The following is a 48,358-nucleotide window of genomic DNA, read 5'->3' on the forward strand; positions in this document are numbered from 1 at the left end:
ATGGATATATCCCTCGACAGGAACGGGGCCGCCACCAGCCCGTGGGCCTCCGGCACTGCCTTTTCAATAGCTTCGTTGGCAGCATCCACAATATCATCTGGTGCAATGCCCAAATCCTTACGTTCGCTCCAGTCCTTCAGTGCCACGAACATTATGCCCGCATTTGGCTTGGTGGTATCACTTAGCAGATCGGAGCCGGCAATGCCCACAATATTCTCGATGGCCTCATATTGCAGCATATTCTCCGTCAGCCTGTTAATGGCATCAGCCGTGCGGTTCATGGAGGTACCCTCAGTAAGATTAAGTCCTACCATGAAATACCCCTGGTCCTCCCCCGGAATATACTCCGTAGGCAATAACCGATAGCACAATATGATGCCCACGGTCATAATTGCCAGACCCACCAATATTGTTCTGGTACGTCTGATGCACCAGCCCAGAACCTTTAAATATTTTTGCTGGCAGCTTCTGAAATAATTTTGGAATCCCGCCAGTATTTTACTGTTTTCTACCTTATCATTCCAAATTGGCAGTATAAGCACACAGAGAGCCGGTGTGAGAGATAATGCCACAACGGCAGATATTCCCATGGACACGGCTATGGTCAGGGCAAACTGACGATACAAAATGCCTGTCATGCCGTCAAAAAAGGCTACCGGCAAAAATACAGCCAACAATACAAAGGCAATGGCCACAACAGGCTTCTGAACCACACCCATGGCCGCCCTGGTGGCTTCCTTGATATCCAGAATGCCTCTCTCCCGCTCCTGCATTACACTTTCCACCACCACTATAGCGTCATCCACCACAAGGCCGATGGCCAGAATAAGGGCAAAGAGAGTGAGAAGATTCAGGGTAAAGCCCAGCAGCTTAAAGGCGATAAAGGTGGCTATCAACGACACCGGTATGGCGATAATGGAAATAATGGTGGCACCACGGTTCTGCAAAAACAGGAACATGATTACCATTACCAGAAGCAGGGCCTCAAAAAAGGTATAGGAAACCTCCTGCATGGATTCAGAAATATATTTGGTGCGGTCCACCACTATCCTGCATTCCATGTCAGGCGGAAAGGCTCCTTCAGCCTCCTCCAATATATCCCGTACCTTGTTTATGGTCTCCAGTGCATTGGCATTATCCGCCAGAGTGATACCATAAGCGGCAGCGGGCTGGCCATCCACATAGGATAAATAACGGGTATCCCTTACCCCCTCACTGATACGGGCCACATCCCTCAGTCTGGTGGTGGCGCCGTTTTCTGACTGCAAAATTATTTTTTCAAAATCAGCGGGGGTCTTCTTGGTGTTCATTACCCGGCCGATTAACTGCTTTTCCTGAACATCCGTTGTCGGGAGCTTGCCCAAAGAGCCCACTGCGGGCCGGACATTCTGCTCCTCAATGGCGTTGGAAACATCACTGACAGTAATTCCCCTTGCAGCCATTTTGTCAGGCTGCAGCCATATCCGCATGGCATAATCCTCAGTGTACTCATCCACACCGCCGACACCGGAAACCCTCTTGATACGGTCAAGGAAATAGGACTTGGCGTAATTCTGCAAATACACGCTGTCATAGGTGCCATTAGGGGAGCATAAGGCCATAACAAAGATGGTATCCCTGGTATTGCGGGTCACCTGTATTCCCTCGGACTGAACCGCCTGTGGCAGTTGTGGAAGAATAGCCTGCAAACGGTTCTGCACATTGACGGTGGCAATATCACCATTGATACCATAATCAAAGGTCACGTTCAGCTGATAGCTTCCCGATGAATCGGAAAAGGAGCTCAGTGAATCAATGCCTTCGATTCCCCTTATTTCATTTTCGATAATTTTGGCCACTGTATCCTGCAGCACCTGGGAATCAGCCCCCGGATATGAAGTGGAAACACTAACCGTGGGCTGGTTCATGTTCGGGTATTCCTCTATCGGCAGCCTGATGACCGCCAATATACCCAACAGTGTCAGCAAAATAGCCCCTACTACCGCCTGCAGAGGGTGCCTGATAAAATATTGTGCCAATGCTTTTCCCCCATTACTTCCAAGACTAAAGACTGACTAATTCATTTCAAATACCAGCTTGTTTTCATCCCCGGCTGACAAATACTTGCGTCTATAGAAATCCTTGGTTACTGAATCAATAAAATAATCCCTAAAAGAGTATTGCCCCTCGTTAACTACAGAAAGAACATCATAGGGCTTCCCATTATCCCGGGCAATCAGCTTAACCGTTTGATTTGCGGCGTCCTCCAGCAAAAAGGAAAACTCCAGCTGAACCGGCTTATTCTGAGCCCTTTCCACGGCATTCAGCCCCACTTCCTCCACCAGAAGGCTGAGCCGCAATATCTTTGATTTGGGCAGTCCCCAGGCCTTTAATTCATCACGTACTGAATAGGATAAATTCATAACCTCTTCCATAACGGCATTTATATCATAGGAATACTGCCTTGCCATTTTGTCCCTGTTCAGCAGGAGGATATTCCCCCGTCCGGGCCATAGCCTTGTGATCAGCAGATTAAATAAAAAGGCCAGCAAATATCCTGCACCTACTCCCAGCCACATACCTTCCATGCCCCAGTCAGTTCCCAGGAGCATTCCCAAGATTGGAAATACAAGCAGCAGCATGGTTTTGAGGATAAGGCCATAATTGCGTTCCTCGATGTATATATAATAATTGCTGTAAATCAGGGTCGGCCCCAGAAATACCAGGAAAATCAGGACGCAGCGCAAGGAAGCAACTATCTCCGCAATAAGATAATCCTCATCCACGCCAAAGAGCAGCGGCAACAGGAAGGCAAATACGCCCACCCCAATGGCCACAAGCAGGCTCATGATAACTGTACAGGCTATACCCAGCTCCATGGTCTTGCTGACACTGGAATAGCTGCCCTCGGAATGATACTGGCACACCATGGGCTGCAGACAGTCCACCACGCCGGTATACAGGGCTATGGCCAATACCAGTACATTGGTAATAACAGTTACAACAATGATATGGCTCTCACCCCAATGGGCGATAACATACGAGGAAAATACCAAAGGAAGCATGGACAAATACAGGGTATCCGCAGAGTGGTAAAAGCTGTAGGCAAAGCTCCTTACAATTTCCCGAAAATTACAGTACCAGACAAATTCAAGCTGGCTCTTTTCGGAAAATAAAAAAGCACACTGCACCACACAGGATATGGTGGTCCCGGCTACAGTTCCCAAGCCGATGCCAATGGTTCCCAAAGCCTTGCACAGAATGATATCCGATATAATATTGGCCACAAAGGCAATGGATGAGGCCCTGACGCAGACCTGCTCCTCCCCCTCCTGTATGAGAAAGGTGTAGAACAAAATATTTAAGAACACCACAGGAGGCAGCCATTTCAGCCCGTCATAATAGCCTCTGGCATAGGCCATATAAGCCGGTGAAATCTCCCAAAAGGACAGCAGCTGCTCCCGAAAAATACTTAACAGCAGACTCAGCACCAGCCCCAGGCCTACGGACAGCATTATGCCCTGGCTAAATAGGCGGTTGACCTTCTCCCTGTCCTCCTGCCCCTGGGCATAGGCCGCCATCATTCCCAGACCATCTGCAATGAGATAGCTCACAAAGAACAATATGGTCAGCAGTGGAAAGACCAAGGACATGGCCGCCACTGCATCATCATCAATAAACTGTCCGGCTACGATGTTATCCGACAGCATAAGGATATAGGACAGGGTCATGGCCACCATGGCTGACACGAACACTGAACGAAATCTGGTAGAAATAACCGTTTTCTTCCGCAATATTGAGAGAAGGCTCATGATAACAGCTCCAGCACCGATTTATCCTTTTCCTGCAGGCCCTTGATCATTTCATCCACCAATGTGGCAAAGCGCTCCATCATTCCCTCAGAATAACGGCTGGCGTCATATTCCAGCTTCAAGCGGTAGGAGCCGTCATCCTCGCACACCACATGGATGTCCAGTGAATTTTCCACCGCCGAGGCTTTGTTTTGCGGCAAATCCTGGATTATGGCCACAGTGCCGCAAAGTGGGAATTCACCGCTGACATTGCCCATTATATTGCCCTTCTGCAAAATAAAGGTGGCACATTCATCCTCCAGCCCCTCATTATACACAGTTTCCAGGCAGTCACGATACTGGAAGCCCTCCGCTACCAGTCGCTCCAGATCCTCAAGGAAATAGCCGACACTTATATCCTTGTCAAAATCATATCTTACCGGTATCTGGATAAGCATCAGCCCCATCAGCCGCATTTCCGCCCTGGTGGTGCGCCCGTTATGGACATAGCTCATGATGGCATTGCGGCTGCCGGTGGACTTGGCAATGGCCAGCATCATGGCTCCCAGCAAAAATATATGCTCAGGACATTTTGTTTCCTTTAAAAAGTTCTTTTTAATGTTCTGCAGTGTAGCAAAATGAGCATTAAAATTCCAGGACCCCTCATTTTTATCACTTGGAGGAAGATGTTTACTTTCATCAAAATCCGTCAGCATTTTGTGCCAATAGGCTGCCCCGGCCTCATTCTTCGGTTTGGCACATTCCTCTTTTATATACTCCGCATAGCTATATGGAGGCTGCTTTACCGGTTTTCCCAGATAGCGGTTGTCCAATTCACGGAAAAACAGCAATGCCGTGGCCACACCGTCCATTATCACATGATAGAAATCCACATAGAGATATTTCCCCGACGGGGTGATTATCAAATAAATACGGAACAATGGTCTGTCTATAATCTGATATGGCTTCTTCAGCTCCAGCTTGCGCTTTTCAAACTCCGCTTCCGACAGGGACTCAATCCGTACCTTGGACAGGGTTCCGTCAAAGCGTTGGGATATTTCGCCGGTTTCCGGATGGAACAATATACGGCAACGGAAAATATCATGGGCCGCCAGGGTATCATTGATAGCCCCTGCCAAACGCTCCATATCAATGGAATCATCCAACTTGGCCAGACCGCCTTCGTTCATCATGGTAGAATTGGCCTTCTGGAAATGGGTGTCCATCATCCAGCGCTGGATCGGACGGAGCGGATAAAATCCTCCCAGGCTGTCCTGGAGTTCCCCCTCCTCATCCTCCTGACCAATGTGAACAATATCCACAAACCGGTTGAAGCCAGTCATGGAAAAGACCTCGTCCACCTCTTCCTTTGGATTTACCACCTTGAATTTAATATTTTCCCGGTCCGCCCACTTTTTGGCCAAAAGGATGGCACGCAGCCCCGCCGATGACATATACTCCAGCTGGGATAAATCAACCTGGATTTCAGCAAAATCACGGGTCAAGGACTCCAGCTTACCATTAAATTCCGGAGATGTATTGGCATCCAGCCGCCCCACCAGCCTTGCCACCATCACGTCATTATTGGCATCATTTCTGTTTATATTAATATCCAGCTTCATATTATCTTACCCTCTTTACGTCATTTCTTACCTAACAACAGTTATTTTTTAATTATAACGTAATTTTACAAATTTTTCCCACATTTTCCTATGTGAAATTTTTTTGTAATACATCCTTTTGCTGTTCGTATGTAATAAACGAGAAAAGAAATTCATCTGCTATCTGCTATTTGATAGAAAGGAAAACAAGATGAAGAAATTGATGTATTCCAACAACAGCAATTTATCACTGCCATGCTGCATTACTGATGATGCAGTCCTAGTTTCCGGCAGCGCTGCAGCCCAGGACAATGTTTTGGCCGGATGCCAGCTTCAGGCTCAGATGATTTACAATATGGCCATAGCCAAGGAACCCTACATCACCATTGACATGCTGGATATAGCCCATAAGCTGGGCACCACCATGGTGGGTTTGGAAAATTCCATCAAGACAGCCTCCAGCATCAAGAAAAAAATTGACCGTCTCACCAATGATGCACTGCTGGCCGGGGAAGAGCCAAAGCAGGATTACGCCTATGTGGCCGAATTCGGTGACCTTCTCCGCTATACCGAGCTGGTTGACCACGACGAAATGGCCGGCAAGGCCCGTGAAACCGTGTTGCTCCTTGAGGATAAGGGGTACACTCTGTACGAAATCGACAACAAATATCTGAACCAGCAGGGCCGTTACAAGGCGGTTCACCTTAATGTTCTGAGCCCATCGGGCCAGACCTTTGAAATACAGATTCATTCCCGGGAAACCATGGAAGCCAACCAGTTTACCCATAAGCTCTATGAGGAATGGCGCAAGCCTGAAACCAATGCTGAGCGGAAAGCCGCTCTCTATTCCACCATCAAGCGTACCTACGACAATCTGCCATTACCTACGGGAATCTTCCAGCTGGAAAACTACAAACGGGCTATATAGGCCCGTTTCATCAAGGAAGCCGCCTGGCACAGCGGCTTCTTTTTTTTATGTAAAAATTTCTATGAAGCAAAATACTTTGCCTCATCCGCAAATAAAAAGGACCAGAGATTTTCTCTGATCCATCCTGAAATACAGTTATTTTTTTATAAAGGTGTCCATAAACTTATGAAGCAGACGGTGCATGATCTGCAAATCCTCCAGCTCCATATCTATGCACTGGCCCATTTTTTCTGGAACCGAAGCCGCTTTGTCCTGTAGCTGCCACCCCTCATCGGTAAGGGTCACCACAAGGCTGCGCTCGTCATCCTGGGATCGCTGACGGGCCACAAAGCCCTTCTTTTCCAGGGTTTTCAGCACCGGTGTCAGGGTTCCGGAGTCCAGATAGAGAATATCCCCCAGCTCCTTGGCGGTAAGCTGCCGGTGCTCCCACATGGCCATCATGGTAATGTATTGGGTATAGGTCAAATCCAGCTCATCCAGAAATGGCTTGTACCTGCGCACTACCTCCTTTGAACACACATACAAAGGAAAACAAAGCTGGTTGCTTAATTTTAACTGTTCATAATCTGCCATGGGGTATCTCCTTGGATTTAATATTTTTTACTTGCAAAGCTCTGGGGCATGCTCCTTGAGAAGCTCAGCCAATACCTTGCCGTGATTCATCTCCTGGCCCATAAATACCTCCAGCTCATCAGCAGCCTCTGGTATACCGAGCTTGCGCAGGCCCTCGATCATCTCAGGCATCTTCTCGTCAGCAGAGGCCTCCAGCTTCTGGATTTCTGCCACCATTGGCCAGAAATTCTGGTCATACTTGCCGTTCAAGGCTGAGAAAAAGCCGGAGTGAATGGACTCCTGCATAGCAATATTATAAAACTTCTTGGCCACTTCTGGCAAACCCTGCTCTCTGGCCATGCGGGACAGGAACTGATACACCATTGCTCCGTCGCTCTCAGCCTTGGCCATATACTCCACTACCTCTTCCATGGCAGTGCCTTTAGTCTTTCCGAAAATGCTCATATATAACTCTCCTTACCTAAATTAAATTGTGTACAATTAATTTGATGCATTTATAATAATTCAACCTCAAATAAAAGTCAAGTGTGAAATTTAATTTTGTGCAATTTGTCTTTCCAAAAATAAACAGACGCCATATTTGACGCCTGTTTCCGTGATATCAGCTATGATCAGATTTTAAACCTGCCCCGCACATGGACAGCAATGCCTCCTGAGGCTTTCCATATTTTTCACAATAATGCTCATAGCCCGCATAAACAGCAGCCGTGGTATGCTCGCAGTAAATGCCCTGTCTGGATATTTTCATCCTGGCCGGCAGGATCATGTCCTCTGGAATTGTTATACCCTGTACATCATACTTGTATATATACTCCAAAATTTCCTCGCTGCGCATTGGTACACCAATGGCAATACCCTCTGCCAGCGTTCTTTCCACCGGCTCTATTTCCACATCAGCCAGCTTTTTCTCCATGGCCTTTACAAAAGGCTGGCATACCTCACTTTGAACTATAACCACCTGAGGCATCTTTGCTATGGCCCCGCTGGCCAACAGCTCCTCCAGCCCCTTCATAATGCCAATGAACAGGGTTCCATTTCCCAGAGGAACAAAGATGTGATCAGGAATTTTGCCCAGCTGCTCATAGGTTTCATAAATATAAGTTTTTGTGCCCTCGTAAAAGAATGGATTATATACGTGGTTGGCGTAGCATACACCCTCCTGCTCCACCTTGGCCCGGCAAACATCAGCGCAGTGATCCCGATTGCCCGGCACCACTGTAGCCTTCGCACCATGGGCTTCAATCATATTAATTTTCTTGTCGGAAGTCCCTTCCGGCACGAAAATCTCACACTCTATACCAACCCGTCCACAATATGCTGCCACACTGTTGCCGGCGTTGCCGCTGCTGTCCTGCACCACCTTTTTTACACCCTGGGATTTCAAAAAGGCCACCAAAACTGCTGCGCCTCTATCCTTGAAGGACAAAGTCGGCATGAAATAGTCCATCTTAAAATAGGTATGCTCATCAAAAGGAATGATTGGGGTCATGCCTTCCCCTAAGGTGACTTTTTTCCAGGTATCATCAGTCAGTGCCATGAATTTTCTATACCGAAACAGACTCCAGGTGTTTTTATCCACCTGTGACAAGTCAAACCTTGGCGGCTGATAATCCAGCTTCCACAAACCGCCACAGTCACATTTCATCTTTTTGGTGGTAACTTCTTCACTATGACCGCATTTTCCACAAACATACTTCATTTGTAACTGCCCCCTTCAAAATTACACCAAACTGTACTTATCTTTTTCCCCGAACCTCATCCAAATAGCTGTATACAGTGACTCTGTTGATGCCCAGGCGTTCAGCCACCTGGTCAATGCTGCCTTTTAGTTGGAAAATTCCCCTGGAATCCATAAAGCGGATTTTTTCGATTCGCTCCTCCCGGCTAAGAGCGGTAACATCACAGCCAGCCAAAATATTGTCTACCAGGGCCATGACCATTTCCTCCACCCTTTTGCCCTTTCCTTCGTTTTTAGTTGCCGGTGGCTTAGGCTTTGGCATAAAGCCTTGCAGATATGCTATCTGCTGCTGGGTGTGTGTCATATCCAGATTTATGCACAGGGCTCCAATAAGCCTGCCATCGTCATCCCTTATCAACGCAGAAGAGGTACGGATGAGCCTGCCATTTTTTTGGAAAAAATCATTTGCAACAAAATCTTCCTCAGCCCCTTGGGTAATTGCCGTTTTCACAAAATGCTCAAAGCCCTGACCTATTTTTCTGCCTGTTACTGTTCCGTTGGCCACATACACTACACTATGCTCCGGATCCGCAATATCGTGGAGCACTACTTCACACTCATCCCCAAATGTTTCTGCCAACATATCCGCCATCGGAATATAGGCCTTTAATTTTGGATTCACTATTATCCCCCATTTTACTTAAGCTTTGGAATTTCAGCCATCGCTTCAATTTCCACCAAGGCACCGCCATGCAATTCCCTGCTGGGCACCACTACTCTGGCTGGCTTGTGGGTCCCAAAGAATTTGGCATAGGCAGCATTTACCTCATCCCAATACTCAACATTGGGAATATACACATGACACATTATTACATTTTCTTTTTTAAGGCCAGCGGCATGCAGCACTAACTCAACATTATGAAGTGCATCAAGGGTCTGCTGGGTTATATTGTCAGCTAATGGTGCCCCCGTTTCGTGATGTACAGGGAGCTGCCCCGATATATACAGCATACCATTGGAAATAACGCCAGGCACATAGTGCCCCTTGTTTTCCAGCTTGGAATCAATAGTAATACTTTTCATCCTATTTCACCTCCAAAGCATAAAGGTCAGTCCGCCGATGCTTAATTAATGGCAGTTGCTGCCTGATAGCCTCTGTTTCAGATAAATCCAACTCTATTAGCTGATAGCCCTCTTTTTCATCCATTTGGGCTATTACATTTCCCCAAGGGCCAACGGCAATGCTGTGTCCCCAGGAATGATAGGTGGCATTTAAATCCCGGGCTGGGGCAGTCCCGATGGCAAAGCATTGATTGAACATGGCCTGGGAACGGTACATCAGCTCCCAATGGGCCGGGCCAGTAGTCATATTAAAGGCTGCCGGTGCAAAAATAACCTTTGCCCCCTTTAGCACCATTAAACGGGCCAATTCCGGAAAGCGAAAATCATAGCATATACACAATCCCATAGGTCCAAATTCTGTATCAAACACAGTTACATCCCGACCAGCAGTTAAGGTATCTGATTCCTTGAAGGATTGTCCCCCCTTGACATCTATATCAAAAAGATGCATTTTGCGGTGTTTGGCGATTTGCCTTCCCTGACGGTCAAAGACATAAGCCGTATTATAAACTTCGCCAGCTTCTCCCTGCTCCGGTACCGACCCAGCGGATATGTAAATACTGTATTTTTTTGCCAGGGCAGCACATTTACTCCAGACATTTCCTCCTTCCGCCTCGGCATAAAGAGGGAAATTAGCCGTTTCATAGGGACAGCAGAACATTTCCGGCAAGGACAAGAAATCTGCCCCCACCTTAACAGCCTGCTTACAAGCTGCTTCCAGTGTCTTAATCGCCTCATCTTTACTCGGTGATACCATCATTTGCGCCTGTAATATCTTCACCCTTCACGTCCTCCTTTTCCCTTTTACTTCAACTCAATTGCCTCTACACAATTTTTCCGCGACAGGCAATTTCAATTTCATTTACCACCTTATCCCCGGAAATAAGATATGCTTTTTCATACAGATTACATACAGGACATATATGAACTGGTATTATACGAAGCTTGTCCCCTATTTCTATCTGATCATGAAAACCTTGGTTATTAATAATTCCATGTTCATCAAAAACCTTATCAATATGTACCTCTGGATATTCATATATGGTTCCTAAGCCTGGAGTTGCACAAATTCCTACTGTTCTGCGCTGCATAGTCAGCCCCTTGGCCCCCACATCCACAATTATCCGTTCACTGGTGGGTTTACTTATAACCGTCGCAAGAACAGTGGCTGCACATTTATCCAAAGTACCGACTGCATTCCCCTGAGAAGCATCCATTAAGGAATATGTACCCGGTCTAAGCTCGGTAATTCCGTCCAAAATTTCTACTCCATTCATGAAAGTAGGTGTAGCACCATAGCTGACGATTTCACATATCATTCCATGTTCTTTTGCCATATTTGCAAAATAAATTGTCCTTTTCTGGGCATATTGGGCAATTTCTTTTAATTGATGAATATTTTCGGCACCGTAGCTGTTACCGTCATGGGAAAAAATGCCACCAAATTTCACAAATTCACACTTTTTTAGTTCTTCCAACAGATTGATAAAATCCTTATCTTCGATAATTCCAGAGCGATTTTCTCCGACTTCAATTTCAATAAGCACCGGAACTGAAACATTGTAAGCTGAAAAAACTTCTTCTGCCGCCGTAATATGGCACACGGAATCAACACCAAAGGAAATCTTCACACCACTTCTGGCCAGTTGGGCAATTCTGTCCAATTTAGGTTTACCCACTATCTCATTAGCTATAAAAATATCCTTTATGCCATGCTGAGCCATACACTCCGCCTCGCCTACCTTGGCTACCGCTATTCCACAGGCACCAGCTTTCAACTGCATCTTGGCAATTTCCGGCATTTTGTGTGTTTTTGTATGAGGCCGTAAGTTAACCTTATTTTTATCAGCATAGGACTGCATATACACTAAATTTTTCTCCAGTCTTTCCCTGTCAATTAACAAAGCGGGAGTATCTAAATCTCTATACAACATGTTCAGCCCTCCTAAATGAAAACTTACAAATATTTTATTTGCCATCATTTTATATATTTTTTTATACGGTGTCAATCAAAATATATTTTTTTATATAAAAATATACTGGACAAACAGTCCTCAAAAACTGTTCTATCCAGTATATTCAAATACAGTATATTAATTTTGTGCCGGCAATGTGCGCCACAGAATAATCCCCAATACGGAAAAGCCCAACATAATATAGCCCAAGCCCAAAATAAAATCAGGCCATGGCAACGTTCCGGCCAACATTCCTACACTTCCAAAAAAGGTTTGAACGAAATTTATCATGGCAGCAGCGGTACCAACATTTTCCTTTGTTTCCCGAAGCAGTATATCCATACTGAAAGGTCGTACCATAGACTCAATGACAGTAAAAGGCAAAAATGACAATAGGAAAAAAACGGCCCCCATTTTGCCACCAAATAATACAGCTGCCGTGCTTATAATTGCCACCCCAAAGGAGAAGAGGATCAGCTGGTCATTTGTAAATTTACTTTTAATTCTAATGTATAGGATCGGACCCAAAACCGCCATAGCAGAGTTTATCGCAAAGAAATAGCTGTATTCCTGGGCTGACAGCCCAAACTGCTCAATATACACAAAGGAGGATACCGCCAAATATGCCATATAAGGTGCTGCCAGCAAAGAAAACATGAGCAACAGCTGCATAAATCTTCTAAACTTGAGCAATTGCCCCAGCAAGGAAAAGGATTTTAATAAACTACCCTGATAACGCTTCTCTGACGGTAATGTCTCAGTTAATAAGCACGCAAGGATCAGGTTGATGATTCCCAAGCCTGTAAGCAGATAAAATGCTCCATGCCAGGAGGTGACCGTCAAAAGCAGGCCTCCGACAATTGGGGCGCACATAGGAGCAATAACCCCCAGGGCCTGGCTGATAGCCAATATTTTTGTCATTAGCCTGCCCCTGAAGCATTCCTTGATCAGTGCTGTTGCGACAGTAATAACCGCACCTGCCCCAAACGCCTGCAGAATTCGCCCGGCAATTAAAACATAAATACTTTCAGCTAATGCACAGCTGAGGGATGCTGCTGTATAAAGCACAGTACTAAATATAAGCACTTTTTTACGTCCATATTTATCGGTTACTGGGCCAAAAAATACAATACTTACAGCAAATACCACAAAAAATGCCGACAGGGTCAACCCCACAAGAAAACTGTCTGCCATGAAATAATCTCCCATTTCCGGCATAGCAGGTAAATAAAGATCCGTAGACAGGGGTATAAACATATTCATAAATGTGATAAACCCTATCAGGGCCGGATTGTTCAAATGCTTCTGTCTTACCATAAAAACCTCCTAATAAAACAAAAAACCGGATAAGACTACGGCAGTGCCGCCATCTTATCCGGTATTATTAATACCCTCCGATGAGTACGTTGGATATGATAACACAGATATATTATTTGTCAACAGTTTTTATTCTTTTTTTAACGGTGAACCCTTCATTGAAAGTTTTTCCTTGGCATAACCCTGTAAATCATCCGTTTTTTCCACCACTTCCTCAACATAGGCTTTAATGTCCTTCTTTAAATCCTCCGTATCAGCAGCAGACATTTCACCTAATTTTTGAAAAGTTCGTTTGTTTTGGGCTGTAAATTCATAATCATCGTCATATTTGCGAAAAAGCAGCCTCATCATTTTTCTGCGCAAAAACTTTTCCCTGATTATATTTTCCCTCTCCTGAATCCAGGCAACAGTAAGCACCACCAAAAGCAGTATGCCCATATAGCCCAGCAGTGGATACATATAGTAAACCAGCTTGGTAAAACCGCCAAAGCTGCATATATACCCTACTGCCACAATACATATCAGCAAATAACGCATCTTTTTAAGATTATTGCCGGCAAACCGGCGGGCAGTAGCATAATACAGACTAAAGGCTGTATTAAAAATCAGGGCAAAAATAACCATCGCATACACCACAGCAACACCCGGATGAATATTGTTGACTATGAGCAGCATGGGAATTTCCGCATCCTTAACCTTGTCCAAATTGGCAAACAGTGTCACTGCTGCACAGGCTACAATCAGGCCAATGATAGTACCGCCCAATGCACCGCCCTTTTCCGCATCACCAATACGAATTACGGAGCCTCCAAGCACAAAGGCCATTGATACGCCATTCATGGCACAAAGGGCAAAATAATTAATTACCGACAACCATATATTAGGCATGGTTGGCTCCATTGTGCCAGCCAATGTATCAAGATAAGCATAGTCATAGGACTTGTCCCAGAAGGTATAACACGCCAATGACATTATCATTACTACAATAATTGGCGTAAAAATTCCCAATATTCGCGTAATCTTTTCAAAATCCATAAAGGACACAACAATTACTGCAAGGGAGCACACCAAAGCCCCCAGCCAGCTGGCAATACCAAACTGCTGCTGCAGATTGGCTCCTGCCCCAGCTACCATAACAAAGCCCACAACGAAGCAGGATATTACCAAGGTTATATCAATAATACGATTTATGACAGGGTGAGTTATCTGCTCCAGCACATCCTGGTGGTTGCTTGACTGATAATGGGACCCCAGGGTAACAATAATCCGTCCAAAAATTATATTCAATATACCCAGCAATACTACTCCAAGTATACCCATTTGTCCAAAACACAAAAAGTATTGCAGCATATCCTGACCGGAGGAAAGACCAGCACCAACTAAAACGCCCACATAAGCCAGGGCAATAGACAACGCCTCTTTACTTATGTGCAAAAAATTCATGAAACCGCCTCCTAAAACAACAATTATTTTTTCATTATATAATACTTTACATAAAAATGTAAAACGAGACTCCGTTATCCCATGGTTCCAGGCAGGGAATTTATCAATGGATATAGAATTATTAAAAGGCAAGATTTGTGCAAGGAGGATTTTCTATGAATATTTTAAAAAACATTCTTGCTGATGTTTTTGACCTGCATAAAGACCGGGCACCCCTGGATGAAATTACCGAACGTATTTATTCCGGTGGAACTCTTAAGGGCACAAATATGTGTATCTTAATTCTGGCCATATTCATTGCCTCCATTGGCCTGAATATGAACAGTACGGCTGTTATCATCGGTGCCATGCTCATTTCACCCCTAATGGGGGTTATTATGTCTATTGGCTATGGTATGGCTACCTATGACGGTGAATATGTTCGCGAGTCAGTCCTGAAGCTAGTTTTTCAGGTCACCCTGTCGGTTATGACCTCGGCAATATATTTCACCCTATCCCCTATTGACACCGCTTCTTCCGAGCTGCTGGCCCGCACCGAGCCCACCATTTGGGATGTGCTCATAGCGATTTTTGGTGGTCTGGCCGGCATCATTGGCAGCACACGAATTGAAAAGAGCAACGTTATCCCCGGGGTAGCTATTGCTACTGCCCTTATGCCACCTCTTTGTACTGCAGGCTACGGTATAGCCGCCCATTCCCTGAAATTCTTTTTAGGGGCCCTGTATCTTTTCTTCATAAACAGCTTTTTTATCTGTCTGACAACCTTTATAGTTTTAAAATTAATAAAAATTCCAGCCAAGACCTACGTTACTGACGAGGCCTTCCGCAGACAGCGCTGGCAGCTTACACTTCTTGGTATAATTATTATTTTACCAAGTATGTACATGGCCTACCACAGCATTCGCTCCAACCTGGAGCAGGTACAGGCCCAAACCTATATTGAAAAAAATTTCTCACAAGGAAATCCCCAGGTGGTGGCCTACAATATTGAACCAGACAGTCATCGGCTGAATCTAACCCTTATCGGGCGCATTATAACCTCGGAGGAAGAAACAGAGCTGGAAAAAAATCTTCAAGGATATTCCTACTTTAATGGTTGGAGTTTACATATTGTCCAAAACGACATGTCCGACGCCGTCCGCTCTGAAGATGTGAAGGATCTCATCAATAACCAGTGGAAATCTGCCGGGGGATTATCCATAACCGAGGCCCAGGAGGAAATAAAAAAATACAAGGATTTAAGCATGCGGTACTCCACGGCCCACCAACGCTTTGAAAGCGACCAGAAGTTGCTTGAAAATATCCGAAAAAAAGCCCCGATTCTATTCCCCTACTTTGAAGGTATAGAAGGGGCAGCATTTGCCACCAAGGATAAAGATGGCAAGGTTGCCTACAGGAATTTCATCGCTCTTGTCACCTTGAAAAACGCCATAAACCAGGAAGAACAAGACCGCCTGCAAAACTGGTTAAATGCTGAATCAGACCTGCCTGTCACCTTAATTATTAAATAACAAAAAGGACTGACTGTTTAATGCTTTGATGCATACAACAGCTCAGTCCTTTTAATATTTTAGCCACCGTTTTAGCAGGAATGTTAATGCATGAGGGAAAGTATATATCACATTTTTCCTCTTGGTTTAGGCCTAAAAATCACATTTTTTATTACATTCTTTTCCCCACGATTTTCCAGGATACTATTCCAAATATCACGCCTAATATGGCTCCTGTCAAGACATCGCTGGGATAATGCATAAAAAGATATATCCGGGAAAAACCCATTACCACAGCCACGCACAGGGCCAATAGGGTCCAGAGATTTTTTCTGAACAGAATAAGAGCCGTTGTAGCGGCAAAAGAGCTAAAGGTATGCCCGGAAGGAAAGGAGTAATCATTGGCTGCCGGAATTACCGAAGCGACAGAAACCCCGGCATAGTCAATACATGGGCGCAATCGCATTACCAGGTGCTTTAGGGTTATATTGCCCACCAGCAGGGTAAAAAGCACCCCCAACAAAACGGCTACCCCGACTTTTCGATATTCTTTTTTTAAACAAAGAAGGACGCCTAAAAGCACCCACATCCCAGCATATTCACCAATAAAGGATATGAACCTCATCAGCGGTGTAAGCCATGGTGTAACCACCAAGTCCTGCACGGAAAAAATAATACTGCGATCCAAAGCTATGATACAATCCATATTTTACCTCTTACAAAATCAAATTAATAAGATAGCCTCTAATGGCTATCTTATTATCTGATTAATTATTACATTTTAAAATTCAGTTTCATATTTACTCAAAATACTTGGCCACCCTGTTCTGGACCTCCTGGGCATTCCAGAATGGCTTTTTCCAGAACTCCACAGCTCCCATGTCCAGAGAAGTCTGCTCCATCTGCACCTGGGCACTCATAACCACCACCGGAATTTCCTTCAGGGTATCGTCTGCCTTCATAAACTTCAACAGCTCCAGCCCGTTCATATCCGGCAGCACCAGATCCAAAATAATCAAATCCAGGGTCTCTCCATTGGCCCGCAGCTGTTCAAATGCCTGCTCCCCGGTGTAGGCATTAAGCAGTTCATACGCCTCCAGAATTCTGGACAGCAACAACTGATTAACCTCGGCATCATCAATAATAAGAATTCTCTTTTTTGACTGGTCACCCATTATACCGCCACCTATCCGTATATTCTTATTTAGCCTTATCATAGCACATTGAATATGTTGGCACAACACGAATATATTTAGGTTTTAGGCAGGAATAAATCATCTTGATGGCGAATAGGCAACATAATATATTTAGGAACAGAATGGGGTTTGCCCCCTTGAAAGGAGGATTTTCCATGCGTCGTTTTTTCACACCTCTCCTAAGCGGAATACTGCTCCTGCTGTTGGTTCTTTGTCCGTTGACTGCCCAGGCTGAAAAGGTCAACTGGGAGGACAAAGCCTATGATTTTACCAAAATCAAGGAGGCAATTATCCATGATCTGGTCATTGTGGATACCTCGGAAATTCCAAGTGACCTTACTGAAAAGGTAGTGCAGGAGGAATTCCTGAAAACCGCCGCCCGCCCTCCTTATAAGATGCTGCGTCCTGAACAGAACGGAGTTCTGCATCCATTGGAGGCGGCTGACATCTATGTGAAGGCAGAAATTTTGAAATGGCATGACGATTATTACATCAAACCGGCCTACACCGACTGGGAGACCCGCTCTGCCACCAGAAAGGTTAAGCGCTCTGATGGCAGCTGGTATGATGAAACCTATTATTATACTGTGCCTGTTTATCATCCGGCGGAAACTGTGTACACCTCCACTGTCCGGGTGAAGTTCGACGTGTATGACATGAAAACCGACAAGCTTGTTATGTCCCGTGACGAGCTCCGTGTAAGGGATGGTTCCTATCACGGGCAGGAGGGTATCTTTGGTCGTATCAGCAAGTCATTTTTCGATGACTTGGGGAAGAAGATAAAATCCGACAAAAATTAAGCAAGAAGTAAGGAGAAGCAAGTATGAAGAAAGTTTTGCAGCTGGTCAGCAATGACTTCGAGGATCTGGAATTGTGGTGTCCTGTAATGAGACTCAGGGAAGAAGGAGTCCAGGTGGACCTGGTGGCCGAAAAGCCGGGGCTATATCACGGCAAATATGGTGTGCCATGCGAGGTGGACATGTCCTTCAATGACGTAAGCGCCAAGGATTATGACGGCATACTGGTTCCCGGAGGCTGGGCACCGGACAAGCTGAGAAGATTCCCGAAGGTGTTGGAGCTGGTGTCTGAAATGGACAAGGACGGAAAGCTCATTGGACAGATATGCCACGCTGGCTGGGTTCTGGCCTCTGCCAACGTATTAAAGGGCAGAGAGGTCACCAGCACCCCGGGCATAAAGGACGATCTGGCAAATGCAGGAGCCACCTGGCTGGACGAGCCATGCGTGGTGGACAGAAATATCGTATCCGCCAGAAGACCGCCGGATATCCCTCAGTACATGAAGGCACTGGTGGAGGTTCTGGAAAAACAAAAATAATTAAAGCTGCTTTAAAAATTTTAGGCACCCTGTTTTTCAGGGTGCCTTTTCAAGTTCCTCTTTTATATCCCTTACCAGATACTGTATAAATTCCCTGCATTGGCCGCAGGACGTGCCAAAGCGGAGCTTTTCCTGAAGCTCATCAAAGCTTGTTATACCACTCTTTATGGCATCCTCAATCATGCCGTAGGTGATATTTTTACAGTGGCAGGCTTCTTTTTTTCTGTCCATATACACTATCCTCCAAAAACGTGATATAATATGTGTGAACTATAGTCTAAATTTTACTACAATTCAGACTAAATTCCTATAAAATGCAGAGAAAGGCAGAGAATACAAGGAGGTGTTTTCTATGCTGGAAGCGATTGGGCGCGTTGGCACAAGCTCAAGGCAACGTAATTTTCAGTTGGTTGCCCAGTACCGTGCCAATTACGGACGGAACCTGATGCCCTCAGATACATCGCCGCTGCAGCGTTCCCCGAAAAGGAATGATACCCATCATTCTTCCGGGATAAGCTCCAGTGATGCTATTGAAACTACCAGCATCAGGTCCAAACTAAAAGAGGGCCAACAACTCACCCGCATTGAGATGGACCATCTCAATGAAAAAAATCCAAAGCTTCATCGTCAGGCGCAGATTGCAGAAAATGCCCGGACAGACCTTGAGAACCAGCTGGCCAGCTGCCAAACCAAGGAAGAGGCCAGAAATGCTCTCATGAGTGCCCTCAACCAGGGTGCCGGCCGGACTGCCAAGGGCGATGAGGACAAGCAAATCATTGATAATCAGGCCAGTGAGGCCTCAGCCATCGAGCAGATGCTGACCACCCTCATGACCCAGATTAAGACCAGCCTTGGAGCCAGCACAGAAGCCGGCAAGACCGCGGAAATAGCGCAGAGTGCCAAGGCTATTCGTGCTGATGTCACGGATGCTACAGAGGCGGCCATGCCTTTGCCACCACTAAAGAGCACCGCACCGGCAGAGAATGATCAGGATATTCTGGAGACCTTCCTGTTCAAAATCCGGGCCCTGCAAAATGCATGGGACAAATTCGTACATACCTCTGACTACAAGGCAATGCCGGAGGGTATTGAGGAAGCCGGAAAGCAACAGCCGGACAGCCGGGTCATGGACATGATAAAGCTCTATAATCCAAATAAAATGCAGGCAAGAGTATCTGCTGCAAGCAATGTGGATATTGTGCAGTAAATATATATAGCCTTATGTTCTACCGTTAAACCTAAAAGGTGGGCGTCGATGACGTCCACCTTCTCTTTGTTTTATTTACTTTAATGTTAAAGCCTTACTTCAACATTTCCCGCAGGGTTTCAAACAGCTTCTTCACATCTATCGGCTTGGCCAGATGGCCGTTCATGCCCACCTCCTGGGCCTTCTGCTGATCCTCCTTGAAGGCATTGGCCGTCATGGCCACAATCTTGATATTGGCCTTCACCGGATCATCCAAATCCCTTATCTTTCTGGTAGCATCATAGCCATTGAGGTTCGGCATCTGAATATCCATAAGTATCAGATCATAATAGCCCGGCTCAGCCTTTGTCAGCATATTAAAGCACTCCACGCCGTCCTGGGCCCTATCAACGATAAAGCCGCTGTCCTCCAGAATAACCGTGGCAATCTCCGCATTAAGGTCATTATCCTCTGCCAGCAGAATCCGGTTGCCGCTGAAGTCCATCTCCTCTTCCTGGGTATCATTGCCTACCTCAGCCGGCTCCTGTCCTATTCTGAACGGCATCCGCAGAATGACCTCGGTACCCTTGCCTACCTTACTGTTGATTTCAATGACACCATTCATCATGTCAACGATATTCTTAACAATGGCCATACCAAGGCCGGTGCCCTGAATACCGCTCTGGGAGGAGGTCCGGGCACGGGAGAACTGCTCGAAAATCTCCGCCACGAATTCCTCGGTCATGCCGATACCATTGTCCTTGACCCTAATTTCCAGGAAGCATTTGTCATCGGTTTCCCCTGGCAGCTCCTTAACATTTACGGTTATATTGCCACCCTCAGGGGTATATTTCACCGCATTGCTGATGATATTCATAATAACCTCGGACAAATGGGTCTTATCCAGATAGAGATACCGGTGCTGCACATCCCGGGTGAACATGAAGCTCAGATTCTTCTTCTTCATTTCCCCTTCAAACACGGCGGTACATGAGCTGAACAATTCCGTGGAATCCGACAGTTCCTCATCAATGACCAGCTTCTTATTTTCGATACGGGCCATTTCCAATACATTATTCAATATATCCAGCAGCTGATAGCTGGCCAGCTTTACCTTCTTGCGGTAATCCTTGTTCAGCTCCACATTGTCCGGGTCCCGCTCCTCCAGCTCAGTAAAGCCGATAATGGCATTCAACGGAGTGCGGATATCATGGGACATATTAAACAGGAAGGTAGTCTTGGCCTGGTTGGCCACATCCGCGGCTTCACGGGCCTCCTCCAGCTTTATGTGCTGATGCTGCAGGGTCTCATTAAGAATCTTGGTTTTTTCCAGCTGAATATCCTGGGCCGCAGTAAGCTCCTCCAGGCGCATCTGTCTGTCCTTAAGAATTTCATTAAGGGTGGATATTTCCTGAATCTGCTGCTCCGACTCTGCAAGGTGCTCACGGTTCCTTCTGTTTTCTCTGGAAATAAAGAATACTATAAGGCTAAACAGCAGTATCAGGGCTCCTATAGGAATCCAGATATTCTGCTTCAAGAATTCTCCCGGCGTCATTTCGTGACGTGGCATATATTCATAGGAACGGGTCAAGGCAAAATCCTTGTCCATGAGATTAATACCATGATTAAATACGCTCATGGTATCAGCCTCGGCATTCAGGCACGCAAAGCCAATGGCCACATCGCTCACCAGCTGGGCCGAGTGAAGAACACTGTAGCTGGACTTGCTGTTCAAAAGATGCTCCGTTCTCATGCCGGCCACAATGGTAACATCCACTTCCCCGGCAAGAACTGCATTCATGGCTTCCTCATTGGAATTGTAATAACGCACCTGGTTATCAGGGTAATTAATTGCCCTAAAGGCATCTATCATCCCGTCAGGGCGGGAAATGGCAATTCTGGCCCTGCGCATGTCGGGATAATCTCCCTTGTAAATAAGGTTGAAATTTGAATTTATTACCGGATCACTTGGTATCATGTCGTATTTTTCTGTAATCCAATAATTGGAAAGAGACGGGAATACAACATCTACCTCATGGTCCTGCAGGGCCTTTACCAGCTCCTCACCGCTGTTATAGCCCTTGTATTCAATTTGCATATCGCTGACGCCCAGAGACTTAAAGATTTCCGGAATAAGATCCTTTATAACACCTGTAACATTGCCCTCTGCGTCCGTGCCGCAATACGGGAGATAATTATTGAAATAACCAACCCTGAAGGTATTATGGGTGGCCAGCCACTCCCGCTCAGCCGCAGACAGGGTAGTGGTAAAGGCTGTTTTCTTGAACCACTTTCCTGAAAGGTCCGTAACAAAATGAGGATTCTCAAGGTTTAACCGATGCTGGGCCTTGTTAAGGTCTGCCAATATATCAGGACGGTGCTTGCTGACTACCAGATAGAAATCAGAGGTTCCGGCCTCAAGACAAACCTCAATACCCATATTGCGGAAGAAATTATATCCCTCGGCTATCATAACATCTATATAGCCGCTCTTAAGGGCATCATCACGGGCCTTTATATCATCATATTCCACAATGGTAGCCTGAATATGGTGAGAGTCCAGATATTTTTGGACAACCTTAATCTGGGCCCCCGTAAGGGACCCGATACGCTTTCCGTTTAAGGATTCCGGCTCCGAGGTGACATGCACATTGGAGGACCGCTTGAAGAACAGATACTGGCTGGCTCCCATAGGGTCCTTCGGATAAGAAACTATGGCCATTCGCTCAGGCGTTAAGGCCAGTCCCCCCAGCAGGTCAACCTCACCCTTCAGCAGCTTGTCGTACAGCTCACCAAATGGGCCATATACATATTCATATTTCCAATTACTGTACAGCTTCAGACGCTGCAAATAATCGTAGCCATAGCCGCTTTTGACTACGCCCTCGTAGGCTCCCTCCTGGAAGCCCTCCTCCTCAAAATATCCAACCCGGACAACCTTTTCCTGGTTGGCTTCGGCTGACATCATGGGCCATATTTTGAAGGAGCCCAGCAGGAAGGCAAAAATAGCGATTATGCAGAACAAGTTTCGTACATTTAATTGCTTAAATATTGTCCCCTGACAATGCCGCATTTTCATGCACCCCTACATTTATCCAAAAAGAAAAATATCTTTCCTTTACTAATACACGACATGCCCACCCACGGCATAAGTATATTTAGTAATATTATATCAAAAATTAGCCAATTATTTAATAAAAAATAAGGAAATATAGAAAATATTTCGTCAATTATATTACATAAAATATAATATCCATGATAAAAAAATACTTGACGCAGTATTAATTCAGTGATATTATATCTCTTGTTCACGGCGCGTTGGTCAAGTGGTTAAGACTCCGCCCTCTCACGGCGGCTTCAGGGGTTCGAATCCCCTACGCGTCACCAGAAATCACAGCCCAGGATTATCTCCTGGGCTTTTTTGTTATTTAGGAGCCGGGCAAGATGGATAGGATAAACATGGGAAAATACTTAAAACAATGGGGAGCCTGCCTGCTGGTAGCCGGCTGGTGGTACGCTTATGTTCTGTATCAATATCTGTTCATAAAGGCCGACACCAGTGCCGTTTTTTACAGCGGGCTCATGGCGGGTACAATGGGTGCCGCTGCCTTTATATTGCTGCAGTTCCTCTGCGAAAGATACATAAAAAAGCCTGGGGCCTTCTGGTGTCTGGATATAATGCAGTTTATCTACTGCCTGCCGCCCCTGTTTTCCATCATCCACTATCAGCTCTACGGAAGCCTCATAACCTACGATGAAGCCACTGCCATTCACAATACCAATTTCCGTGAGGCCCTGGAATGGCTGCTGACCTATGTAGGCCCCCTGTATACCATTATGCTTGGAGCAGTCATGGTGGGAAGTATCGTTCTCATACATAAGCTGCGTTCCCTCCTAATGGAAAACAGCCAATATAATGGACAGCCGCCCCTGTTAATCCTCACCGTCACCGGAATGCTGGCAGTATCGCTGATGGCCGGGTATTCCTGGCTTCAGACTGATTTCATGGCACCCTATGCCCAGGCGGTGCGCTACAGCATGGGGCTCAGCCAATATTACAGAAATATGGAAGGCCAAAAGGATAATATTGTTATTTCAAACCCGGCTGCCGTAACCCAGTCCCCCCACACCATCATTATGGTTATCGGGGAATCAGCCACCCGGGACAGAATGAAGGCATATACCCCCTCCGACCCCTTTGATGATACCCCATGGCTCAGCCGCCAGATCGATAATCCTGATTTTATCATCTTTAATAATGCCTATGCCTGCCAGAGCCTTACCCAGCAGGTGCTGGAAAGTGCCTTGACAGAAAAGAGTGCCTATAACGGCAAGGATTTTCTGAACAGCATGAACATTATCGATGTTGCCAAAAAGAAGGGCTATAAAACCTACTGGATAACCAATCTGGGCCGGGACAACAACGAGTCCTCCTTCTTTAACGTGGCCGCCCGGGCTGACGTCCTTATCAATACTGGCAAGCATGATGACCACAGCATGATAGGAGAGCTGGCCAGCATTAACCCGCAGGAAAGCAATCTCATCATCCTTCATGGCAACGGCAGCCACGCCGCCTACAAGGAGCGGTATCCCAAGGATAAGGCCCTGTTTACGGACAGCACCAGAGAGGCAGAATACGCCAACAGCATCCGCTACACAGATGAATTTTTGCAGGCCGTATTTGAATATGGAAGGAAAAATCTCAATCTGCAGGTTATGCTCTATTTTTCCGACCATGGGGAGCATATGGGAACAGGCCACACCCCCAATGACCGGGATTTCGTAAAGGTACGCATCCCTATGTTTATCTATCTGGCCCCGGAATACCAGAGCAATAATCCGGCAAAATACGGACTCCTTAAGGACAGAAAGGACACCTTCTTCACCAATGACATGATGTACAACACCCTCAGCGGCATCATGAATGCCGAATCCGGCTTCTATGAAGCCCAGGAGGATCTGTCCAGCCCCGCCTATAATTTCACTCCGGAAACCCTATGGACCTTCGGAAAGGCCATCAGGGTATCTGAGGACCCAAACTTAAAATAAACACCAATATAAAAGGAGACTGTTCCACGAAGCAATAAACTCAGGGGAAAATCTCCTTTTTGTGCTATTTAGCGGCTCAGCCTACCAGCTCGTAGCCTGCTTCTTCAATTACGGCCTTGAATTCGCTCTCCGGAATATCACGGGTGGCCTTTACATCAGCCTTTTTCCCTTCCAGATCAACATTGACCTCAGTGACGCCATCCATCTTGGACAGTGCCTCAAAAACGTGCTTCTGGCAATGCTGGCACATCATGCCCTCAATTTTTAAAGTTTTCTCCATGGTTGTTTCCTCCTTAAAATTCTTAACATACTTAAAATATCTAAGTCTTAGTGCGTTTAAGCATACACACAGACTGGACATGCTCATGGCTGCAGCCCCCATTACCGGGGACAGCTTAATTCCAAAGGACGTAAAGAGTACCCCCGCCGCCACAGGAATACAGATAATATTGTAGAAAAAGGCCCAAAACAGGTTCTCCTTGATATTGCGGATTACGGCTCTGCTGAGCTGGACCGCACTGACGGCATCCAAAAGGTCATTTCGCACCAGCACTGCATCAGCACTTTCAATGGCGATATCCGTGCCCGCACCAATGGCAATGCCCAAATCCGCCCTTGCCAGGGCCGGGGCATCATTGATACCATCACCTATCATGGCCACCTTATGCCCCTCCTTCTGAAGGGCTGCAATGTGGGCCTCCTTATGCTCCGGCAATACCCCCGCAATAACCTGGGAAATATTCAGCCGCCGGCCAATGGCCTCCGCAGTCCGCTGATTATCCCCTGTCAGCATAACCACCTTGATGCCCATTTTCTCAAAGAGGCTGATGGCTTCGGCACTGGTGTCCTTTTCACGGTCTGCCGCCCCAAGAATTCCTATGAGGACTTTATCCTTGGCAAATATCAGGGGAGTGATTCCCTTATCCGCCAGCTCCGCAAGATAATCCTTATACGGGCTGACATCCACGCCCTGATCCGCCATAAACTGCTCATTACCAGCCACAAAATGGCTGGCCTTTTTATTTTCGGCATCCATTTCCCCATTATCCGCCATAATCCCCCGGCCAAATACAGCCTGAAAATTAGTCATGACCATAGGGGCAATGCCTTTATCGCTGGCATGCTGCAGCACCGCCTCGGCCAAGGGATGCTCACTGCCCTGCTCCATGCCGGCAGCCACCGCCAGAAGCTCCTCTTCGCTTACGCCTACCGACTTGATAGCTAATATTGAGGGTTTACCTACCGTAATGGTACCGGTCTTGTCCATTACTACGGTATCAATGCTGTGGGCGATTTCCAGGGCTTCACCGGACTTTATCAAAATACCGTGCTCCGCCCCCTTGCCAGTACCCACCATAATGGCCACAGGAGTAGCCAGCCCCAAGGCACATGGGCAGGAAATAACCAGCACGGAAATCATGATGGAAAAGGCAAACTCCACGCTGGCCCCCATGAACAGCCATACACCACCGGCCGCCAGGGCAATGGCCATAACAGCCGGCACGAAAATCCCGGCGATTTTATCCGCCATGCGGGCGATAGGTGCCTTGGTGGCACTGGCCTCATCCACCAGCCGAATAATCTGGCTGATGGTGGAATCCTCACCCACCCGCTGGGCCTTGAATTTAATATAGCCATTTTTATTGATGGTGGCGGAAATAACCCTGTCCCCCACCTTCTTGGCCACGGGGATGCTCTCCCCGGAAATTGCGGATTCATCAATGCTGGTGGTTCCCTCGATAATTACACCGTCCGCCGGCAGCCTCTCACCGGGCCGCACAACGATTATATCACCTACTATAAGGGTTCCCACCGGCACCACTTTTTCCTGACCATCCTTTAATACAGTGGCCTGCTTCGGTGCCAAATCCATGAGCTTTTCCAGAGCCTTGCTGGTCTGTCCCTTGGCCCGGGCCTCCAGATATTTTCCCAGAGTTATGAGGGTCACAATCATGCCCGCCGACTCAAAATACAGGTTGGTGCTGTATTCCGTCACCAAGGCCATGTCGCCGTGGCCCAGCCCATAGCCCATGCGGAAGATGGCAAAGGCACCAAAAACCGCCGAGGCCATGGAGCCCATACCCACCAGGGTATCCATATTGGGAGCACCCTGAAATAGTGTACGAAAGCCCACAATATAGAAATGTCTGTTAAGATACATAATTGGCAGCACCAACAGCATCTGGGCAAAGGCAAAGGCGATGGCATTTTCCGGCCCATCAAAAAGATTTCTGATGATAGACGGAACCGGCAGCCCCAGCATGCTTTCCAGCATCTGGTGCATGGAAATATACACCACCGGCAATAAAAATACCGCGGACCAAATAAGCCGTTTCAATATGGTCTCCGCCTGACCGGCGGCACTCGCAGTGCTGTTTTTTTCTTCTGTCCGTGAACTGGTTCCAATGCTCTGCTTGCCCTTGACGCTGGCCCCATAACCGGCCTTTTCCACCGCCGCAATAATGACCTCCGGGCTGGTGGTATCCTCGTCATATTCCAGCTGCATACTGTTGGTCAGCAGATTCACCGCCACACCCTGGGTACCCTCCAGCTTTTCCACCGCCTTCTGAACCCGGGCAGAGCAGGCAGAACAGGTCATGCCTGTAACATCAAACTTTTCTTTCTTCAAAATATACCCCCGCTACTTCATAACCTTTTGCAGAAGACAGCAAAGCTCGTCCACCACAGCATCATTGCCCTGACGGATATCCTCCACCACACAGCTGTGGATATGCTGATTCAGCAGCTCCTTGGTAAAGGCATTCAGGGCCGACTGCACGGCACTGACCTGGGTAAGAATATCCACACAATACCGGTCCTCGTCTACCATATTGTGAATTCCCCGAATCTGCCCCTCAATGCGATTAAGGCGGCGAATCAAGCCCTTGTATTCCTCCCCCTGCTTATCCCGAAACTTATGCTTGTGAAGTCCTTCACCCTCCTGGCTGCAGCAACAGCCACAGCCCTTTTCCTCTATCTCTGCATTATTCATCTTTGCTCTCCTTATAAATACACATGGCAAATATACCTTATGGGGGTATAATATACCCATCAGGGGTATATGTCAAGGGATAAAAAATTACAAAAGGCCGCCCCATAGCGCTATGAAACAGTTCAAGTATGCGAAAGCCTCCCAACTTTGCAAAAAGGGCTCGGCCATATATAATATGAAGTAGTATTTGTTGGTAGCATGATTTTTGAAAGAGGAACGAGTATGTCTATTGAAATCATCCAGGGACTCCTGATACCTTTTCTGGGTACCAGCCTGGGAGCCGCCTGTGTATTTTTTATGAAAAATCAGCTTAATCCCCTGCTGCAGCGGGGACTGCTGGGCTTTGCCGCCGGCATAATGGTTGCCGCTTCCGTATGGAGTCTGCTGATTCCCGCCATGGATCAGGCTGTATTCAGCTGGGGTGAAGTTCTCAGCTGTATTCCTGCCGTAACCGGTTTTTGGGCAGGAATACTGTTTCTGCTCCTGTTGGACCACCTGATTCCCCACCAGCATTTAAACACGGATGAAACAGAAGGTCCCAGCTGGAAGGGTTCAAAGTCCACCATGCTGGTTCTGGCAGTAGTTCTCCACAACATTCCGGAGGGCATGGCGGTGGGTGTCCTTTATGCCAGCTGGTATAGCGGTGCCGCCGACATTACCCTGGGGGCAGCCATTGCCCTGTCCATCGGTATTGCCATCCAGAATTTTCCTGAGGGGGCCATTATTTCCATGCCGCTGCGGGCCGAGGGCCTGTCAAAGCTCCGTTCCTTCATCTATGGCGCTCTTTCCGGCGCGGTGGAGCCCATCGGGGCCCTTCTCACCATTGCCTGTGCCAGCATAATTGTGCCAGTGCTGCCATTTTTGCTGAGCTTCGCCGCCGGTGCCATGCTGTACGTGGTTGTGGAGGAAATCATTCCCGAAATGTCTGAAGGGGAACATTCCAACATCGGTACCATCATGTTTGCCCTGGGCTTTTCCCTTATGATGATACTTGATACTACCCTTGGATAAAGATTATATTTGGGCAACAATAAAACCCGTCAGCAAAAACTGACGGGTTTCGCATATTCTGTAGTATCTTTACTGGATCATCTGCGTGTTAAACAACATTATTCTTTTCTTTCATGGCCTCAATGCCGGACAATATTTCTTCCGTGGACAATTCCTGCTGTTCGTACTTTTCCTTGGTATAGTCACCATGATTGTAATTAAACAGTCCCAAAAACTCCAAAGCACCCACCGGGCCTAATGCTTCTTTAAGTGCCTTCATCCCTACGCGGTGTAGTTCCTTTTTATCCTTAATATCAATCATGGCTATCCCTCCCTTAAAAAATCCACAGGATTTAGTATTTTCACAGACAAAGAAAGGTCCTTACTTGAACGGATTAACCTATCATCAACAGTTAAAAACACATCCGCCTTTCCTATTTCTGCTGCAGCAATATGCAGACTATCCATATCGTGCAAAGAAGAGCAGGACCCATATTGCAAAGCCTTATTTACTATAAAATCAGTCGTTTTAATGTGCTCGGAAACAGACTCTTTGTACAGGGTAAAAACATAATATAATTTCTTGGCATCCTTTATCATACTGATTTCCATATCCAAGAAGTCACTTCCCAAGATATGTTTATAGCTGTTCAATATAGTTTTTATCGCATTTGCCTCTCTGGCCACGCGTAAATCGGACAAATCATCATAAGGCCTGTTATAGCAACAGCAATCTAGATACAATCTCATTTTATTTTTACCCCATTATATCACACTAATTATTTCTCTTAGAAGTTAAATCCTCGCAGATAACTTATGCACCGGTATATACATGTATTGCGTGCAAATATTATTATTGCTCGTATTTTAATTATTTTCATTAATAATATTCACAATGTTAATTATATTATTTGCATAAATTTTGTCTATTGCTTAAATTTTATAGAGAATATAACATTATTTTTATGGGAAAATATCTAAAGCCTATTTATGCCAATTTTTCCGAAAATGCCCCCTATAATCCACCATTCCGCCCCAAACTTTAAAATATACGGTTTTTACGAAATAAAAAAATTATAATTTTTTTGTAATAGATTAGTTTTTCATCCGTATGTATGAATGGAAACTTACATAACCTGCTTCATCTTAGATGATAATGCAGGACCTCATACACTTTTTTTCCTTTTTTTGACGGGTCCTCTCCAACCCGTTCCTCTCCAAGAAGCCGTATTACCCAGCGGCTTCTTTTAATTTGCAAAAAAATCTGGTCAGTTTTATCGCCCATAGGTAGTGCCGCGGCCATTGCCATTCTTCTGAATATAGCCCCTGTCATGCAAAGTATTTAATGCCCGGATAGTTTTAGATTTGCTCCAATTCAGCCTGGTGGCAATTTCACTGCTGGAAAGCCGCATCCCGCTTTCCAAAACCTCCATGACCTTTTTATTTGCCGTGGTTATTTCATAGGTGGTGGTTAGGCATGGCAAGGAAACGAACACCGCATTTTCCGTCACATCAAAGGACGGCTGCCGGGTTGCACCGCTATAAGCCTCCTGTATTCTCTTGATGCCAGTACCAAACATTTCAATAAGATGCAGCCTGAAAAATACATTTCCGATTATAGGATTACGCAAATTGGAAATATAGCCGTTTATGTATTCTTCCTTGGTAAGTCCCTTTGGCAAGCCACCCGGAGAAGCTATCTCTATTCTATCGGCAAACATGGAAATCCTTATGTGAGAATTAACATCCCAGGTCCGATGTACCAATGCGTTGGCAACCGCCTCACGAAAAGCCATTTCGGGAATAATATCTACCGTCTTGCGCTCTATCCCGTCTATTTTTTCATATTGGTAGTAACGCTTATACATGGAAACAGCCATATCATATTGCTGCAAAATTGAAATACCGGAATGAGTTTCCCTATCCATTATTTCACTGAGGCTATTGCCAAATTTGGCTATATCGATGCCACTGAATTTATTTTCATCAGCAAAAAGAGCCGCCGCTATATTATACTGTTTTTCATCACCCAAAAAACCGAAGGTCCGCAATATATCCTCCGACAGCCGGGACACCCCCAGTATTTTGATTAGTTTTTTCTCAAAATAATCAAAGGTAGGCTCTATCGCACCGCAGGAAAGCCCCTCATAATACAGGTTTGAACCCTCCAGGGCCAATCTCTTCAGCTCAAGCTGGTCAACCTCTATGGTAGCTGTATCGCTGCGACGATAGGCCTTGCCTCTGTAAAAATAAGGCTTAAACTTACCTTCGGACACTGCAATAGTTATGACCCCAGTTTTCCTGTTTATGTTGATAGAATAGTCCGGCTTGGGATTAATGCTGTCATTGATTTTATTTTCAATATCCAGACGAACTCTTTCCGGTTCTGAAACGCCGACAGGTGTCCCATCATCATCTACCCCAAACAGTATTTTTCCCCCGCTGAAATTGGCAAATGCACTGACAGTTTTTAAAAAACTATTAGTAATTTCCCGCTTAAACTCTAAATTTCGTCCCTCTTTCATCGTTACCCCTCCCATTTCGTGCCACTATTTTTACCACATCATATAATAACCAAAACAAAAATGCAACGAAAAATTTTTCGTTGCATTTTTTGTATGCTACAATTTTTTCGAAAAAAATTTTATTTTTTTGTAATAGATTATTTTTTCATCCGTATGTATAAATGGAAAACGATACGGACCATGTTTAATCAAGGATGATAAGGCTGGTCTATCGTGCACTTTCTTTTTCTCTGCAGACGGGTCCTCCAACCCGTCACTCTCACAGGAGCCGCACCCCAGCGGCTTCTTTTTTTATGCCCGGATAAGTTCACCATAAAGCATAAAAATAAAACTTTTTCACTTAAATTTCCTTGTTATTTTCATAATCACCCATAAATTTTTCAGTTTTGTCTTATAACATATTACACAACATAGGCCTATGAAGTTGAATTAAAGTTTATATATCGGAGGTAGATATTTATGAAAAAGATTATTACTTGTATGTCTGTTTTAGCCGTAATGTTGTTTAGTTGCAGTGCATTCGCCAGCGAAGCACCACAGGATAAAATCGGTACTGCTGCGGCAGGAGCCGTAATCACAGAAGAATCAGTTGACGCATCTCGGGTTGGGGCTGTTGTGGATAACGAACCAATGACCGAAGAAGCTATAAATCATGGAACAGTAAACGAAAAGCCGGATTTGGATGCATCTAAAAATGGTTCTGCCGTAACCCAGAGACCAATTCATCAGGAGCCAGCTATTCAGGCACCAACTGATGAGGGTCCTATGAAGGACGAGCCAGTTTTAAAGGCACCTCAGTCCGAGCGCCCAATTCAGGCACCTGCCGGAAATGCCCCAGTAGACGAAACTGCTGAGCCTACAATTAAATAAGCCACAATAACAAGGGAGCTGTGCTTTGCACAGCTCCTTTTTATTCTTTAAGAACAGTGATGGATTTTTCGAAAAAGAATACTTCACTGACACCTTTAGTGACCCTGATTTCTCCTATACTTAAAAACTAATTAAAATTTTCTTTCTATACCCTATTGACATAGTAGAAAAAAAGAGTATACTTAATGACAACAACATATCAAGGCAATGATGCCCCACCAATTCAGGTACCGGATTTGGTGGGGCGTTTCTGTTTTCTGGTAGGTTGTTTCATTTGAAAGTCAAATAGGGTGTACGGCTGCTGTCACGCAAGAATCAGATCTCCTAGCTTTTTCTTCAGCAGACGTATTGGGACAAAGGCGTCCTGTAGTTCTTGAAAGATACGAGAGCTATGGGCCGCCTTTTCTATTTGGCAAAGGACTAATACCATTATCCAAAATTTTCTGGAAAGGAATGATAATTATGATCGATACTGGCGATACTGCCTGGGTACTGATTAGTGCAGCCCTGGTATTTCTAATGACTCCTGGACTGGCCTTCTTCTATGGCGGCATGGTCCGCAGTAAAAATGTTCTTACAACTATTATGCAGAGCTTCTTCATTGTGGCTCTTATCTCCGTGGAATGGGTGCTTATCGGCTATGCCATGACCTTCGGCACCGACATCAACGGCTTTATTGGTGCTTTGGACAAGATTGGCCTCGTAGGGGTTGGCCTCAATGTCCTGGAAAATGGCACTATTCCTGAGCTGGCCTTCGTAGCCTTCCAGTGCATGTTTGCCGTTATTACCCCAGCCCTTATCACCGGCGCCTTTGCTGAGCGCATGAAGTTCGCTGCCTTTGCTCTCTTTATTCTTCTCTGGGCTATCTTCATTTACAACCCAATGGCCCACTGGGTATGGGGCGGTGGCTTCCTGGCCGAGCTTGGTGCTCTGGACTTCGCTGGTGGTCTGGTAATTCACATTCTCTCCGGTGTTTCCGGTTTGACTCTTTGCATACTCCTTGGTAAGCGTGCTGGCTACGGCCGCACCGCCATGATTCCTCATAATCTTCCTATGACTGTTTTGGGCGCAGCACTTCTGTGGTTTGGTTGGTTTGGTTTCAATGCCGGCAGTGCTCTTGGCGCCAACGCCTTAGCCGCTAATGCTTTCGTCACCTCTCAGGCAGCAGCGGCTGCGGCAACTCTTTCCTGGGTAGTTACTGAGTGGAAGATGAATGGCAAGCCTACCATCCTCGGTGCAGCTTCCGGTTGTATCGCCGGCCTTGTAGCCATTACCCCGGCTGCAGGCTTCGTGGCTCCACTGCCATCCGTTATTATCGGCCTTGTAGGCGGTGTTGTCTGCTACTTCGCTGTGGCAGTTCTCAAGGAAAAGCTGGGCTACGATGATGCCCTTGACGCTTTCGGCGTACATGGTATTGGCGGTATGTGGGGTGCTTTGGCCACCGGTATCTGGGCTACCACCGAGATTAATCCTGATGGTGCCAACGGCCTTTACTATGGTGATACCCATCTCTTTATTGCACAGGTCATTTCCATCGGTGTAGCTGTCGCTTTGGCAGTAGTAGGCACCTGTATCCTGTACAAGCTGGTTACCCTTGTTACTGAGGCCCGTGTCTCCGAGGCTGAGGAGCTTACCGGCCTTGATATCGTGGAGCACGGCGAGCGTGGCTATGCCCGTTCCATCCTGGGTGGCTCCCCTATTATGGGCAGCTTTGAGGATTCCAGTGAAATGCTGGCCAACACAGTAATGCAGGCCAATGCCAACAAGGCGTAAGAAAGGACAGGTGATATTATGAAAATGACCAAGATTGAAATTATTACCCGTTCCAACAAGCTGGACGACCTTATGGGTGCCCTGAATGATATCGGGGTGCTGGGCATGACTGTTAGCCAGGTCTTTGGCTGTGGCCTCCAGAAGGGCCATGAAGAGGTATACCGTGGCAAAAAGTACGATATAAATCTGGTGCCAAAGGTAAAAATCGAAACTGTGGTATGTGAGGTTCCTGTGGATCTGGTTCTGGACACTGCCCAGAGGGTCCTGCGCACCGGCAACTACGGCGACGGCAAGATCTTTGTATATGAGCTTACTGATGCTGTCCGCATCCGCACCGGCCAGAGGGGTGCTACCGCCATAATGGATATTCCTGGTGAGAAAAAGGAGTCCTCCAAAAGCTAAAATAATACTATTTAAGCATTAAAATAACATTTAAAAAATGCTGGAATCCCGTAGCAGATTCCAGCATTTTATTTTTTATCCGATGCTAACGGTTGCTAAGACTCCCTCCTCTTAGGCGGGAGTTAAGCAGGTATCCACAAGCAGCTTGCTGATTGTGTGATAATCGCTTATGCAGAGCTAAGCACCCGTAAAGCAATGGGTAAAATTCGACTAAATTCAGATGGAGTATAAAACTCCACCTGAATAAGTCTTCATTTTATGAGGCTGCCCCGGGTTACTCCCAGCTTGCCGAATTTGCTGTTTATACCGTCAATGGCCTGATAGAGCTTGTCCTTTTTCTCGTCGTGGAATAAGGACACCGCCTCCATTTCCCCAAAGCCGCTGGTGGAAACTCCCAGCAGGCGGATATTTCTGGTTATGTTGAGGTTTTGAAACAGCTCCTTGATGGCGGTGAAAATATCATTATCGAAATTTGATGGCTCAAACAGCTGCTTCTGGCGGGTATAGGTGGTAAAATCCCGGGTCCTCAGCTTTAACTGAATGGTCTTGGCCTTGAAGCCGGCCTTCCTCAGCCGCCAGCCCACCTTGACAGACAGCTGCAGCAGCACCTCCAGGGCCTCCTCTGCGGTCTGAATATCCTCCCCAAAGGTGATTTCATTGCCAATGGACTTGGCCCGGCCCCGTGGGGCCACCGGCCGTTCATCCAGACCACGGGACAGATTATATAGGTGCTGGGCGGTTTTCTCCCCTATCATATTCCGCAGCCGCTGATAATCCAGCTTGCGCAAATCCAAAACGGTCCTTATATGAATGGAATCCAGTAAAGCCGCGGTCTTGGCCCCTACTCCCCAAATTCTCCTGACAGGCAGCGGATCAAGAAAGTCCTGCACTTCATCCTTCGCCACCACTACCAGCCCGTCGGGTTTGTCCAGATCCGAGGCAATCTTGGCAATAAACTTATTGGGGGCAATTCCCACAGAAGCAACTATGCCTGTCTTTTCCCTTATTTCCTGCTTCAGCTTCATGGCATACTGCAGGGGATCATCCATGAGCCGCCCCATGCCTGTCAAATCCAGAAAGGCCTCATCAATGGACAAGGGCTCTATAAGGGGTGAATAGTGGTCAAATATGTCAAAAATCTGCTGGGATACCTCAGCATAGCGGGGATAATTCCCCTGGATAAAAATGCCCTGGGGACACAGCTTCCTTGCCTTGGATGTAGGCATGGCGGAATGAACCCCGAATTTTCTGGCCTCATAGGAACAGGTGGAGACCACTCCCCTGCCCCCAATGCCTCCTACTATGAGGGGCTTGCCCCGGTATTCCTTATGGTCCAGCTGCTCCACCGAAGCAAAAAAGGCATCCATATCCACGTGCATTATAATTCTGTCCATAGGAATAATCCTCTATTACTCGATAACTAAACGCTCTCCTGTGGCGTGCTGGCCGTGGGTACCGTCGTATACTGCTACCCCTGCGGCTTCCAGACGCCTGCTGATATTTTTAATGGTTGGGCAAAGCACCGGCACCTCATCGGCATTTTTCTTGCTGGTGCAATGGGAAAGATGCACGGCATCAATGCCGTTTTTCGCCATGCGGGCTATTTTCTTTTCAATGCCCTCCTGATCTTCCAGCATACTGTCTCCGCAGCCGTTGCAGGTCCACATGGCCGCCAGCTGTATATCCTCACCGGCATATTTTTTGAAGCCTTCGCTGCGCTCATTGAAGGCCCGGAGGCACCCGGTCCCGGCACAGGCGGCAGAAGTCTTTAAACAACGTAAAATAGCAATTTTCTTCATAACAATCTCTCCTAATATCTTAATTCCTTATTTAGTATAACTCAATGGTGCAACTTTTTTCTGTTTTAAATAAAACATTTTCCGTATTATTTCATTTCGTGATTTATCTCTTGTTTTAAGGAGAAATTGATAATAATTTTCAAAAATATCTATTGAAATTGCATAGTAATATGGTATAATATGATAAAAATGTTATAATACATTATATCACGTTATAGAAAGTTTATGAGGTGTATGTATGGCTACAGTAAATGAAAACTATTTAAAATTACCGGGAAGCTATCTCTTTGCAGAAATTGGCCGCCGTGTGGCTGCCTTTAAGGAAGCCCATCCTGAGGCTGATGTTATCCGTCTGGGCATTGGTGACGTTACCCAGCCTTTGCCGGCTGTCTGCATTGAGGCCATGCACAAGGCCGTAGACGAAATGGCCAAGGCCGAAACCTTCCGTGGCTATGGCCCGGAGCAGGGCTATGACTTCCTTATTGAAGCCATTCGACAGACCAATTATGTAGGTCGTGGCATTGAGATTGCTGCTGATGAAATATTTGTCAGCGATGGTTCCAAGAGTGACTGCGGCAATATTCAGGAGATTTTCGGCACTGATAACAAGGTAGCCATTACTGACCCTGTATATCCTGTATACCTTGATTCCAATGTTATGGCAGGCCGCACCGGTGAAATCAAGGAGGACGGTCATTTTGAAGGTATTACCTACCTTCCATGTGATGCCAGCAACAATTTCTCCCCTGAGCTTCCCAAGGAGCCGGTGGATATGATCTATCTCTGCTGCCCTAACAATCCTACCGGTACCACCCTTTCCAAGGAACAGCTGAAGAAATGGGTGGATTATGCCAAGGAAAATAAGGCAGTTATCCTTTTTGACGCTGCCTATGCCGCCTATATTACTGAAGCTGATGTGCCTCGTTCCATTTATGAAATCGAGGGTGCCAAGGAAGTGGCCATTGAGTTCCGCTCCTTCTCCAAGACTGCGGGCTTCACCGGAACCCGTTGCGGTTATACCGTAATTCCTAAGGCTGTTAAGGGCTTTACAAAGGAAGGCAAGCCAGTGGAATTCAACAAGCTCTGGAACCGCCGTCATACCACCAAGTTCAACGGCACTGCCTACATTATCCAGCGGGGTGCTGCCGCTATTTACACTCCAGAGGGCCAGAAGCAGGTCAAGGAGCTGGTGGGCTACTATATGGAAAATGCCCGGATTATCCGTGAGGGCCTTGCAGCTGCCGGCATTGAGGCCTATGGCGGCGTAAATGCTCCATATATCTGGCTTAAGACTCCAAACAATATGCCATCCTGGGACTTCTTTGACAAGCTCCTGACAGAGGTAAATATTGTGGGTACCCCAGGTGCCGGCTTTGGACCATGCGGTGAAGGCTATTTCCGCCTTACAGCTTTTGGTGACAGGGAAAACACCCTGCGGGCCGTAGAACGCATCAAAAACAAGCTTCATTTTTAATAATAAACATATAAAGTAGAAAAATATAAAAGGCAGGGACTGCTGTCTATAGCGCCACTCATGGGCCTAAAACTTTTTGTCCGATTATATAGTGTAAAAAATCATAACTCGCGTCGCCCTTATAGGACTAGCTTCGCGTCGCTCAAACAAATGATTTTTTCCACTAATATTAAGGTACGGACAAAACAGTTTATTAACGACCCATGAGCTAATTGCTATAGCCACCAGCCCCTGCCTTTTTTAGAACATTTAATTATTATTTATTTAACGCTATTTTAATATTTATTAATTACTAAAATATTGTTTTAAAATTGTTATTTTGCAATTAATACAGAGCAAGGTGCCTGCTCCAGCACATTGCGGCTTACACTGCCCATCAGGATGCCTTCCACCAGACTCAGGCCACGGCTGCCCATTACGATAAGGTCAACGGCATTGTCAGTGGCGTAGTCCACAATTTTCTCATAAGGAATACCCACATCCAGCACGGTTTCACAGGTCAGGCCCTCTGGAAGTCCTTCCTTGATCTCCCCTAAAATACGGTTTCCTTCCTCCGTCAAGGAATCAATGATTTCCTGGCAGAGATGAACGGAAATGGCGGCCTGCTGAATGTTTACCACGTAGAAAAATATTAAGGAGCCGGGCTCCAGCTTGGCCAGACGTACAGCCTGCTCTACGGCCTTCTCAGACTCTTCGGAGCCGTCAACCGGAACTAAAATCTTGCACATATTTATTCCCCCTTACTATTACAGCAAACCTATTCAAAATCCTGCAGACTTAAATTCTTCCCCTTCAGGGTTCCTACCCGTCCGCTTTCGCCACTTTCCGGGTGTACCAGCAGCCATTTGTTTATGGCAAAGAGCATGGCAGACTCACCCTTGGCCTCCGGTTCCACATCCAGGGCCTCATTGGTGCCTCCCGGCAGTACCACACCACTGCGGAACTCCTTGCCGTCTACACCACATGGGGCATAATGCAGGGTGGTAGCATAAATCTCCACCACGGTGCCCTTGGGTACGAAAAAGGCCTCCACCTTGGAGGTATCGTAGGAATTGTCCTCATAATCAATATCCCAGCGGTGCCCCACCATGAGAATCATGTCCGTTCCGGCAATATTGATTTCCGAATCCCGATGGTATTCCAGCCCATTGAGCTTATCGTTGAAGCCGTAGCAGCAGCCAAACTCTATTGGCATTCCCCCATAAACCTCGTCCATAAACTTCAGAAACAGCTTGGTGGTTTCAAATTCTGGTATAGAGGCTTCATACAATACTTCCCCCTGAGGTGCCTCCGGCAGCTTTTCTACCTCCGTTATAAATTCAGAAACCTCCATGTCCATAACCCGGCCATATTTCCTGAAGGCTTCATCCATTACACTTTTCATTACAAAAATCCTCCATAAATATAATTCCTTGGTTTTTATTTCGCCAATGGACTTCCTAAATCCTGCTGAAATCACTAAATAATCATGTTGCCAGAGCCCATCCGTCGGTCTATACTTAGAAATGTGATATTGGGATAGGAAAAATTTGTCCCAAAAGAGAGTGAGGTTTAACCATGAAATCCGTATTGACCATTGCCGGCTCAGATTCCAGCGGGGGGGCAGGAATCCAAGCTGACATTAAGACCATTACTGCCCATAAGCTCTTTGCCACCAGTGCCATTACGGCCCTGACCGCCCAGAATACCACCGGGGTACGGGCTATTCACAATGCTCCTGCAGAATTTGTTGGTCAGCAGCTGGATGCCATATTTGAGGACATAGCGCCAGATGCCGTTAAAATCGGCATGGTTTCCAGCCCCGACATCATTCAGATAATTTCCCAAAAGCTGCGGGATTACGGGGCCATGAATATTGTGGTTGACCCGGTGATGGTATCCACCAGCGGCTCCAAGCTTTTGGAGGATGAGGCCATAGATAATCTCTGTCGCCTGCTGCTGCCTATTGCCAGCGTTATAACTCCAAATATTCCTGAGGCCCAGGTGCTGGCTGATATGGAAATCAAGACCCTGGAGGATATGGAGGAAGCCGCCAAAATTATCGGCAGCAAAATCTACGGCGGTGTTCTCATAAAAGGTGGTCACTTAACCACCACTGCCACGGATCTGCTGTACTATGACGGTGAAATCAACTGGTACCGCCAGGAGCATATAGATAATCCTAACACCCATGGCACCGGCTGTACCCTTTCCTCTGCCATTGCCTGCAATCTGGCCCTGGGCTATGATTTGCCGGAGGCTATTGCCAGAGCCAAGAAATATCTTACCGGTGCCCTAAAGGATGGCCTTGATCTGGGAAAAGGCTCCGGCCCACTTAATCACATGTACGCCCTTTAATTTTCATATACTTAATAAAGTGCAATAAAAATGCTTAATAAATAGTTTTATATCATTTATTAAGCATTTTTTTAATGTTTTAAAATTGTCATCTCAGTGCTACTGCAATGGCTTGAATTCCAGATTGTTTCTTATGCTCCAATCTATCACCGCATCCTTTATTTCCCCAGTAAGGATGTGATTATGATCCCCCAGGGCCTGGAGGATAGCACCGTTGGACACTTCAATGCAGGCCACAGGCTCCCCCTGCTGCTCCAAATAATATATGGTGCATTCCTTGCGGCTGGCCTTTTCAGTATACAGATAAAATACACAATTATGGAATTTCTCCGACAGCTCAAAGAGCTCCTTGCCGCTTCGGGCCGCCTTGAAGCTGCCCTGGGGAGTCTCCTCCTCCTTCATGAGATCACCCTTGGTCATGGTAAATTCCACATCCATGTAGCTCTTGTGACGGGCATTTTCCTCCCGGCGACGCTGCTCTGCCTGAAGCTGATACATGCGGCGTTCCTCTGCCGTCCATATATCATGGGTTTCCTTGGAAAAGCCATAACGATAAATGGCCTGAACGAAATCATCCTTCAGTTCATCATTGACATAGCTCTTAAACCACATGTACAGACAGTCCCTTACATGCTGGTCATTCATAAGCAATGCCCCCCGGAGTATTTCCGCCACCTTCTGAGGCTCCCATTTTTCCATCAACCACCGATAAAGCAGCTGCCAGCCCACATAGCGGGAATCATAGGCAGCTTGTGTTTCCTTATCCTGCTTTTTCCACCAGGATCTAATATGATAATTATCAAGATTCCCCCACCCACGGCTATAATAATCTACTTTTTTTGAATATATGGTACCGACCCGATCAACTCCCAGAATATCAGGATTTTTCCCAGCCAGTCTGTCTACATTATAAAAAAGTGACCACATATTTACATCCGTGATGCCAATTTGCTTCAGAAAATAACATATCAGCAGGACAAACCCGTTTTCCCGATAGGCCTTTTGCAGTCCCTTTGTCTTTGGCAAATCAAGGTAATCACAGATTATTTCAAAATTGCTGTCATTGGTTCTGAGAACCTGCTGGGCAAAATCATAGCCCAACATATCCACATACCAGCCCACATTTACATCCAGAGGGTACAGAGTAAAATATTTTAATAAACGGGCTGGGGGCATATTGGCCGGTATGGTGGGCACAAAGCCAAACTCCTCCCCCGCCAGCTCCTGCAAAAAGGCCATTACTTTATCAATAACCAGCTGGGGAATATCAACGGAAAAATCAAAGCCGTTATCCGTCCAGTCGTATTTATAAATAAAATTATTTCCCCCGGATTCTACCTTGTCCGAGACAGCCGGAATGCCCATATATCTCCATTTGCCATAATCCAGCCTCAGGGAATACTGCTTGCTGGACTTCCTGTTAAGCTGTATCCCATGATAGTCATCCCACATGACATTGAATACGTCTACCAGTATAATGGCTGTTTTCTGGGGCTTATACAGCTGTACCCGCCATCTGGCGGCTGCTTTTTTATAAGCACAGCTGTATCTGTTTTTAAAATCTGTGACGTCCACATAGGCCAAAAGATTATTGGAAGTCTTATTGGCTGTAACCTCACTGATTTCCTCATCACTCATTTCACTGCTGATTATACTGAGCCCATATTTTTCTATATCATCCTGGGCCCATGCGTCCTCACATTCCACCCATTGATTGTTTTTTCCATCCAATATGTAATAACTTTGTTCCACACTATCACCCGCTCATAGAACACGCACCCCCGGAAAGCTTTCTCCCCCGGAGGTGCGTCTTTATATATCCTTCTTATTCATTGTACACTATTTTTTCCAAATCCAACAAAAATCTCTTTTTGTCCAAGCCACCTGTATAGCCGGTTATGGCCTTTCCTGCCCCCAGGACCCTATGACAGGGAACAATAATGGCTATGGGGTTATGCCCCACGGCCCCGCCTACTGCCTGGGCTGAGGCCCTGGTGCCCCTTCTCTCCCCCACCAGCTTGGCTATGTCACCGTAGGTCATGGTTTCCCCGTATGGAATGTCCTTCAGCACATCCCACACATCCATGCGAAATTCTGACCCTTTCATGGATAATTTGGGAGTAAAATCAGGCCTGCTCCCAGCAAAATAAAGGCTCAGCCACAGCTTTGCATCCATTATGTCCGGCTGTTCATCATTGAATTCTACATCCTTGAGATTTATGGGCAGCTGATTCCCCTCATCCTGCTCAAATACCAGGCCTGTAAGGCCATCATCATCAGCAGTAAGATACAGCTTTCCCAAAGGGGAATCAAAAAAAGAAATATATTGCACGCTGACTGTCTCCTCTAAAGTCATTTTAACATTTTTAAAACATTATATAAATATTATATAAGTGTTTGTTTATTGTTAAAATACAATTATTTTACAATTATCTTACAGCACGCAGGCCTTGAAAACCTTCCCCACAGCGTCATGAATCACAAGGTCGCACCATTCATCTGCTGTAGTAGGAGTCTTGTTTACCACTATAAGGTTCATGCCACGGAAAAACCTTACCAGGCTGGCCGCCGGATAAACCATCAGGGAGGTTCCCCCCACAATCATGGTATCTGCCTTGGAAATGGCCTCCTCCGCATCAATCAGGTCCTGACGGTTAAGGGCCTCCTCGTAAAGCACCACATCAGGCCTAACCATGCCGCCACACTTAGGACAGGTAGGAATCCCCTCACTGTTGACTACAAATTCTGCGTCATAGGTGGCATGGCATTTAACACAAAAATTCCGATGCACTGAGCCGTGCAGCTCAATTACCCGTTTCGAGCCGGCCATCTGATGCAGTCCATCAATATTTTGTGTCACCACTGCCTTCAGCTTCCCCATTTCCTCCAGCTTTGCCAGAGCCTTATGGGCATTATTTGGCTTGGCATCCAAATAAATCAGATTTTTCTTGTAATAATCGAAGAATTCCTTTGGATGATCCTCCAAAAAGGTGTGGGAAACCATTTCCTCCGGGGAAAATTTCTGCTTCAGCTTCCGATTATATAGCCCCTTGGCACTGCGGAAATCCGGAATCCCGGACTCGGTGGAAACTCCTGCTCCTCCCAAAAATACTATGGAACGGCTCTTGTCAATAATCTCCTTGAGCTTCTTTATCTGTTCAGCACCCATTCAAAACCACCTCACAATCACTGGAGATTTTCCGTTTGTCTTAATTTTCATGTATTCTGCATATAAATATAAAAATCCTGCTGATTATTTCGGATAAATAGAAAACACCCGCCATTTTACATGGCGGGCGTTTCCCCTAGGAAGGTCTTATGGGTTTATCAAAAATAGGTTAATATCTTTTGGGTAAGTTTAATAAAATATTATTTTAACATTATATTAATATTTTATTATTGTTTATTTAGTATTATTTAGCTGTTTATATATATCTATACAGCTTTCTTGTAATTGGCCAGGCTGCCTATATCCTTTGGCTCAGGCAGGCTGTCATAGGTGCTCTTGATGGCTGAGAAAAGTTCGGCTTTTCTCTCAGCGCTGGTCTCCGGCTTTCTCCACTCCTCGTACATCTCATGGGTAGTACGGCTGGCTGCCAGAGTTTCCTGGGAATGCACCTGGATTTCAAACGGCTGGCCGGACGGGCTGGTGGCATTTATATGAACTGCCTTGTAGCGGCCGTCCTTGTTGAGGTACTTATTGTCGATTTCATCCAGTGTATACCCCTTTTCCTCAAGAAGTGACACGGTGGCACGAACCTTGCCCGCCATCTCATTATGGTTGACTACCTCGGTATAACGGAGCAGGTCCCCGGTCTCGGAAACATACTCAAAATCCTGCTTTGGTGTTTCGCCGGCCTCAAGAGCCTTGTTGGTCTTGCGGTCAATCTTGCTCTTGACGCTGGAGGCGGTCTTTACGGAATACTCCAGCCCCTCCATGGTGGTGCCCAGCCTGTTGGCTATATCCAGCATATCCATGGTGATACGGGGTTCATTGGCCCTGGCCATGTTGTAGGCCACCTGAGCCCTCAGCTGACAGCCCTCCAGAATGTTATCATTCTCTGAAGCACTGCCGGAAACCACTACTTCACCATCTCTGTTGCGATATGGCACGCCCCCGAGACGCATTCCTTCAGTCAATACAGTGGCGCCGCTGCTCATAAGGGCGAGCTGGGCTGCCGCCGCACTATTTACATTACCAAAGCTGCATGTAAATGCAGACCAGGCCACAACACCGGCTACGAGAAAGGCTTTCCCCTTGCCCAGGTTGTCCATCTTGGTGATTTCAATCATCCGTGATAAATCGTTAATCTTAGAATTTCTCAAATACTTCCTCACTTTTTTAATATAATTACAGACTTCACCAGTATCCATACAGCTTCACTTCCCTTCTGCTTCCTATATAGCTGTGATACCTGACAATGACCCATGGGCCACTGTCCATGGTTAAACTATAGCAAGTTATTCTGAAATTTAGTTGAAAGCTAAAACTTAATATATTGAAAGTCCCACTAATGTGAAATTATCAAAAAAAAGAATTGAATCCCTCTTCTATTATTTATAAAGATAATGACCTCTGAGGATGATTTTCTCCATAAATAATGGTATGATGAATCCTGGAAAAATTAAATGAGGTGATGATTTTGAATAAAATGGATTTACGAAAAAAGGTTATGTATACCATTTCCACAGGCCTTCTGGCCGGTACCCTGTCACTGGCGCCTATGGGAGCTTCCTCTGTGGCTGAGGCCGGTGGCTGGGATATTGTGGGCAGCATTCTCGGAACAGTATCCCAGGCAACTGCCGAATCCGAGGCAGTTCGATATGAGATACTCCGTTGGAGCAACAGCCCCAAAAACCAGCAATCCACATTGGATTCCTCAATATCAAAAAACGGTATTGATACTGATGTAGAGCATAATGAGCGGGTTTCACGGGTATTAAATCAGTTGATCGACCGTGGTAATTATGCCATGGAGCCCAACAGCCTTCCATTCAGATGGCGTGTAATCAACAGTGATGAATGGAACGCCGGCTGTTATCCAACTGACTACATTGAGGTAAACAGTGCACTGGTAAAGGATCTCACCAGTGATGACGCATTGGCTGGCGTATTGGCCCACGAAATGATTCACGGCCTTCACCAGCACATGGCAAATGATGCAGCCCAGCAGGTGCTTTATCAGTACGGTGCAGGCCTCCTTACCATGAATGCGGACTATATTCAGGCAACCCTGTCAAATTATCTTACGAATTATGTTACCATAAAGAATACCTCCAATATTTCCGAGGCTGATGCTGACGAATCCGGTTTCTATCTGCTTGCCAGTGCAGGCTTCAATCCTGGAGGATTTCCTATTGAAACCTGCAGAATGGCCCAGATGGACAAGTCCAACCGCGGAATCTTAACGGAAATATTCACTGGCGTATATGACCATCCGGCTTCCCAGAAGCGTTTTAATCAGGCTGAGCAGCGCATGGAGGAATACGGCTACAATCACGTAAAGGTTAAAAACGGCAATGAAGTATATATTGACGGACAGTATTTAATGACCGCCACCGAGGGCAATGGGCTTGAGGATTGGGAAAATGCCTACCTTATTGCCGGCGGCATAAGCAAGGGTATTCACGACTATCATTCAGCCTATGCCTGGAATTTTGGCTCCAAGGACTTTTTAAACGACAGGGCCTATGATACCCTTAGGGATGCCCTGAGCAATGCTGAGCTTGCCGCCAAATTCCAGACCATGCTTGAAAACGCTTACTCCCTGGATGTCACTGACAAGGAGCACCGTAACACCAAGGTTAAGCTGAAGCAGGCTGAAAAGGAGCGCAATGACAAGATTGCTGCCCACAAGGCTGAGGTCATGGCTCCGGAAAATGCCGGTGCCTACAGGGCTCACTGCGACAGCTACCTTGACATGGAGCTCAATAAGCTGGCCTTCAAGGAGGCAGAAAAGGCCCTCACGGCTGATCCAAACAGCTATATTCAGAACGGCAACATGGCCCGTGCTTACAGTGCCCTTAATGACGATTACAAGGAAAAGCATGATTCCTTCAATGATGAGTACTCCCGGAAGGCCATTGAATTCAACGAGAAGGCCCTGAACATTGCCAACAGTAATTCCATTAATGACACCTACTGGCTGTACACCAATATGGCTCTTTATCAGCAGCAGGCCGGCAATTACACTCTGTCCAATGAAGCTGCCTTAACGGCAATTGCCATGCAGCCTGACAAGGAGAAAAACTATCGTCGCATCGGCTACAACAGCTTAAAGCTGGGGGATAGGGAAGGGGCTATCAAATACTACAAGATGTGCCTTGCCCACGGTGGAAATCTTTCCTCTGTACCGGAGGAAATTGTTGCTGAGGTACAGGCGAACTCTACCACAATTGACGACATTATTTCTGACAACGAATAACAATACATGACCTAATTGTATAAAAGTTTGTCCTGTTACTTATTCACAGGCCAAAATAAAAGGACCCGTAAGGTTTCGGGTCCTTTTTTGTATTAAATAATTAAATTTTAATCACATAAATCCACAGCTTACCAAGTGTTTATGCAGAGTTATTAACAGGCAGCCTGTGGACTGTGTGGATTACTCCAGAATATCTGCAATGGATGTCTTGCCCACAATACTCTGAATTTCGGAAATATTGAGCTTGGCATCCAGGCACTGCTGGAGGAATTCCTTGCTGATTTTCTGGCCATTGACCAATACAGTAAGCACCAGCTGGTTTTTCAGGGCTTCCTTATGGGAATTGGCATGCTCCTCAACATGAGCCACCTTAGCCTCAGGCACGTCCTCCACAGCCTCCAGAATGGCAGCATCCTGGGCCTCGAATGTATCCTTGTCCTCGTCATCCTCAAACTCTGATACATTTAGGTCATCTATTGCTTCTTCAGCATCCATCATGCTGGAGAAATCAGCCTTTTGGTAGCATTCCATAAACTGCTGCTTGTCAATATCACCCAGCAGCTTATCCACCACATCATCATCCATCTCACTGGCTGTGGCCTTGGCCATAATGAGCTCCCGGGCCATTTCACCGATACCGCGGGAAATAAGGAAGTCCTCACAGGCCCTAGCACTATCGGCACTGCCGGACTGCTTCTGCTGCTCGAACAGATCAAACTGCATGGCCGCCTTCTTGGCATTGCCGGCGTAATCGTTTTCAATGGCCTTCCGCATATATGCGGGGATATTCTTGACCCCATGCTGGGTCAGGGTGTACTGGACATTGTCCTTGATGCGCTGGGCAGAATAGCTCCTGATGAGACGTCTGGCCACTATCTTGCCGATGCCGTATTTCAGGAGAATATCCACCAGATCATCCTCCGCCACCGTGAGATTATCCTCAAGATTTGGTGCATCCTCCTGCTTGCTGAGGAAGAACTTAAAGCCGGTAATGGTGCGGCTTGGCTTGATTTTTTCGTATTCAATAAAATATGGAGTATGCTCGTTTATATCATTTATGGAATAATTAATAACCGAGCGGATAAAAACTGATACATTCAAATACTTATCCTCAGGAATACCCATGAAGAAGCGCAATTCCTCCAGGGTAAACTTACGCTCAATAACCCCGGAGGTCTTGAACTTTTCAATGCCCTGGTACTGCAGCAGCAGCTCCAGCAGCTTGATGGAATGGGTTGATTTCAATGAAAAGATTGAGCTGGCAGCGATCTGGGTATATGGCTTGTCAGCCAACTCCAATACATAAGGAGCAAAATCCTTGTGCAGCTCTATGGAAAGCATACCCTTGGCCTTATCAAACTCAAATTTAGGGAATGGCACTACAGATACCAGCTTGCCTTTTTCCTCATTATCCTGCAGCTCTACCTGAATGCCCTGAAGGTTACGACAAAAGCCCTTCAGCCGTGAATAATACACGTTGTTGCCACCAAACATCTTGATGACATCCACCGAAGGGATACTTACCACCTTATTTTCTGTTGGCTCCCCGGCCTTCAGCTGGGGTCTTAGGCTGGCCAATGCCATATAAAACAGTCTGGCCTCCATTAAATTGGAAAAGAAGGACGCAGATTCGATCAGGGTATTGGCCTGAATGATTATCTGTTTTGTACTTCGCTTATGACTACTAAGTTTTGTATCCATCCTTTTATACCTTTTTTATAGAAAGTATTGTTCAAATGACCTTATTGTATCATTCTTACGCGACCATTATAACATTATCTGAGTGAAATGTATAATACTTTTTGATATTTTTTCAAGAAATGTTACATCTAAGTCGTGTATTGTCACTTCCCATGTTTTCTGGTCTCCCGTGATTTATTATCGTGATTTTTCATTTATACATGACCATATTGTATAAAAACCTTTAAAAATCTATGATACAATTCGGTCATATATATACTAAAATGTAACAAAATTTCAAATAGATGACTGAATTGTATCCTTAAATTATCATATATGACTAAAATGTATCATTATATTCTATTTTTATTGTTGATTTAAAGATACAATCAGGTCATGTATTCTAATTTTATGATACAATATAGTCATGTATAGGCTATTTATTAC

43 protein-coding genes and 1 tRNA gene (1 of these 44 cut by a window edge) are annotated in these 48,358 nt (G+C 46.0%); 14 read left to right on the plus strand and 30 right to left on the minus strand.

What is annotated here, in order from left to right:
• The 3 genes in view from D081_RS07900 to D081_RS07910 are tightly spaced (at most 36 nt apart) and all read right to left on the minus strand, a layout consistent with a single transcriptional unit that may run on beyond the window.
• Positions 1 to 2,018 carry the 5' portion of an efflux RND transporter permease subunit gene (locus tag D081_RS07900; protein ID WP_085023646.1) on the minus strand. It extends 1,072 nt beyond the left edge of the window, so the window shows 2,018 of its 3,090 coding nt (coding positions 1-2,018); it begins with the start codon at positions 2,016 to 2,018; its stop codon lies off the left edge, out of view.
• A gap of 36 nt (positions 2,019 to 2,054) precedes the next feature.
• Positions 2,055 to 3,791, minus strand: coding sequence for an MATE family efflux transporter (locus D081_RS07905; RefSeq protein WP_085023647.1), 1,737 nt, complete (start codon positions 3,789 to 3,791; stop codon positions 2,055 to 2,057).
• Positions 3,788 to 5,392, minus strand: coding sequence for an anti-sigma factor antagonist (locus tag D081_RS07910; protein WP_085023648.1), 1,605 nt, complete (start codon positions 5,390 to 5,392; stop codon positions 3,788 to 3,790). The genes D081_RS07905 and D081_RS07910 overlap by 4 nt, the downstream gene beginning before the upstream one ends.
• Before the next feature lie 190 nt (positions 5,393 to 5,582).
• On the opposite strand from D081_RS07910, the gene D081_RS07915 reads away from it, so the two are divergent.
• Positions 5,583 to 6,299 carry a hypothetical protein gene (locus D081_RS07915; RefSeq protein ID WP_085023649.1) on the plus strand — a complete coding sequence of 239 codons (717 nt, stop codon included), beginning with the start codon at positions 5,583 to 5,585 and terminating at the stop codon, positions 6,297 to 6,299.
• 135 nt (positions 6,300 to 6,434) lie between these two features.
• On the opposite strand, the gene D081_RS07920 is transcribed toward D081_RS07915, so the two are convergent.
• From D081_RS07920 to D081_RS07960, 9 genes are all read right to left on the minus strand, one after another.
• Complete coding sequence (locus tag D081_RS07920) at positions 6,435 to 6,872, minus strand: MarR family winged helix-turn-helix transcriptional regulator (RefSeq protein ID WP_085023650.1); 438 nt, start codon at positions 6,870 to 6,872, stop codon at positions 6,435 to 6,437.
• 27 nt (positions 6,873 to 6,899) lie between these two features.
• Entirely contained in the window at positions 6,900 to 7,316 is a 417-nt protein-coding gene (locus D081_RS07925; protein ID WP_085023651.1) for a ferritin family protein, read from the minus strand.
• Positions 7,317 to 7,473: 157 nt separating this feature from the next.
• On the minus strand, positions 7,474 to 8,571 hold the full coding sequence (locus tag D081_RS07930; protein ID WP_085023652.1) for a threonine synthase: 1,098 nt from the start codon (positions 8,569 to 8,571) through the stop codon (positions 7,474 to 7,476).
• Positions 8,572 to 8,608: 37 nt separating this feature from the next.
• On the minus strand, positions 8,609 to 9,232 hold the full coding sequence (locus D081_RS07935; protein WP_085023653.1) for a transcriptional regulator: 624 nt from the start codon (positions 9,230 to 9,232) through the stop codon (positions 8,609 to 8,611).
• A 14-nt stretch (positions 9,233 to 9,246) separates the two neighbouring features.
• Positions 9,247 to 9,633, minus strand: coding sequence for a RidA family protein (locus tag D081_RS07940; protein ID WP_085023654.1), 387 nt, complete (start codon positions 9,631 to 9,633; stop codon positions 9,247 to 9,249).
• 1 nt (position 9,634) lies between these two features.
• Positions 9,635 to 10,453, minus strand: a complete 819-nt coding sequence (locus tag D081_RS07945) for a carbon-nitrogen hydrolase family protein (protein WP_233127455.1) — start codon at positions 10,451 to 10,453, stop codon at positions 9,635 to 9,637.
• A 43-nt stretch (positions 10,454 to 10,496) separates the two neighbouring features.
• Positions 10,497 to 11,654 (minus strand): alanine racemase, encoded by a 1,158-nt coding sequence (locus D081_RS07950; RefSeq protein WP_198941972.1) that lies wholly within the window; start codon positions 11,652 to 11,654, stop codon positions 10,497 to 10,499.
• A 111-nt stretch (positions 11,655 to 11,765) separates the two neighbouring features.
• Positions 11,766 to 12,944, minus strand: a complete 1,179-nt coding sequence (locus D081_RS07955) for a Bcr/CflA family efflux MFS transporter (protein WP_085023657.1) — start codon at positions 12,942 to 12,944, stop codon at positions 11,766 to 11,768.
• A 129-nt stretch (positions 12,945 to 13,073) separates the two neighbouring features.
• Positions 13,074 to 14,387, minus strand: coding sequence for a hypothetical protein (locus D081_RS07960; RefSeq protein ID WP_143272163.1), 1,314 nt, complete (start codon positions 14,385 to 14,387; stop codon positions 13,074 to 13,076).
• A gap of 155 nt (positions 14,388 to 14,542) precedes the next feature.
• On the opposite strand from D081_RS07960, the gene D081_RS07965 reads away from it, so the two are divergent.
• On the plus strand, positions 14,543 to 15,898 hold the full coding sequence (locus D081_RS07965) for a DUF389 domain-containing protein (RefSeq protein WP_085023658.1): 1,356 nt from the start codon (positions 14,543 to 14,545) through the stop codon (positions 15,896 to 15,898).
• Positions 15,899 to 16,049: 151 nt separating this feature from the next.
• Here the strand turns inward: D081_RS07965 and D081_RS07970 are convergent, their stop codons facing one another.
• Together D081_RS07970 and D081_RS07975 are read right to left on the minus strand one after the other, a co-directional pair.
• Positions 16,050 to 16,583: a phosphatase PAP2 family protein gene (locus D081_RS07970; protein WP_085023659.1), complete on the minus strand. Its 534-nt coding sequence runs from the start codon at positions 16,581 to 16,583 to the stop codon at positions 16,050 to 16,052.
• Positions 16,584 to 16,677: 94 nt separating this feature from the next.
• On the minus strand, positions 16,678 to 17,052 hold the full coding sequence (locus tag D081_RS07975) for a PleD family two-component system response regulator (RefSeq protein WP_158087603.1): 375 nt from the start codon (positions 17,050 to 17,052) through the stop codon (positions 16,678 to 16,680).
• Between the two features lie 176 nt (positions 17,053 to 17,228).
• Here D081_RS07975 and D081_RS07980 point away from each other — a divergent pair, with 176 nt between their 5' ends.
• Together D081_RS07980 and D081_RS07985 are read left to right on the plus strand one after the other, a co-directional pair.
• Positions 17,229 to 17,873, plus strand: coding sequence for a hypothetical protein (locus D081_RS07980; RefSeq protein ID WP_085023661.1), 645 nt, complete (start codon positions 17,229 to 17,231; stop codon positions 17,871 to 17,873).
• 23 nt (positions 17,874 to 17,896) lie between these two features.
• Positions 17,897 to 18,409, plus strand: coding sequence for a type 1 glutamine amidotransferase domain-containing protein (locus D081_RS07985; protein WP_085023662.1), 513 nt, complete (start codon positions 17,897 to 17,899; stop codon positions 18,407 to 18,409).
• A gap of 36 nt (positions 18,410 to 18,445) precedes the next feature.
• Here the strand turns inward: D081_RS07985 and D081_RS07990 are convergent, their stop codons facing one another.
• Positions 18,446 to 18,640: a (2Fe-2S)-binding protein gene (locus D081_RS07990; RefSeq protein ID WP_085023663.1), complete on the minus strand. Its 195-nt coding sequence runs from the start codon at positions 18,638 to 18,640 to the stop codon at positions 18,446 to 18,448.
• Positions 18,641 to 18,761: 121 nt separating this feature from the next.
• Between D081_RS07990 and D081_RS07995 the strand changes: the two genes are divergently transcribed.
• On the plus strand, positions 18,762 to 19,616 hold the full coding sequence (locus D081_RS07995) for a hypothetical protein (protein ID WP_085023664.1): 855 nt from the start codon (positions 18,762 to 18,764) through the stop codon (positions 19,614 to 19,616).
• Positions 19,617 to 19,710: 94 nt separating this feature from the next.
• Here D081_RS07995 and D081_RS08000 read toward each other — a convergent pair whose 3' ends face one another.
• On the minus strand, positions 19,711 to 22,668 hold the full coding sequence (locus tag D081_RS08000) for a transporter substrate-binding domain-containing protein (RefSeq protein ID WP_233127456.1): 2,958 nt from the start codon (positions 22,666 to 22,668) through the stop codon (positions 19,711 to 19,713).
• 239 nt (positions 22,669 to 22,907) lie between these two features.
• Between D081_RS08000 and D081_RS08005 the strand changes: the two genes are divergently transcribed.
• Together D081_RS08005 and D081_RS08010 are read left to right on the plus strand one after the other, a co-directional pair.
• A tRNA-Glu gene (locus tag D081_RS08005) sits at positions 22,908 to 22,982 on the plus strand.
• Positions 22,983 to 23,039: 57 nt separating this feature from the next.
• Positions 23,040 to 24,644 (plus strand): phosphoethanolamine transferase, encoded by a 1,605-nt coding sequence (locus D081_RS08010; RefSeq protein WP_085023666.1) that lies wholly within the window; start codon positions 23,040 to 23,042, stop codon positions 24,642 to 24,644.
• Positions 24,645 to 24,720: 76 nt separating this feature from the next.
• Here D081_RS08010 and D081_RS08015 read toward each other — a convergent pair whose 3' ends face one another.
• Complete coding sequence (locus D081_RS08015) at positions 24,721 to 27,273, minus strand: heavy metal translocating P-type ATPase (RefSeq protein ID WP_085023667.1); 2,553 nt, start codon at positions 27,271 to 27,273, stop codon at positions 24,721 to 24,723.
• 12 nt (positions 27,274 to 27,285) lie between these two features.
• Positions 27,286 to 27,525: a metal-sensing transcriptional repressor gene (locus D081_RS08020; RefSeq protein WP_369824005.1), complete on the minus strand. Its 240-nt coding sequence runs from the start codon at positions 27,523 to 27,525 to the stop codon at positions 27,286 to 27,288.
• Positions 27,526 to 27,858: 333 nt separating this feature from the next.
• Here D081_RS08020 and D081_RS08025 point away from each other — a divergent pair, with 333 nt between their 5' ends.
• Positions 27,859 to 28,647 (plus strand): ZIP family metal transporter, encoded by a 789-nt coding sequence (locus D081_RS08025; RefSeq protein WP_085023669.1) that lies wholly within the window; start codon positions 27,859 to 27,861, stop codon positions 28,645 to 28,647.
• A gap of 88 nt (positions 28,648 to 28,735) precedes the next feature.
• Here D081_RS08025 and D081_RS08030 read toward each other — a convergent pair whose 3' ends face one another.
• The 3 genes from D081_RS08030 to D081_RS08040 form a co-directional block, all read right to left on the minus strand.
• Entirely contained in the window at positions 28,736 to 28,948 is a 213-nt protein-coding gene (locus D081_RS08030) for a hypothetical protein (RefSeq protein ID WP_085023670.1), read from the minus strand.
• Between the two features lie 2 nt (positions 28,949 to 28,950).
• Positions 28,951 to 29,244 (minus strand): type II toxin-antitoxin system VapC family toxin, encoded by a 294-nt coding sequence (locus D081_RS08035; protein WP_143272164.1) that lies wholly within the window; start codon positions 29,242 to 29,244, stop codon positions 28,951 to 28,953.
• A gap of 656 nt (positions 29,245 to 29,900) precedes the next feature.
• Complete coding sequence (locus D081_RS08040) at positions 29,901 to 31,151, minus strand: ATP-binding protein (RefSeq protein WP_085023672.1); 1,251 nt, start codon at positions 31,149 to 31,151, stop codon at positions 29,901 to 29,903.
• Between the two features lie 459 nt (positions 31,152 to 31,610).
• Here D081_RS08040 and D081_RS08045 point away from each other — a divergent pair, with 459 nt between their 5' ends.
• The 3 genes from D081_RS08045 to D081_RS08055 all read left to right on the plus strand — a co-directional run bounded on the left by D081_RS08045 (position 31,611) and on the right by D081_RS08055 (position 34,196).
• On the plus strand, positions 31,611 to 32,021 hold the full coding sequence (locus D081_RS08045; protein WP_085023673.1) for a hypothetical protein: 411 nt from the start codon (positions 31,611 to 31,613) through the stop codon (positions 32,019 to 32,021).
• A 462-nt stretch (positions 32,022 to 32,483) separates the two neighbouring features.
• Positions 32,484 to 33,794 (plus strand): ammonium transporter, encoded by a 1,311-nt coding sequence (locus D081_RS08050; RefSeq protein WP_085023674.1) that lies wholly within the window; start codon positions 32,484 to 32,486, stop codon positions 33,792 to 33,794.
• Positions 33,795 to 33,812: 18 nt separating this feature from the next.
• Entirely contained in the window at positions 33,813 to 34,196 is a 384-nt protein-coding gene (locus D081_RS08055) for a P-II family nitrogen regulator (protein ID WP_198941974.1), read from the plus strand.
• A 251-nt stretch (positions 34,197 to 34,447) separates the two neighbouring features.
• Here D081_RS08055 and D081_RS08060 read toward each other — a convergent pair whose 3' ends face one another.
• Positions 34,448 to 35,590 (minus strand): DNA polymerase IV, encoded by a 1,143-nt coding sequence (locus D081_RS08060; RefSeq protein WP_085023676.1) that lies wholly within the window; start codon positions 35,588 to 35,590, stop codon positions 34,448 to 34,450.
• Between the two features lie 15 nt (positions 35,591 to 35,605).
• Complete coding sequence (locus tag D081_RS08065; RefSeq protein WP_085023677.1) at positions 35,606 to 35,995, minus strand: CGGC domain-containing protein; 390 nt, start codon at positions 35,993 to 35,995, stop codon at positions 35,606 to 35,608.
• 238 nt (positions 35,996 to 36,233) lie between these two features.
• Here D081_RS08065 and D081_RS08070 point away from each other — a divergent pair, with 238 nt between their 5' ends.
• A complete protein-coding gene (locus tag D081_RS08070) occupies positions 36,234 to 37,469 on the plus strand; it encodes an LL-diaminopimelate aminotransferase (RefSeq protein WP_085023678.1) in 1,236 nt (411 codons plus the stop codon).
• A 314-nt stretch (positions 37,470 to 37,783) separates the two neighbouring features.
• On the opposite strand, the gene D081_RS08075 is transcribed toward D081_RS08070, so the two are convergent.
• Entirely contained in the window at positions 37,784 to 38,197 is a 414-nt protein-coding gene (locus tag D081_RS08075) for a universal stress protein (protein ID WP_085023679.1), read from the minus strand.
• A 29-nt stretch (positions 38,198 to 38,226) separates the two neighbouring features.
• The gene (locus tag D081_RS08080) at positions 38,227 to 38,853 is read right to left on the minus strand and encodes a DUF4867 family protein (protein WP_085023680.1); all 627 of its coding nucleotides are present in this window, start codon (positions 38,851 to 38,853) and stop codon (positions 38,227 to 38,229) included.
• A gap of 173 nt (positions 38,854 to 39,026) precedes the next feature.
• On the opposite strand from D081_RS08080, the gene thiD reads away from it, so the two are divergent.
• Positions 39,027 to 39,806: a bifunctional hydroxymethylpyrimidine kinase/phosphomethylpyrimidine kinase gene (thiD, locus tag D081_RS08085; protein ID WP_085023681.1), complete on the plus strand. Its 780-nt coding sequence runs from the start codon at positions 39,027 to 39,029 to the stop codon at positions 39,804 to 39,806.
• A 99-nt stretch (positions 39,807 to 39,905) separates the two neighbouring features.
• On the opposite strand, the gene D081_RS08090 is transcribed toward thiD, so the two are convergent.
• The 4 genes from D081_RS08090 to D081_RS08105 all read right to left on the minus strand — a co-directional run bounded on the left by D081_RS08090 (position 39,906) and on the right by D081_RS08105 (position 44,132).
• Positions 39,906 to 41,558 (minus strand): PcfJ domain-containing protein, encoded by a 1,653-nt coding sequence (locus D081_RS08090; RefSeq protein ID WP_085023682.1) that lies wholly within the window; start codon positions 41,556 to 41,558, stop codon positions 39,906 to 39,908.
• Positions 41,559 to 41,631: 73 nt separating this feature from the next.
• A complete protein-coding gene (locus D081_RS08095) occupies positions 41,632 to 42,138 on the minus strand; it encodes a methylated-DNA--[protein]-cysteine S-methyltransferase (protein WP_085023683.1) in 507 nt (168 codons plus the stop codon).
• Positions 42,139 to 42,240: 102 nt separating this feature from the next.
• The gene (locus tag D081_RS08100) at positions 42,241 to 42,975 is read right to left on the minus strand and encodes an NAD-dependent protein deacylase (protein WP_085023684.1); all 735 of its coding nucleotides are present in this window, start codon (positions 42,973 to 42,975) and stop codon (positions 42,241 to 42,243) included.
• Positions 42,976 to 43,241: 266 nt separating this feature from the next.
• Entirely contained in the window at positions 43,242 to 44,132 is an 891-nt protein-coding gene (locus D081_RS08105) for a hypothetical protein (protein WP_143272165.1), read from the minus strand.
• Between the two features lie 326 nt (positions 44,133 to 44,458).
• Between D081_RS08105 and D081_RS08110 the strand changes: the two genes are divergently transcribed.
• A complete protein-coding gene (locus tag D081_RS08110) occupies positions 44,459 to 46,231 on the plus strand; it encodes a M48 family metalloprotease (protein ID WP_158087606.1) in 1,773 nt (590 codons plus the stop codon).
• Positions 46,232 to 46,411: 180 nt separating this feature from the next.
• Here D081_RS08110 and D081_RS08115 read toward each other — a convergent pair whose 3' ends face one another.
• The gene (locus D081_RS08115; RefSeq protein WP_085023687.1) at positions 46,412 to 47,932 is read right to left on the minus strand and encodes a replication initiation protein; all 1,521 of its coding nucleotides are present in this window, start codon (positions 47,930 to 47,932) and stop codon (positions 46,412 to 46,414) included.
• Between the last annotated feature and the right edge of the window lie 426 nt (positions 47,933 to 48,358).

It is taken from the genome of Anaerovibrio sp. JC8 (genome assembly GCF_002100115.1).
GTDB lineage: Bacteria > Bacillota > Negativicutes > Selenomonadales > Selenomonadaceae > Anaerovibrio.

Excerpts from the sequence above, each read along its gene's own strand:
- D081_RS08065 (WP_085023677.1), bottom strand. The coding sequence starts at position 35,995 with ATGAAGAAAATTGCTATTTTACGTTGTTTAAAGACTTCTGCCGCCTGT.
- D081_RS08100 (WP_085023684.1), bottom strand. The coding sequence starts at position 42,975 with ATGGGTGCTGAACAGATAAAGAAGCTCAAGGAGATTATTGACAAGAGC.
- D081_RS07910 (WP_085023648.1), bottom strand. The coding sequence starts at position 5,392 with ATGAAGCTGGATATTAATATAAACAGAAATGATGCCAATAATGACGTG.
- D081_RS07975 (WP_158087603.1), bottom strand. The coding sequence starts at position 17,052 with ATGGGTGACCAGTCAAAAAAGAGAATTCTTATTATTGATGATGCCGAG.
- D081_RS08060 (WP_085023676.1), bottom strand. The coding sequence starts at position 35,590 with ATGGACAGAATTATAATGCACGTGGATATGGATGCCTTTTTTGCTTCG.
- D081_RS08110 (WP_158087606.1), top strand. The coding sequence starts at position 44,459 with ATGGATTTACGAAAAAAGGTTATGTATACCATTTCCACAGGCCTTCTG.
- D081_RS08030 (WP_085023670.1), bottom strand. The coding sequence starts at position 28,948 with ATGATTGATATTAAGGATAAAAAGGAACTACACCGCGTAGGGATGAAG.
- D081_RS08115 (WP_085023687.1), bottom strand. The coding sequence starts at position 47,932 with ATGGATACAAAACTTAGTAGTCATAAGCGAAGTACAAAACAGATAATC.
- thiD (WP_085023681.1), top strand. The coding sequence starts at position 39,027 with ATGAAATCCGTATTGACCATTGCCGGCTCAGATTCCAGCGGGGGGGCA.
- D081_RS08080 (WP_085023680.1), bottom strand. The coding sequence starts at position 38,853 with ATGAAAAGTGTAATGGATGAAGCCTTCAGGAAATATGGCCGGGTTATG.
- D081_RS07990 (WP_085023663.1), bottom strand. The coding sequence starts at position 18,640 with ATGGACAGAAAAAAAGAAGCCTGCCACTGTAAAAATATCACCTACGGC.
- D081_RS08040 (WP_085023672.1), bottom strand. The coding sequence starts at position 31,151 with ATGAAAGAGGGACGAAATTTAGAGTTTAAGCGGGAAATTACTAATAGT.
- D081_RS08045 (WP_085023673.1), top strand. The coding sequence starts at position 31,611 with ATGAAAAAGATTATTACTTGTATGTCTGTTTTAGCCGTAATGTTGTTT.
- D081_RS07905 (WP_085023647.1), bottom strand. The coding sequence starts at position 3,791 with ATGAGCCTTCTCTCAATATTGCGGAAGAAAACGGTTATTTCTACCAGA.
- D081_RS07955 (WP_085023657.1), bottom strand. The coding sequence starts at position 12,944 with ATGGTAAGACAGAAGCATTTGAACAATCCGGCCCTGATAGGGTTTATC.
- D081_RS08010 (WP_085023666.1), top strand. The coding sequence starts at position 23,040 with ATGGATAGGATAAACATGGGAAAATACTTAAAACAATGGGGAGCCTGC.
- D081_RS07965 (WP_085023658.1), top strand. The coding sequence starts at position 14,543 with ATGAATATTTTAAAAAACATTCTTGCTGATGTTTTTGACCTGCATAAA.
- D081_RS08070 (WP_085023678.1), top strand. The coding sequence starts at position 36,234 with ATGGCTACAGTAAATGAAAACTATTTAAAATTACCGGGAAGCTATCTC.
- D081_RS07985 (WP_085023662.1), top strand. The coding sequence starts at position 17,897 with ATGAAGAAAGTTTTGCAGCTGGTCAGCAATGACTTCGAGGATCTGGAA.
- D081_RS07960 (WP_143272163.1), bottom strand. The coding sequence starts at position 14,387 with ATGAATTTTTTGCACATAAGTAAAGAGGCGTTGTCTATTGCCCTGGCT.
- D081_RS07940 (WP_085023654.1), bottom strand. The coding sequence starts at position 9,633 with ATGAAAAGTATTACTATTGATTCCAAGCTGGAAAACAAGGGGCACTAT.
- D081_RS07930 (WP_085023652.1), bottom strand. The coding sequence starts at position 8,571 with ATGAAGTATGTTTGTGGAAAATGCGGTCATAGTGAAGAAGTTACCACC.
- D081_RS07995 (WP_085023664.1), top strand. The coding sequence starts at position 18,762 with ATGCTGGAAGCGATTGGGCGCGTTGGCACAAGCTCAAGGCAACGTAAT.
- D081_RS08000 (WP_233127456.1), bottom strand. The coding sequence starts at position 22,668 with ATGCGGCATTGTCAGGGGACAATATTTAAGCAATTAAATGTACGAAAC.
- D081_RS07980 (WP_085023661.1), top strand. The coding sequence starts at position 17,229 with ATGCGTCGTTTTTTCACACCTCTCCTAAGCGGAATACTGCTCCTGCTG.
- D081_RS07970 (WP_085023659.1), bottom strand. The coding sequence starts at position 16,583 with ATGGATTGTATCATAGCTTTGGATCGCAGTATTATTTTTTCCGTGCAG.
- D081_RS08075 (WP_085023679.1), bottom strand. The coding sequence starts at position 38,197 with ATGTGCAAGATTTTAGTTCCGGTTGACGGCTCCGAAGAGTCTGAGAAG.
- D081_RS08050 (WP_085023674.1), top strand. The coding sequence starts at position 32,484 with ATGATCGATACTGGCGATACTGCCTGGGTACTGATTAGTGCAGCCCTG.
- D081_RS07915 (WP_085023649.1), top strand. The coding sequence starts at position 5,583 with ATGAAGAAATTGATGTATTCCAACAACAGCAATTTATCACTGCCATGC.
- D081_RS08055 (WP_198941974.1), top strand. The coding sequence starts at position 33,813 with ATGAAAATGACCAAGATTGAAATTATTACCCGTTCCAACAAGCTGGAC.
- D081_RS07920 (WP_085023650.1), bottom strand. The coding sequence starts at position 6,872 with ATGGCAGATTATGAACAGTTAAAATTAAGCAACCAGCTTTGTTTTCCT.
- D081_RS08025 (WP_085023669.1), top strand. The coding sequence starts at position 27,859 with ATGTCTATTGAAATCATCCAGGGACTCCTGATACCTTTTCTGGGTACC.
- D081_RS07925 (WP_085023651.1), bottom strand. The coding sequence starts at position 7,316 with ATGAGCATTTTCGGAAAGACTAAAGGCACTGCCATGGAAGAGGTAGTG.
- D081_RS07950 (WP_198941972.1), bottom strand. The coding sequence starts at position 11,654 with ATGATGGCAAATAAAATATTTGTAAGTTTTCATTTAGGAGGGCTGAAC.